Raw genomic sequence first — 57,671 nt, forward strand, 5'->3', positions numbered from 1 at the left:
AGTCCCATTGCCGTAACGCCGGTGGCCGGCAAAACAGATTGTTCAGGACCGACTAGCTAACGTTGCGGCCCGATCCCGCTTAACCGCGCAGATCGCGCAACGGGTGTTCGTTTGCCGGCCACGGGCTTTCGAACATCTTCGCCACGTCGGCGGCGCTCACGTCTTCGATACGCGCAAAACGCCAGCGTGGCGCGTTGTCCTTATCGATGATGCGCGCGCGAATCCCTTCGATTGTGTCGCCTTGCGCGAAGCACGTGCGCGTCAGATCGAGATCGCCGCGCAGCACGTCCGCCATCGAACCCTCCGCGCGCGTCACCACTTCCAGCGACACGGCCATCGACAACGGCGAACGTTCGCGCAACACGGCAATCGTCTGCTCAGCCCAATCGGCCGAATCGCCGCCGTGCTCCCGTTCCTGCTCCAGCGACGCGAGAATCTGCGTCATGTCAGGCAACGCGAAATGCCGGTCGATCAACGCTCGCGTGCTCGCTAGCGGTGAAGCGTCGGGTTCTGGTACGACCTGATGCTTAGCGGCCTCACGCTCGATGCTCGCCACCACGTCTGCACCACGTTCGAACGGCTCGCTGCGCAGCGTATCGACTAGCGCGGGCAATGCCGCGTCGTCGATATAGGCGTCGGCGAGACCTGCGTAGAGTGCGTCTGCTGCGCCGATCGTCTCGCCCGTGACCGCCAGATAGCGGCCGAGCGCGCCCGGCGTGCGCGCCAGAAACCAGCTCGCGCCGACATCGGGAAAGAGGCCAATGCGGGTCTCGGGCATCGCCATCTTCGTGGAGTTCGTCACCACCCGCAGGCCGCCGGTACGATGCGCGCCCTGCGAAATCCCCATGCCGCCGCCCATCACGACGCCATTCGTCAAGGCGATATACGGCTTCGGGTAAGTGAAAATCGCGTGATTGAGCCGGTATTCTTCAGTGAAAAACGTATCGCGCGCATCATGCTCGCCGCGCTGCGCCGACTCGTACAGAAAGCGGACATCGCCGCCCGCGCAGAACGCGCGCGGATGCTGGCTGCGCACCACCACGGCAAGCACGTCGGGATTTTCGCGCCACTGATCGAGCGCCGCGTGCATCGCGCGAATCATGCCGGTCGACAGCGCGTTGAGCGCCTTCGGCCTCTCCAGTTCGATGAAACCGATGCGGTTGGCTACGTAAGTCGCGACTTCGTCGCTGACGGCGGGCGAGGCGGAAATGGACATGGAGAGCGAAGCGCGATGGCGCGAAATGAATCGGAACTGAACGTTATCACGCACTCGCGGCTTTAGGCTTGGTGGCGGGTTTGACGCCCGTCTCAGCGGGCGATTCTGCGTGCGCTTTTGAGTGCGCTTCTGCGTGCAATTCCGCCGGCGCTTCAGCAGACTTTTTCTTGCCGGCACGCGTGGATTTTGCGGCGCCTTGCGGCTGCCCGGCGGGTTGCATACCCAGCCAGGTATCGAGCGCGACGCCCACCACCGTATCCAGCGGCGCGCTCGGAAACACGGGGCATGTGAGGTTGAGCGCGACGATGCCGTGCAGGGTCGCCCAGAACGCCTCCGCCCACACGGCCACGTCCATCGATGCGGACAAGCGTCCTGCTGCTTTCAACTCTTCGAGCGCCCGGAGCATGATGTGTAACGCGGCGTCGCCGGGGTCGTCGTCCGCTTTCGCAGGCGCGAGGTCGGCTTTTCCGGAGACGGTGGGAGCCGCTGCAGTTGTTCCTGTTGCGGATACTCCTGCTGCCGCGGTTTCCGCCGTTTCGTTCGCGGCATCAGCGCTTGCATCCGCGACCACAGCCACCGCCCCACCCGCACCCTTACCAGCCGCGGCAGCCGCGCCGCCCAGCGCCGCGCCTGTGTAGCTCGGGTCTTCCATGAAGATCAGCCGATAGGTTTCCGGATGCGCAACACCGAATGCCACATAAGCACGCCCGAGCGCCTTCAAGCGCTCAGCCGGATCGGCGATCTGCGCGAGCGGCACGAATGTGGCCAGCAATTGCGCATAACCTTCCGCACACAAGGCCTGTGCAATTTCATCGCGGCTCGCGAAGTGAAGGTACAACGTGGCGGGTGAATACTCGATGGCGTCGGCAATCTTGCGCATCGACAGCGCAGCAAAGCCTTCGCGCATCACGATGCGCCGCGCTGCATCGAGGATGCGCTCGCGCAGCGCCTGTTTCTGGCGGCTTTTTCGTTCGACGATTCCCATGCCGGGCATTTTCGGCTTGACAAACTGAAAAGTCAAATTAAACTGAACACTGTTTACTGAACGGTGTTCACTAAATTCTCATCGATCAGACAAGCTCACCCAGGCGCGATACGGCGCCGTCTTCAGGAGTCGTTCATGCAAGCTACAGGGAAAGTAGGTTTATTCGGCGCCGCGGGCGCCGCCGGTCAAATCATTGGGGCGGCGCTGAGCGCGGCGGGCCGGGATTACCGGGTAGTTGGCCGCTCGCGCGCGCCGCTCGAAGCGGCCTTCGGCCACGACCCGCATGCGGAAATCGTCACGTGGAATCCGGACGACCCGGCTTCGATCAGCGCCGCGGCGGCCGGTTTGCAGACGGTGATCTATCTGGTGGGCGTGCCCTACGATCAGTTCGCCTCGCATCCGCCACTCATGCAAAAAACCCTCGACGGCGTGACGGCGGCAGGCGTCGAACGTTTCATTCTGATCGGCACCGTGTATCCGTACGGCCGCGCGTGCGGCAATCCGATTAGCGAAAATCATCCGCGTGAGCCCCATACGTTCAAAGGCAAGATGCGGCTCGAGCAGGAAAAACTGGTGCTGGCGGCACACGGGCGCGCGAGCGGGTCTACCAGTTTGTCGACGCTGGTGCTGCGCCTGCCGGATTTCTACGGTCACTGCATCGAACGCAGTCTGATCAACGGCATATTCGAGGGCGCGGCGCACGGCAAGCGCGCGCAGGTGATCGGGCCGGTGGATGTGCAGCACGAATTCATCTACCTGCCGGATATCGGACCAGTGGTCGAGAAACTCACACGTACGCCCGAAGCGTACGGCCGCTGGTGGCATCTGGCCGGCACGGGCACGATCACGCAGGGCGAAGTGGCGAGACAGGCTTATGCACTAGCGGGCCGCGAGCCGAAGCTGATGGTGGCCGGCAAGACCATGCTGCGCGTGCTCGGCCTCTTCAATCCGCTGATGCGGGAACTGGTGGAGATGAACTACCTGATGACCGAGCCGGTTGTGCTTGACGACTCGGCACTGACACAACTGCTCGGTCCGATCGCCAAAACCTCGTACAAAGACGGTATCCGGCATGCGTTCGACGCCGCGCGCGCAGCGGCATCGGCGAATACGGACACGCAACGGGACGCCGCGAAAACGGCCTGATTGTCGACGGCTTTCGCAAGCGAGCGGCTTTAAAGCGCGTTTTTTGTGCGTGTGCGAATGAACCGGATCAGCCCGCCATGTTGCCGGGCGGAAAGTGGCCGCTCTTGAGCAACACAGGCGTGCCATTGCTGATCTGCAAATGTTCGCGCGCAACCGCCTCGATGTGTGGACGTCCGGCGTCGAACGCGCGCATCCAGCCTTCGAGATCCTCGGTGTACGCGCCGAAGTGATCCTCGAGCGCCTCGACCGAGATCGCGCACGGCACCGGTTCGCCGTCCACGAGCGCGCGAAAGACCACCGTCAGATTGGAGTCGCGGTAAGCGGGCGCGTCCGCGGGAAACCGAATTTCCATGGTCGCCTCATCAGAAGGATCCGGCAGGAAACGGACACCGGGGAGTACCGGCCGCCCCCGGATATGCCCGCTATGGTACTCGCGCGACTGGACCGCGGTCCAGCCTCCAGCGCCCGCCTGATCAACGTCGTACGCCCCATGCCGATAAGCTTCGCAGGCAAATCGACACGCCGGATTGCACTTGTGCCGACTGCTTCGGTCGAACCGGTTCATCGGCACGATCCGTGCTGACGCAGTGACGCCTTTTCGAGGTCAGCGAACACAGTATGGGAAAATATTTCCTGCAGAACCACGAGCTGCCTGAACCGGATGCGGCAAACACCTGGTTTGCTTACGCAGAAAGCCATGGCATCGACATTCCGAAAGCCATCAGCATCTGGGAAGACGCAGCGACCGAAAGCGGCTCGGAAAGCCGCCAGTTGGTCCGCGCGGCAGGCATCACGATCGAAACGCCTTAGCCTTGTGGGCACACGCCCCGTGTGTGTGGCGAGTCTCGATATCTATTTGAAAGGAAACATCACGATGCATTTCATGACGCAACTGCGCCGCTCCGGCCGCTTCCTACCCAGCAGCGCCGCGCTTGCTCTCGTCCGCAGGGCGTCCCTGTCTGCCGCGCTGCCCGCCGCCGTGCTGCTCGGCGCGGGTCTCGCGGGCTGCGCATCGTCGAACACCACCTCGCTGATCAATCTGCCGAACGGCCAGACGGGTTTTGCGGTGAACTGCAGCGGCGCCGACGCCGCGTCCAGTTGGGCCTCCTGCTACGTGCAGGCCGGCAAGGCGTGTGGCGCAACCGGCTACGATATCGTGTCGAAAGACAACGACGAAGGCGGCGCCGCGGGCGGCAGCGTCACGAACGTCGTCTCGGCCAACGTGAAGAACCGTTCGATGATCGTGCGCTGCAAGTGACGCTCAGTGGACGCTCAATGAGCGCTCAGTGCGCCTGCATCTTCGAGAACATGTTCAGCACGGCGACCCCGGCAATGATCAGCCCGAGCCCGATGATGGCCGGCACGTCCGGCACTTGCCGGTACATCACGACCGCGACCAGCGTAATCAGCACGATGCCGGCGCCTGACCACACTGCGTAGACGATGCCCACCGGAATAGTCTTCAGCGTGAGCGACAGGCAATAGAACGCGATGCCGTAGCCGATCACCACGACCGCTGCGGGCAGCAGCCGCGAAAAACCTTCCGAGGCCCGCATGGCGGAGGTCGCGATGACTTCGGCAACGATCGCAATGGCGAGCAACGCATAAGGCGGCATCCGCATCGCCTCAGGCCTTTGCAAGCGCGAGCTTGCTGTAGTCGTGGCCGAGGTGCGCGCACAGCGCTTCCACCACCAACTCATGATCGGCGCGTTGCGGCAAACCGGACACCGTGATCGAGCCGATCACACCGGCGCCCGCCACCGTCAGTGGAAACGCGCCGCCATGGGACGCATATTCCGTGACCGGCAAGCCGTGCTTGTCGGCGAGCGTGCTGCCTGCCTGTTGCATCTTCAAACCGATCGCATACGAACTGCGCCGGAAATGCGCGACCGTGTTGCCCTTGCGACGCGCCCAGTCGACGTTGTCCGGCGTCGCGCCCTCGAGCAAGCTGAAGAACAGCGGCTGACCGAATGTGCGCACGTCGATGGCCGCGGCAATGCCGCGTGCTTTCGCGACTTCGTGCAGATAGGCGCCGATCTGCCATGCGCGGTCGGCATCGAATTGCGGGAACACCAGCGCTTGTTCCTGAGCGGCAATCACCTGTAGATCGTGAGCGATATCCATGGAGTTCTGAACAAGGTAAGAAGTGAAGCGCAGGCCGTTGTGCATACATCCCGGCGCGCGAAGAGAACCTGGATTCTAGCGCAGCGTGCAACGCGGGCCTTCCGGCATACGACGCCGGCAATGCACGCCGCGACTTTGGAGGTCGCTGCGCTTTGGCGTTCCGCTTTGAAGTTCGCCCGCAGCGGCGCGTATTGAAGCCGGTTCTTAACAAGCTATTGCGCTGGTCGCCGCTTTGTTCTATAATCTTTTCTTCGACGGACGCGGGGTGGAGCAGTCTGGCAGCTCGTCGGGCTCATAACCCGAAGGTCGTAGGTTCAAATCCTACCCCCGCAACCAAGTAGCGCTTAAGTAGCTAAATCGGTTCGAAGACGTCGAAAAAACTTCAAAGGCTTGCCCAACCGGCAGGCCTTTTTTGTTTTCTGTCTCCCGTTTTCCGCCTCGCGGCTGCGTGCGCTGACGCCCGCTCGTGCCCGTTGATCCGGACTCCAAACATATCTGCATTTTTCCTCCACAGTATTCGTAATGCCGTCGCATCGACGGGCGCCTGATCAGCGAAATTCCCCACCCCGCACCGACTGGCCCACACCGCCATGGCCCGCTCCCGACAAAGCTCGCCCCAGTGATAAACTCCCATCACCCTTTCTCGTCCCCTTCCTATGAAATTCTGTTCTGTCTGCGGCCACGGCGTCAGCCTGAGCATTCCGCCGGGTGACAACCGCGAGCGCTTCGTGTGTGGAAGTTGCGGCACGGTGCATTATCAGAATCCGCGCAACGTGGTCGGCACCGTCCCGGTCTGGGACGACAAAGTGCTGCTGTGCCGTCGCGCGATCGAACCGCGCTACGGCTACTGGACGCTGCCGGCAGGCTTCATGGAAATGGGTGAAACCACCGCCGAAGCGGCTTCGCGCGAAACGCTGGAAGAAGCCGGCGCGCGCGTCGAGGTGCAGAGCCTGTTCTCGCTGTTGAACGTGCCGCACGTGCATCAGGTGCATCTGTTCTATATGGCGCGCCTGCTCGATCTCGACATCGCCGCCGGCGAGGAAAGTCTCGAAGTGAAACTCTTCGAGGAACACGACATTCCGTGGGACGAGATCGCCTTCCCCACCGTCGGCCAGACTTTGCGTTTCTTTTTCGCCGACCGTGCCGCCGGCAGCTTCGGGCTGCATACGGGCGACATCTTCCGCTCGCTGCGCGAAGGTTGAGCGGCGCGCATGGTTCCCTGGCTCGGACCTGACGATCCGTTTCCCTCCGTCGAGCGCGCGCTCGGCGCGGCAAGCGGCGCACCCGGCCTGCTCGCCGCCAGCGGCGACCTGCTGCCGTCGCGGCTGATCGACGCCTATCGGCGCGGCATCTTCCCCTGGTATTCGGACGGCCAGCCGGTACTGTGGTGGAGTCCTGATCCGCGCATGATCCTACGCCCCGCCGAATTCAAAGTGTCGCCGTCACTGCGTAAAACGCTCAAGCGCGTGCTGCGCGAGGACGCGTGGGAAATCCGTGTCGACCATGATTTTGCAGCTGTGATGCGCGCCTGTGCGCAGGCGCCGCGGCGCGGCCAGCGCGGCACGTGGATCACCGCGGATGTCGTCGAAGCGTATTCGTCGCTGCACCGGGTCGGCGATGCACACAGCATCGAAACCTGGTTCGAAGGCAAACGCGTAGGCGGTTTGTACGGGGTGTCGTTCGGCCGGATGTTCTTCGGCGAATCGATGTTCGCGGAGGTCACCGATGCGTCGAAAATGGCGCTGGCCGCGCTTGTCGGACACTTGCGCTGTCACGAAATAGAAATGATAGACTGCCAGCAGAACACGTCGCATCTGGCGTCGCTGGGCGGTCGCGAGATAGCACGCAAAGCGTTCATCGCGCATGTTCGCGCGTCTGTCGATGCACCGCCGATTCCCTGGCGTTTCGACAAGACCGTCTTGCACGATGTCGTAGCGCCGGCGGCGTAGGAAAAATCAGGCCGAATCCGGATCCGTCGCCAACCGAGCCGCGGGTCACGAGCCGCGGGTTTCAAACCGCAAGGCGCCGGGTTTGCAATACCAGAGACGCTTCGAGAGCTGCCAACGTGACTCATCCCAACGAGCTGCCTCTTTCTCCGCTTTCGGCGCTGCAATTTTATGCAACGGCGCCCTATCCCTGCAGTTATCTGGATGGACGCATCGCGCGTTCGCAAGTCGCCACGCCCAGTCACCTGATCAACTCCGACGTCTATACCGACCTCGTCAAAGCCGGCTTCCGGCGCTCGGGCGTGTTCACCTACCGCCCGTATTGCGATGGCTGCCGCGCCTGCGTGCCGGTGCGCGTGCCGGTCGATCATTTCGAGGCGAACCGCACGCAACGCCGGGTGTGGAAGAAGCACGGCGAGCTGATCGCAACGGTTGCCCCGCTGCATTACGACGAAGAACACTACGCGCTCTATATGCGCTATCAGTCGGCGCGGCATGCCGGCGGCGGCATGGACCGCGACAGCCGCGACCAGTACGAACAGTTCCTGCTGCAGAGCCGGATCAACTCGCGGCTGGTCGAATTCCGCGAGCCGCTGCCGGACCATCCGTCAGCACCGGGCATTCTGCGCATGATCAGCATGATCGACATCCTCGGCGACGGGCTCTCGTCGGTGTACACGTTCTTCGAACCGGGACTGCCGCACACCAGCTTCGGCACCTACAACATCTATTGGCAGATCGAGCAGGCGAAAAGCCTCAAGCTGCCCTACGTGTACCTCGGCTACTGGATTCGCGAGAGCCCGAAGATGGCGTACAAGGCGAATTTCCGGCCGCTCGAAGGTTTGATCGACGGTGTCTGGAAGGTGCTCGATCCAACCAGCATCGATCTGCCGCCGGTCGATCTGGCGATTCAGGGTCGGCGCGGGCCGCTGCGGCCTTAACCCCGGCCATAAGGTAACCCGAAGGTGGCCACAACGTGGCCATAACGGTCCCTACCAGTTAGTCTCATTAATACCCCAAAGCCGGTAAAATGGCGGGTTCCCATTTTCCGGCCGCCCGGCTTCGTCCCGTGTTCAGTTCCCTCTACCCGCTCGTACGCGCCCAACTCTTTCGCATGGACGCGGAAGACGCTCACCACCTGACTTTGCGCATGCTCGGCGCCGCGGGCCGCACCGGCCTTGCCGGCGCGCTCGCGCCACGTGTGCCGGATTCGCCACGCACCGTGATGGGGCTGACGTTCCGTAACCCGGTCGGGCTGGCCGCGGGCCTCGACAAGGACGGCGCGTGCATCGACGGTCTGGCGGCGCTCGGCTTCGGCTTCATTGAAGTGGGCACGGTCACGCCGCGCGCGCAGCCGGGCAACCCGCGTCCGCGCATGTTCCGCCTGCCCGAGGCGAATGCCGTGATCAACCGGATGGGCTTCAACAATGCGGGCGTCGACCAGTTCGTCCAGAACGTGCAGGCCGCGCGCTATCGCGGCATTCTCGGGCTGAACATCGGCAAGAACGCCGACACGCCGATCGAGCGCGCCGCCGAAGACTATCTGTACTGCCTCGAACGCGTGTACCCGTTCGCGAGCTACGTGACGGTCAACATCTCGTCGCCGAATACGAAGAACCTGCGCCAGTTGCAAGGCGCGGGCGAACTCGACGCGCTGCTCGCGGCGCTTAAGGACAAGCAGCAGCGTCTGGCCGACATGCACGGCAAGCTGGTGCCGCTCGCCCTGAAGATCGCGCCGGATCTCGACGACGAGCAGATCAAATCGATCGCCGATACGCTGTTGCGCCACAAGTTCGAAGGCGTGATCGCCACCAACACCACGCTGTCGCGCACCGCCGTCACCGGTATGCAATACGGCGATGAAGCCGGCGGCCTGTCGGGCAAGCCGGTGTTCGACGCGTCGAACGAAGTGATCCGCAAGCTGCGCGCCGAAGTCGGCGAGACGGTGCCGATCATTGGCGTGGGCGGGATTTTCTCGGGCGAGGATGCGCGCGCCAAGCTCGCGGCGGGCGCTTCGCTCGTGCAGCTCTATACCGGCTTCATCTACCGCGGACCCGCGCTGGTGGCCGAGTGCGCGCAGGCGCTGCGCTAAGCCGCCCCCGACCCGCCTCCGTAATATAGACATAAACAAACGATATTTAGGTTTCGATAGTCTGCTTTGTTATGCTTTCGTCTGTTAAAACGCCAGACGAACAAAAAGGAACTCGATGAAATTTGGCTTGTTGAAAAAGATGCTCGTCGCCGGCCTGATCGGCGCGTCGTTCACTGCGGTCACCGCCCACGCGGACGACCTGCTCGACCAGGTCAAACAACGCGGCACGCTGCGCATCGGCCTGGAAGGCACCTTCCCCCCGTTCAATTCGAAAGCGCCGTCGGGCGAACTGGTCGGCTATGACGTCGACATCGCCAAGGCCGTTGCGGCCAAGCTCGGCGTGAAGCCGGAATTCGTCACGACCGAGTGGAGCGGCATCATCGCCGGTCTGCAGGCGAACAAGTTTGACGTGATCGTCAACCAGGTCGGCATTACGGACGCCCGCAAGCAGGCACTCGACTTCTCGCCGGCGTACACGTACTCGGCCGCGCAACTGATCCAGCGCAAGGACGACACGCGCCAGTTCAAATCGCTCGACGAACTGAAGGGCAAGAAGCTCGGCGTCGGTCTGGGCACGAACTACATGGACATGGCGAAGTCGGTGCCGGGCATCGACGTGAAGACGTATCCGGGCGCGCCGGAATACCTGCGCGATCTGGCCTCCGGCCGTCTGGATGCGGCGCTGAACGACCGCCTGATGCTCGCGTATCTGATGAAGAACTCGCAACTGCCGCTGCGCACGGGCGCGACGGTCGGCGCGGGCAACCCGTCTGGCATTCCGTTCAGGAAGGGCAACCCGAAGTTCGCCAAGGCGATCGACGACGCGATGACCCAGCTCGAAGCGGACGGCACGTTCTCGAAGATTTCGGACAAGTGGTTCGGCATCGACGTCAGCAAGCCGATCAAGTAACGCACGCTGGATGAAACGGAGGGCGGCATCGTCGGCGATGCCGCCCTTCGCTTTTGTCCATGATGTGCCCCCATGTGCACTTTGCGCGTCAACCTTACCCACCGCTCATGTCCACCACTTCCCTGCTCGTCCAATCGCTTCCTGTGCTCGCACAGGGCGCCGTCCTGACGGTCAAGTTCGCGGTTCTGTCGATGATCTTCGGCCTGATTGCCGGCGCCGTGCTCGCGGTGATGGGCGTCAGCCACAACCGCGCATTGAACTGGATCGCACGCGTTTATGTGAGCGTGTTCCGCGGCACACCGCTGCTGGTGCAGATCTTCGTGATCTATTACGGCTTGCCGAGTCTCGGTATTTCGCTCGACCCCACGCCTGCGGGCGTGATCGCGTTGTCGGCGAACGTGGCGGCGTATCTGTCGGAGAGCATGCGCGGCGCGATTCTCGGCATTCCCAACGGCCAGTGGCTGGCCGCTTATAGCCTCGGGCTCTCGCGGCGTCAGACATTACGCTACGTGATCGCGCCGCAGGCCTTGCGCATCGCCGTGCCGAGTCTGTCGAACAGTTTGATCAGCCTGATCAAGGATACGTCGCTGGTGTCGGTGATTACCGTGACCGAGTTGCTGCGCAGCGCGCAGGAGATCATCGCGTCGACCTATCAGCCGCTGCCGCTGTACCTCGCGGCAGCCGCGGTCTACTGGGTGCTGTGCCAGGTGCTCGAGTGGGTGCAGCACTGGTGCGAAAAGCGCCTGGCGCTGCCGTCGCGCCACTGAGGAGCTCCACACCTCCCCGCCAACCTACCGGCTGGCAGCCAGCGCCGCTGCATCCAGCGGCGCGCCGAAGCGCTCGAAGCGCGGTTTGTAGAAGTGATCCGGGTCGAGCGAAAACGCGACGTGACGCGTGCGGCCCATCAGTTCCTTGCGCGGAAAGAAACCGAAGTAACGCGAGTCGGCGCTGTTGTCGCGATTGTCGCCGAGCATCAGATACTCGCCTTGCGGCACGAGCACCGGACCGAACGAATTGCGCGGACTCGGCGCCTCAGGTGCAAGCCGCACCGTGTGCGTAACGCCGTCGAAGCGTTCGGTCAGATAGTCGCCGGGGGATGTCGCATCGCCCGGCAACGGCTTGAGTTTCAGCGGCTGATAACGTGCGCGCACGCCGTTCACATACAGCACGTTGTCGCGCATCGCGACGCTGTCGCCGGGCAAGCCGATCAGACGCTTGACGATCAATTCATGCGCGGCCGAAGAATCGATCGTGACGATGTCGCCGCGCTGCGGATCGTGCAGATGCGCGATCGTGATATGGGTGAGCGGCACGCGCAGATCGTAGGCCATCTTGTCGACGAAAATCCGGTCGCCTTCGCGAATCGTCGGCAACATCGAGCCGCTCGGCACGACGTTCCAGTCGGCCACGGCGCTGCGAAACAGCACCATCAGGAACAGAAAGGCGACGAGGCTCTTGTTGTCGCGCCACAGTTTTCCAAGCATGCGCATCGCAGGCGGCTCCAGTGGAAGGTGATCGAAAGCTGTGGGTACGCGGCCCTTTTTGTTCGAGTCCGCGCGCCCGCGCAAATCGTACCACCGCCGCGGGAAGCAACGCGGCGACGGACTCTCACTCCCCCGCGAACTTGAGCCCCAACGCAGCACGCGCCGCATCGGCCATCTCGATCATCTGCAACGACTTACTGTGCGGCATCAGCGGGCTCTCAATCTGCCCCGCTCGAATCAGCTCACAGAAATGCGCGGTCTCGTAGTTCAGACCGCCGCCTTCGAACGGCTCGTCGAGCTCGACCACACGACCGTCGGCGTACCGGATCGTCGCGCGCGCCGGATTCCACCATGGTTCATGAATCGTGACATGGCCGCTCGTGGCCATCAGCAACGCGTCGCCCTTGCCGTGCAGGTCGAGTCCGCAGAACAACTGAGCGATGCCGCGCTCATGCTGGCTGTTCAGGCTCGCGAACGTATCGACGCCGGTCGAGCCGAGCCGTCCGAGCGTCTGTACCTCACGCGGCGCACCGAGCCAGTCGACCGCGAGAAACATCTCGTAGACGCCGATATCGAGCAGCGCGCCGCCCGCGTGTTCGAACGACAGCGACGGATGATCGTCCGGCACGCCCGGCACCGAGCAGCCGGCGCGCACGAGACCTACCTCGCCGATCGGCTCGGCATCCAGATGCGCGCGCAACTTTCTGTACAGCGGATAGAACGGCGGCTTCATGGCTTCCATGAAAAGCCGTTGCTCGGCGCGCGCGACCTCGAGTACACGCTCGAGTTGCGGCTTGTTGATGGTGGCGGGTTTTTCGCACAGCACGTGCAGACCGGCTTTAAGCGCGGCGATCGCGTAATCGGCGTGGCTGTCCTGGACGGTGGCGATATAAAGCGCGTCGATACCGCTCGCGAGCAGCGCGTCGAAACTCGCGCACACCTCGCCACCGAATTCCGCGGCGAAGGCTATGGCCGGTTCGGCGCGGCGTGACCACAGCGCGCTCAGCGACGCCTGCGGCACATGAGTGAGTCCAAGAGCGAAGCGACGGGCAATGCGGCCCGTCCCGACGATCCCCCAGCGAATCATGCCGCCCGCGGGGGCTTCCTGCGTTGCAATTGTCATCGTTCCTTCGAGTCCGTGCAGTTCAGAACAGGCGCTATTGTGACGCAAGCCACGCGCGCATGCGCAGGCATGCTGTCGCGCCGTTCGTTATGCAAGGTCCCTTGCAGGAAGGCACCCCCAGTTGCTACTGGTAGCGGCCGCGCTCAGCGCACCGGGGGCTCCGGCGTAAAGTTGCTGCCGAGCTCTTCCGTGGTGTAGTCGATCATCGCCAGCGAGGCGAGTTCCGCTTCCTTCGGATCGCGCCGTTCGATCGCTTCGACCACGCGCTGATGCGTGCTCACCGCCTTCTCCCACATCCCGTCCTTCTGATTGACGATCGGGTTGACGGTCGACAGCGCGCCGCGAATGATGGCCGCCATCTGCTTGAAGAACTGATTGCCGCTCGCCACCACGATGCGGGCATGGAACAGTTCGTCGGCGGCCTGATAGCCGGCCTCGCCCGGCCGGATCACGCGGAACGCGTCGAAGGCCTCGCGAATCGCCGCGATGTCGGCCGCACTGCCCCGTGCGGCCGCCTGCGCCGAGGCGCGCGGTTCGATCAGGATGCGAAACTCGATCACGTCGCGCAGAAACAGCGGATCGGGTTTCGCGCGAAAGCGCCAGTTCACGACGTCCTCGTCGATCATGCGCCAATCGCTCATCGGCCGGATGCGCGTGCCGATCTTGGGCCGCACGTCCAGCATGTCGCGCGCGAGCAGCATCGACAGCGCCTCGCGCATGACGGTGCGGCTGACGTCGAATTCCTTCGACAGCACGTCCTGCGGTGGCAGGATGGCGCCGTACTTCTCTTCGACAATGCCGGTCACGAGTCCATCCATGACTTTGCTGACCAGCGATCGATCCTTGTTTGCCTGTTCCATTTTGACACTCTCCCCGAAGCGGTGTTTGCCCCCGCGTAGCCTGTTGATCAAGCAGCCCTCATGTGTCGTTTTATCCAGGTGTCGTTGTTCTTTTACGATACGTTGCTAGCTTCGAAACGGTTGCGCCAGTTGGGAAACGTCCTGAGAGGGTTATCCCTCTGAAGAATTGTTTCGTTCATGTAACGCCGCATGTTTTGACGGGCCATAAGCTTGCGTCTCAAGCGTGCCTGCGTTGCGAAATTTGCATAGTGCGAAGACGCACGTAGCGAATCGATTTGTCTGATCCACACGCCCTGGGCGGTTCCAGACAGGTGCGAAAGCACTGCGCAACGATGCGGCGCTTCAGGTGCCGGGCATCGTCGGCAATGGAATACGAAAAAATCGCGGGCAAATTGAAAGGAAAACCGGCGTGCTCACCGCTTCAGCAGCGGGCTGATCGTGACCGGCGTTCCGACCGGCATGGTTACCGGCGCCTCGAACGGCTTGGCCACCGACCCATAGCGCCCGCCAAAAAAGATCAGCGGCGCGTGTTCGTCGAGCGAGAACACCAGCACTTCACCGACAAAAAGCGTGTGGTCGCCGCACGGATGCCGGTCCACCATGCGCGCCGCGAAACGGGCGGCGGCGTGTTCGAGCAGCACCACGTCCGGCAAGCCGTCTACCGGCGCGAAGCGCGGCGCAAGCCGGCCCTGCGGCTCACCGGCGAAGTGGCGGCTATGGGGTTCCTGGGCGTCGGACAACACGCTCACACCAAACCTCGCACTGTTCATCAGACGCTCGTGCATGCGCGCGCGGTGCCCGACCGACACGACGATCAGCGGCGGTTTGAGCGAACCCGACATGAAGGCATTGGCGGTCATCGCATGCATCCCGTCGCCGCTGCCGGTCGAAATCACCACGACGCCAGTGGCGAAACGCCCCAGCGCATGGCGGAAACGGCGCTCGTCGAAGCTCGCCACGTTCAGGTCTGCTGCGTTTGAGGCCGCCGCACTCACAGCGGCCGTGCCCGGGCAGGCCGTACCTGAACCGGCCGCGCCGCCTGCGCTGCAGGCCACAGGGTCCTGCAACGTCGCGGCACGCACCGCCTGCTGTGCGTCAGCGTGAAGTACCCGCGCCTGCATGGCCGCTCTCCTGATCGCGGCCGTATTGATCGTCGAAGCGCACGATGTCGTCTTCGCCGAGATAGCCGCCTGATTGCACCTCGATCATTTCAAGCGACGTCTTGCCCGGATTTTCGAGCCGGTGCGTGACGCCGAGCGGAATATACGTCGACTGATTCTCCGAGAGCAGGAAACACTCCTCGCCGCGCGTGACGCGCGCGGTGCCGCGCACCACGATCCAATGTTCCGCGCGATGGTGATGCATCTGCAACGACAGACGCCCGCCCGGCTTGACGACGATGCGCTTCACCTGGAAGCGCTCCCCGCGCTCGAGCGAGTCGTAAAAGCCCCACGGCCGGCCGACCTTGCGATGCTCCTGCGCCTCCGCGCCCTGCTCCGCCTTCAGGCGGCTGACGATCGCCTTGACGTCCTGTACGCGATCTTTCGCGGCGACCAGCACCGCGTCGGCGGTCTCGACCACCACCACGCCGCTCACGCCGACACACGCGACGAGGCGCCCCTCGGAATGCGCGAAGCTGTCGGTCGAGTCCTCGAACATCACGCGGCCACGCGCGACGTTGCCGCTCGCGTCCTTATCGGACGCTTCCCATACCGAATCCCAGGCACCCACGTCCGACCAACCCGCGACCAGTGGCACCGCGACGCCGGCGAGGCGAGCGTCGATGGCGACGCGCTCCATCACCGCGTAGTCGATCGAGTCGGAAGGACACGCAGCGAACGCTTCACGCGCCAGATGCAGCGTGCCGTCGCCATCCACGGCGGCATGCTCGAAAGCCGCCGCGCAAGCCGCCGCGATCGCGGGCCGGCACAACTCGATGGCCGCGAGCCACACCGACGCGCGCACCACGAACATGCCGCTGTTCCACCAGTACTCGCCGGAGGCGACATAGCGTCCGGCGAGTTCCGCATCGGGCTTCTCGACGAAGCGTTCGATCGCACGCGCCCCGCGCGCGCCGAGCGCCATACCTGTGCGGATATAGCCGTAACCGGTTTCCGCGCGCTGCGGCGGCACGCCGAGCGTCACGATCGCCCCGCGCGCGGCGTGAGAGAGCGCTTCTGCAAGCGCGGCGCCGAAAGCCGCATGATCGGCAATCAGATGGTCCGCCGGCAACGCGACGAGGATCGGATCGTCGCCGGGCGCGGCTGCCGCGCGCGCGGCCAACGCCGCAACGGTCAGCGCCGGCGCGGTATTGCGCGGCACCGGTTCGAGCACCATCCGCACCGGCCGGGCGCACTGCTCGAGCCGTTCGAGCGTTTGCAGGCGCAGGTCCTCGCAGCACACCACGAGCGGCGTGCCCATGCTCAGCGTGGCCGCTGTTGGCCTCTCAGTCGGCCTCTCAGCCGCCGTCGCGCTGTGCCCCGCAGTGGCGAACGCAAGGTCGATCCGGCGCAAGGTTGCTTCGAGCAGCGATTCACCGCCCATCAGGCCGATCAGTTGTTTCGGATTGCGTTCGCGCGACAACGGCCATAGCCGCGTGCCGGATCCACCCGCGAGAATCACCGGCTGGACGCACAAACGCGTGGCCTTTCCGGTGACACCCGCAGCCGACACGATCGGATTGCCTGGTTCAACGATGCGATTCATGTGCGATTCCCGTTATGTTCAATCTGGTCTGTTAGTGCTTTTATTGTGTGCAATGCGCGTGGCGCACCGCCTTCGCCCGATCAACGGCGGTCAATCGAAACAGCGCGCGGCAAGCGGTTTGCGCGCAATGAAGTGAAACCACCACGTGTCGCTGATTTCCACGTCGTCAGCAATACGGTTGCCTTCGCAACTGCCGAATACCGCGCTGCTCTCAAAGCCGATCTGCGCGAGTTGCCGGCGCTGCTCACGCAGCGTCGTATAGACGATCACAATACCGAAGTTGTGCGCCGCCGCCGTCTTCACTGCGTAGTCGCCGTAGTCGTGATTCAGCTTTACGTTGCGCATATAGTTCAGCGTGCCGAGCTGAAAGTGCCGCATCGAACGCAGCGTGCGCCAGCCGAGCTTGAGCGGATTAAAGGTGAAGTGCGGCAGCAATTGCCAGATGTTCTCGTGGTAACCCGGGCCGCCGCGGTTGTGCGAAGAAAACAGCACATAACCGCCGGGCCGCACCACGCGGTACATCTCTTCGAGAATCGTCACGCGATCGTCGTAGTCCACACAGTCGATGCCGTTCCAACTGAACTCCGCGAGCCCGTAATGCCCGGACGGCAGCGCCGACATATCGCGCGCGTCCATATGCCGCAAGTCGAGCCCGGGATAGCGCGATTGCGCGATCTCCAGCAGCTTCAGCGTGTAGTCGACGCCGATGTAATCGTTCGAGATCGATGTCATCAGCGGAATCGTGCGGCCCGTGCCGATGCCGATATCGAGCAAGGGCTCGCCGACGCAGCGCGGCGCGAGCCACTCGAACGCGGCCTGTTCGCCAGGGTCCGAGAAGGTCTTCTCGATCGTGAATACGCGAGTGGCGTCCGGCGAATTCCATGCGACACGGTTGATGCGGTCCAGCTCGGATTGGCTGCTCATGGCTTACTCCATCTCAGTGGGGGTGCGTCGGATCGACAACCAGCGTGCTTGCGCACTGGTGCGCAAGCGGTTCGCTGCGTCGACATGACGTCGCGTGTTCATTGCGCTTCCCCTGATAGACGAAGCGCACGCGCACGTTTTAGAAGCCACTGTGTGGCGCGCGCATGCCGCCAGCCAAGCCGCGCGTGGAGCGGTTCGACTGCAATGGATGGTTCGGGCTGATGGCCCTCGCCAAAGGTGTGTGCAAAGAAATTCTCGAAGTACGACATCACGTTTTCCTGCGCACGGGCCGAGAGAATCGCGTGGTCGGTGCGCTCGCAAAACGTCACCCCAATCCGGCCGAAGCGCCGCAGCCGTGCGCCGCGCGCACCGAAGTAACGTTCAAGCTCCTCGACGCCCTCGTCCAGCACACCGTAGAAAAGACGCGTATGGACGCCTCGCGCGTGCAACGCAGTGAAGAGGCGTTGCTCGTCCTTCGATCCCAGCTGCATTGCGCAGATGCGTTCGATCCGGTCGGCGAGCGTCGCGCCAAACCTGGCCGCGAAGCGCGCCGCCAACTCGCGCGCGACCGGCAGGCCGCCCGTCTGCCCGCGCACGACGCGAAGCCATTTGCGCGGCTGGCACATCGAGCGCAAGTAGTTGCGCGTCGAGCCGAAAGCGGCGACGGGAACGGTCGGCTTGCCGTGTTCATCGCAGATGTTCTGCCAAGTGAACTTCTGCAAATTGACCAGCACGGCGCCGATCACCGCCGGTTCACGCGATGCGGCATGCAGACCGACGAAGGCGCCCGCGCAGATGCCGAGCAGCACTGCGCCGCGATGTCCCTGCGCCGTCAGCCAGCGCGCCGCGCACGCGGCATCGTCGGCACCCGTTTGCGCATACAGCGCATCGAGACTTACCGCGTCGAGCGATGGCTGGCTGTCGCCCAGACCGCCGAGGTCGACACGCAGCGATGCGATACCCTGGCGCGCGAGGCGTCGGGCACAGCGCACGCTGAGTCGCGCATTGCCGATACGCGACACGGCACCGGTATTCACCATCAGCACTGCGGGTGCTTCAGCGTCAGAACGCGATACAGGTACGCAATAGATGCCGGACATCCTGCCGCCCTCGAGCCACACCGGCGTTTCGACGACGCCCGGTTCGACTATGTGTCCTGTGGTGTGGTCATCGAGGCGCTCCGCCATATGGCCCGACACCTGGCCAGCAAGGCAATCCGCCATACCGTCCGCGCCGCTCCCGGCAGTCAGGCGCTCACGCGCAACCGGGTCACCGGCAGCGCCAGCCAGCCAGTCTTCGATCGATTGAAACGCCGCCTGCGGAATCTCGCTATCGAGCGACTCCATCATGAACTTGCCGTATTCGTCGAACGTCTGCCGCTCTACCTGCATGCCCTGTTCACGATAATGCGCAACCAGCGCGTCGACCCGCGCGGGGTCCAGCGAATCGAGCACCAGCACACGCTCGGCGGGCCGCACGGCATCGCGCCGCAAATCGACTGCGCGCAAGCTCTCCAGGGTGTCGCTATAGAGACGAAAACCGTATGCTTCGACGAATGCGTCGGTATCGGGCTCGGCTTCGCAATCCATCGCGGCCGGCATCAACAGCCACTTGCGGTAGTGCGCCCGCAACTCGCGCTGATAATTCTTGCCCGACAACACCGGCGCCAGCATCACCAGCCCATCCACGCCGCCGAGTTCCTGAGCGGCGAGCGCCGCGAGCGTGCCGCCAAGCCGCAGCCCGCACAGGGTCACGCGCTCGACACCGGTGGTCTCACGCAGCAGCGCCACCGCTTGCTTGATGCTGTCGATCCACGCGCGCCAGCGGCCGGGCTCGCTCGCCTCGCCCGCCGCATCGCCCGTGCCTGGATAGTCGAAGCGCAGCACCGGCATGCCGTGCGCGGCAAGCCGCTCGGCCAGCCGCCGCATGCCGCGATAGGTGCACAGTGCGTCGTACCCGAACGGGGAACACAGCACCACGCCACCTGGCCCCTCCGCCGGATGCAACCATCCGAACCGGCCATCGAACAATACTGGCCTCACGCTAGGCTCCTCACCGCATATCTCCGCTTTCGATCACTACAACAAACGCCGTCTGGTTCATCTGTACCTCCTCCCACATTAGGTCGGACACCGATGCTTATGCGGCTTGCTGATTGACACGCCGAGATGGCCGACTCGCTTCAACTTGACGATCCCTTCAGTTGCCGTGCGGCGCTCGCAAGGCAAAGGTCGAGCGGGTGGCAAGCAGCACGTGATAGAAAAACCGCGCGCGCAGCCGGTCGCGCATCGGGTAATGCCGCGACAGCAGCACACGCCATGCGGCGGCTGATTCGCCGGCGCGCGCATAGGCGGATGCGGCGCGCGGCGCCACGCGCCGCAGCGCGTCCTCGCGCGCGGCCTGCGCGGCGGCGGGCACGCTGCTCGCGCGCAATTGCGCGAACGCGTGCATCGCCGGCAACGCGTGAGTCGATATCGATAGCGCCGTTTCGCGCGACACCGACACGAACTCATTCACGAAACAGATCGCGACCGCATCGACGCTGAGCCGCAAGCCAAAATCGAAGTCACACGCTTCGCCGACCTCGGCCGCCGCGCGGTACGCGATCCGGCGCGCGGCCAGCGTATCCACCAGATAGCCGTTATTCGGAAACATCTGGTCGATCCCTGCCAGTGCCGGCACCGGCAGGCGGCCGGCGCGTTCAGGCACACGCAGATAATCGCGGTTCAGACGTTCAGTGGCTTGCGGCCGCGGCGTGCCGTCGTCGGCGATAACGTGCTGTTTGCCGAACGCCGCGGTCAACTCGGGATACGCGTGCCAGCACGCGTCGAGACAGGTCAGTGCGTCCGGCTCAAGCAGATCGTCGTCGTGCAGCAGCACGAGCCGCGCGCCTTGCGCGCGCGCGAACAGCCGGTTCACATTGGCCGCCTGTCCGAGGCGGGGCACATTGCGTTCATAACGAATCGGGATCGGCCGCGTGCTGCGCAAGCGGCACCGCTCCACCACCTGCTGCGCGCGGTCGTCGTTCGAGTCGTCACCGATGACGATTTCAAACTCGCCATACGTCTGCGCGTGGCAGCTCTCGATGGCCTGTTCGAGCAAGGCGGGCCGATTGCAGCTCGGAATGCAGATGGAGATCAGACGCACGGTCAATTCGCTGCCGCTACCCTGCCCGGCCTCGTTCGTGGTCTCAATCATGGGGGCTCCGAAAATCGTAACGGATTTCATTTAACCCTGCCGGACCCCAATTATCTGTACGGCCACCCACACATCCGCAAAGGGCGAAGGTGCACTATCGAGTGCATACGACAGGCCGGCGCCCTCGTTTCAAGCGCGCTGCTGGGTGCGGCTGCGCACCGACAGCATCGACGATCGACCACACCATCCAATGACTTCACCCGCCGGAAAAGCGCACCATGGAAAGAAGTATCGTCAAGAACATCTTCATCAATTTTGCAGGCGCGATCGCGCCGACCTTCGTCTCGCTCGTCACCGTGCCCGCCTATATCCACCTGATGGGTGTCGAGCGCTATGGGGTCATCAATCTGGTGTGGACGCTCATCGGCTACTTCAGCGTGCTCGATCTCGGCACGAGTCTCGCCACTGAAAATCAGATCTCCAAGGCACGCGCCGCCGAAGACGATTCGATCGAGTGCATCTTCTGGAGCGCGTGGTTCATGAATCTCGGGACCGGCATCGTGGGCGGCCTGCTGGTGTATCTCGGCGCGTTTCTCTACATCACGCACGGCGTGAAGATCGAACCCGTTTTTCAGCGCGAAGTGATGGCGAGCCTGCCGTGGATCGCGGTGGCCGTGCCGATCGCGAACGTCTCGTGGGTCTTTGCCGGGGCCATTAACGGGGTGGAACGCTTCACCAGCTTCAACATCAACCAGACCCTGGGCACGGCGCTGTTCCAGTTGCTGCCGCTCGCGGCGATCTTCTGCTTCTCGCCCTCGCTCGCGGTGGTGATTCCGGCCGCGGTAGTGGCCCGCCTGATAGCCGGCGTGCTGCTTGGCGCAGCCGCGTTCCGCGCGATAGGCATTCGCCGCGTGCGGATGCCGCAATGGCGCGTGATGGCCGAACTCTTTCGCTATGGCCGCTGGATGCTGATGTTCTCGGGCGCCAGCATGATCGCGTCGACACTGGACCGGGTGCTGGTCGGCGCGCTGCTGGGCGCGCGCTTCGTCACCTACTACGCGACCCCGCAGAACCTCATCACGCGCCTTAACCTGCTGCCGATTGCGATGGTGCGCACGCTCTTCCCGCGCCTGTCAGCCGTCTCGCGCGCCGACGCCGACGCCCTTGCGCATAGCGCCCTCGCCTTTCTGAACGGCGCCTTCACGCCGTGCGTGATCGTCGCGCTGTTCGCGCTCAAGCCTTTTCTGACGCTATGGCTGGGGCCGGCGGTCGCGGCCGCAGCGCCGGTTGCCAGCGTGCTCGTGCTGGGCGTGTGGCTGGGTGGCCAGTCGGGCATTCTGGGCATTCTAATTCAGGCGCAGACCAATCCGGCCTATATCGCGAGCGTGAACTGGCTCGAACTGCCGGTGTTCGCCGGCGCGCTGTGGTGCGGGATTCACTGGTTCGGGATCATGGGCGCGGGCGTCGTCGTCGTGACGAAGTCGCTGTTCGACTATGCCGTGCTGCTATGGTTTGCGCGACTGCATGTCTGGTCCATCGTGCGCAATATGGTGGTCCATCTCGCGTTCCTGGTCGTCGCGCTGGTGCTCTCCGAATCGATCACCGCGTTGCCGACGCTCATCGCTGCGGCACTTGTCATGGCGGCGGCGAATCTGGGCATGTCGCTGCATGGGTCCAGCGAACTCAGGAGTGTCGTCTACAAACTCTGGACGCGCGTGACGCTGTCGGCGAGTTAGTCGAGCGGTTGCAGCGGGAGGTGAAACAGGGAGTTGAAGCGGGCCACGAATTGAACTGCACGCCAAAGGTTGAATCGGTGTCCAACTTTTGGGGTGCATTTCAAATGGCGATCCGCTTTTTCAAGGCTTGTGTAAGGCATCCGGCACCGCGAGCGTGGCCGTGGCGATACCAGGCACACTGCCGCTGCGCGTCGCAATGGTCGCAAAGCGGCGCGGCTGGCAACGTGCCAACGTACGTTCGTAAATCGACAGATAGCCGTTACTCACCCGCTGCACGCTGAACGTGTCGAGGTTTTGCGCCGCCCGCGCAGCCAGCGCCGCATGCGCAACGCGATCGGTCAGGAGTAGCCCGAGCGTCTCTGACAGCGTGACCGGGTCGTGAGCCGGCACCAGCAGACCGGCCTCGCCGTCATCCAGCATTTCGGGAATGCCGCCCACCCGGGTCGCCACGATCACGCGTCCCGTCTCGCGCGCCTCGCACAGCACCAGCCCGGCCGCTTCGTAGTGCGATGCCAGCGCAAACACGTCGGCCTGCGCGAGGTAAGCACGCGGGTCGGCAACAAAGCCTTCGAAGTGCGTCTGCCCGGCAATCCCGAGTTGCCCGGCGAGTGCTTCCATCGCGGCGCGGTCGGGACCATCGCCAACGAGATACAGCACCGCGTCCGGCACGCGCTTGCTCAGCAACGCGAAGGCGTGCAGCAAATCGCCGATGCCCTTGCGTTCATACATGCCCGACACCGTGACGACGCACGGATGCGCCAATTGCGGCGCCGCGGGAACCGGCATGCCGGCGAGGCGCGGCGTGCCGATCGTGCCGTTGCGCACCACGCTCAGGCGCGTCCTGGGTATACCTCGCCGCACCATCTCCACCCCTACGGCGTCGCTGACCGCCACCACGTGATCGCCGACGCGCATCAGCGTGGCGCTCCGCTGGAACGCGTTGTGCACTGTCGTGACGAGCACGAAACGCCGCCGCAGCGCGCTCAGGCGTGCAATCAGCGCGCCCGTCATCATGTGCGCGTGCACCACGTCGGGATCGACCTGCGCGACAAGGCGTCTGAAGCCCGCCACCATGCCCGGCACACGCGACGGCCTGGGCGACTGGGGAAGCAGCACGTGACGCACGCCGTGCCGCGCCAGCAGGTTTTCGAAGCCGCCGCCCGCCGACGCCACCGTGACGTCGTGGCCGGCGCGCGCCTGCAGGCAGGCAAGGTCGATCATCACGTTGACGATACCGTTGCCGACGCTTTGCGCGTGATTGGCGAGATGGATGATTTTCATGGAGTCTGCGCAACATCCGTTGAGTGAGGGGGCGCCGCGGCGAGCGGCGCCGTCTGTGGCGTGAAGCGATACATCAGCGCTTTGCCGTGTGCGTCTTCCTCGACCAGCACGAGGTACTCGCCCGACGCGAGACGATGAGCGGTCAGCGGCATCGGCACATCGATCCAGCCGCTCGTCGAACCGACTTCCTTGCCCGGTTCGAGCCGGCCGACATCGCGTCCGGTATCCCGGTCGTAGACGCGCACGATCGCGGTGCGGGTTTCGATGGCGAAAACGTAGTCGCCCGCCACCGCGAAGCCGCTGATCGACGACCAGTCGGGCGCGCCACGGTCGGGCAAGCCGATGATGTAGCGCAGCACCGGCTTGCCGCTCTTCCAGTGGTCATAACGCGCCAGTTGCGAGCCCGCGCTATTCCAGTTGTCCTGAACAAATGGATGCGCCGGTGTCGACCCGGAGATGAACATCGTGTCGTCAGCGGGGAAATAATTCAGGCGCGCGATGCGGTAGAACGGCGCGGGCGGCGGATACTGCCGCATCGCGGCGTAGCGGTAGATCGGATTGCCGACCCGGTCGAAACCCTCTAAAGGAAACAGGCGGATGCCCTGCGACTCCGTGCCCTGCCAGATATCGCCATGGCTATCGACCCACCACGCGCGCATCTGCGGCGCATCGGTGCTGCCGGCGTTCTGGTCGAACGCGCCGGCGGAGAAATCGCCCTTGCCGGTCGCGTCGCGCCAGATCCATTCGCCTTGAGCCGGCTGGTTGGGCGGCCACGCGCCGTCGATGTGCGACTGCGCGAACAGACCCGAAGGAATCGCCGTCTCTCGATCGGCTGTAAAGCGATAGATGCGCAGATACGACGAATACATGTCCGTCGTATAGAGCAGCCGATGTCCGTGGACATCGCGCACGAGCGGCATGCCGCGCTGGCCGCCGAGGTAGAGATGGAAATACGGATCATAGGGATAGCGGAAACGGTCGGCGGTGTAGCCGGCGTACGACCACTCCTCGCCGACCGGGCGTGTCAGGTCGAGTGTGAAGCGCTTGCTGCCGCTATAGACCGAGGGCGGCTCGCCATCGACGAACTGCGCCCCATCGACGAACAGCAGCCCTTGCAGACTGAAGCGCGGCGTACCGTCGGGCGCATAGCTCTCGATCAGCGCACCGTCGTAGGTACTCGGCCCCGTGCCGATGGGACGCCGTCCCGCACCGTTCATCGACACGTAGAGGTTGCCGGCCCGGTCCACGCCGACGCCGGTTAATCCATTGAAACGCCGCGGCCCCGGCGCACCGGCGCGGCCGGCATAAATGCCGCCCTCTTCCCCAAAACTCGCCGACAGGTGCATGCCCGCGCCCGGCTGCGCGGCGGTGGATGCCGCTGTGTCAGGACTCGCCGTGAAAACCAGGATCTGCTGGCGCACGCCGTTGTCGGCGATCAGCAGCCGTCCGCGGGTGTCGACCGTCAGATCCGCTGGCACCACGCCTGGCGGCAAGGCGAGCTCGCCCAGGCGCGCGCCATTGCGCGCACGATGGACCACGCGCTCGGCGCCTGCGGTGCGGCTGTTCTCGACGATCCACAGCGAACCGTCGGGCGCGAGCGCGAGACGGCCTGGTTCGTGCACCGGAAAACTGCCGACCGCCTGCATGGTTTGGGCGTCGAAGATCTGAACGCGGTTGTCACGCTGATTCGACACGAAGAGCCGCGCCTCGTCCGCGGCAAGCCCACGGATCGCGTAATCCTCTTTACTCGAGAAAGTCGAGACCAGCAGAAACGCCAGACGGTTGCCGCCCGGCCAACTCACCTGCCCGGCAAACGGCACGCCATCGCGGATATCGGCGCGGCTGCGGCGCGCCACGCCGGTCCACACTTCACCCTCGTGCGGCATGCGCCGGTGTTGCGCCATCTCGTTGCCAAGACTGACGACGGTTTGCGCGACGAACACGTACTCGTCGTTCACGGCGATCGCGTCGCCGCCCATCATGCCCCAGCCGTGCGACTCGCCGCCGTAGCGAACCAGTTGACCGTTACGGTACTGGCCGATCTCACCGCCGCCTTCGTCCCACGGTGCGTTCGTGAAGACTTCGCCATCAGGCGTGACAGCAAGCGCCTGCACGTCGATCTGCACCCAGCGATGATCCGCGTAGCCCCAGGTATTGCCGATCCACGAAGTGCGGTACGACAGCGACGGATGCGCGGCGGCGGCGCGTACTTCGTCGGCGGGCTTGCTAGCGGAAGCCACGAAGTTTGCACCCGGCGCGGCCCCGGTTGTCTGCGCCGGCCCCAGTGTCGTGCCGCCCCCCGGGCCACTTGCCGCGATCAGCACGAGCACCGGCAACGCCAGCGCGGCGGCGCATACGAGCCGTTCGAAAGTTTTGCGTGTGATGCGTCGCATGATCTTTTACGCGTCAGAACGCGTCGATCGCTTCGCGGTAAATCCGCGCGACCTGCGCGGCGACCACCGGCCGGTCGAAATGGCGGCGGGCATAGGTGCGGCATGCCTGCGAGTCCGGCATCACGCGCCGGCCAAGCAGAACATCGGCAATACCTTCGCCGATCGCCTTGAATCCGCCCGAGGACAGCACCAGCTCAGCCGATAACGGCGCGACCGCTTCCGGCAGACCGCCCACCGGCGTCACCAGAACCGGCGTGCCGGCGGCGAGCGATTCGATTGTTGTGAGCCCGAAGCCCTCGAGCGACACGGTCGGCACTACCGTCAAATCCGCGGCGCGATACCAGAGCGGCACCTTGTCGTCGGGCACGTAGCCGGCGAGCCGCACGTGACGCTCGAGCCCGCGCGCGGCGATGCGCGCCTGCAACTCCGCCTCCAGCGGCCCTTTGCCGGCGATCGTCAGGAGTACGTCGGGAAGCATCGGCTTGACGATGGCCATCGCATCGATCAGGTCCTCGAGTCCCATGCGCGAGACGAGGCGCCGCATGCAGAACAGCAGCGGCCGGTCCATCGGCAAACCGAGACGCTCACGCGCCTGCCGCTGCGTCACGCGGGTATCGAATTGCCCGACGTCGACGCAACCGGGCACGATCCGGATGCGCGCTTCATCCACGCCGTAGGTCTCGCGCAGAATCTTCCCGAACGCCTGCGACAGCACGATGTGACGCGTGCCGCCCTGGTACACGAAGCGCTCGAGCGCAACCCGCATCGCACGCGACCAGCCGCCACCGCCGCCCGGGTACGACTCGGCCGCCCAGGGTCCATGAAAATGCACGACCTTCGGCACGTGTCTGAACAGGCCCGCGGTCGGCGCCGCGTAGAGCGCGAAATGCGTGGCGACGACGTCGGGCATCTTCGCCGCCCGCAGCGCGCGCGACTGCCTGCGCGAGCCCCACAGGCGCGTGCCGAGCGGCGCCTCTACGCCGGCGAAGGCCAGCACACTGCCACCCGACGCATTGAACACCCCGGGGCTGCCCGCCACCAGCCCACGGACATTGACGCCCTGCTCCGGCAACGTATCGATCAGCGCCTTGAACATGCGATCGAGGCCACCCGGCCGCTCGTTGAACCAGTGCATGCCGATCTGCAGCGAATCGATTGGCGCGCTCATAGGTCCACCGATGCAGTCGCACAGCCGGCCGGCAACGATTGCGCAGCGCGCCGCGCATGCACCTGCTCATAGAGCGACAAATAGCGCTCCGCCATGGCCTGCCAACTCAAGGTTCTGGCGACTTCACGCGCCGCCTGCCCCAACCGGTGGGCGTATTCGCGATCGCTCGCGAGGTGTTCGATCGCTGCGGCAAGCGCGGTCGCATCGTTGGGATCGTCGAGCACGATGCCGCTTCTGGCCGTAATCACTTCGGCGCCGCCCGCGGTCCGCACGGTAATGACCGGCAATCCCGCGGCCAGCGCTTCGAGCAGCACCAGTCCCATCGGTTCATAACGCGAGGGGAACACGAACGCATCGACCGAACGCATCAACGCGGGCATGTCCATCACCATGTCCGTGAAGTGGACCCGTTCCGTCAACCCGAGCGACGCCACCAGCGCCGGATACGGACTATTGTGCAGAATCCCCGCGACTGCCAGATGCACGTCGGCCGAGGTGTGCACGAGTGCGTGCAGCACCGTGTCGAGATTCTTGCGCGACATGCGCAGGTCGCCTGCGAACAGCAGCATGAACGGTGCCGTCGGCAAACCGAAGCGGGCCCGCTCAGACGGACCCGGTGCGAATTCGTCGACGTCGACGCCGTTATAAATCACTTGCAGGCGCGCCCGGCCGATGCCCAGCGCGCGGACCTCGGCGGCGACCGCATGCGACACCGGCACGACGACCTCCGCATGCCGGAAAGCCCATGTTTCGCAGCCGATATTCAGTAACGTGTAGATCACCTGATACGCATCGTAGAAGCTTCGCCACAGGCGGAACGGGTAAAAACCACAGCGATACCAGCCGTCATGAACGAAATGCGCCGCATTGACATCGGCGCGCGCCCACGCGATAAAGCCGTTCACGTGAATCACATCGAAGTCCTGACGATGTGCGCGGATCCACGCGCCGCAACGCCACGCGAACATCTGGTACTGAGCCAGTTTGGTCGGCAGCCGGCTTTCTGCGATCTGCACGAAACGCACGCGCGGGTGCTGCACCAGCTCAGGCGCCGCCCCGGTGGCGAGCAGCGTCACCGAATGACCGGCCGCGAGCGCGGCCAGCACGATCTCGTAGTTGACGCGTCCCTGCCCATCGTTTTTGCGCACGACATGGGTGACAATCAAAATCCGCATCCTGTTGTCCTTCATCTGCCTGTCTTTTTTTTAGAATCGCGCCGGAGCCGCAGCGACCGCACCGTGGCGTTCACGTGCATAGCGCAGCGAAATCACCGGCAGGGTCACGCCGAGAAAGAAAAACATCCCCGACACCGCGGTCAGCGTGTTGATGAACACCATCATCGAGAAAATCGCCACCGCTACGCCGACGCCCGAGACCGCCAGCAGGTCGGTCGGATGCTGGCGGCTCGCGCGATACGCGCGCCACAGCAGCATGACGATGCCGGTGGTGTAAAGCAGCGTGCCCGGCCACCCCATCACGAAGGGCACCTCCATCAGACCGCTGTCGAAATTGAGCCTCGCCTGCGACGCCGTGTCGTCGGACAGCTTGCTGCCGAGGCCGGTCGTACCGAGCCCCTGGCCGGCGATATCGGTGAGCGCCGACGACATGAATGACTTGTAGAACTCCGCGCGCGCCTGGTAGCTGTCGTCCTTGCCGAGGTCCTGAATCGTGCTCAAGCGCTGCAGCACCGGCTCCGCGACCTGATCGATCATCATCAGCGGCGCAGCCACCACGGCCAGTCCGAGCACGCCGGCCATCAGCCGCCTACGGCTCTTGCCGTCGAGCATGACGAACGAGTACACCAGCGCGATCGCAAAGCCGCCCCATGTGCTGCGCGCACTGGTAAGCAGCAACACGGGAACCCCGACGCAGCCGAGCACGATGCGCGCTTTACCCCGCGCGGCCAGCGACATCAGCAGGATCGTCATGAGCGTCACCGCGAAGGGGCCGCATGAATTCATCGTGCTGCTCACGCGCATGCCGAACGGCACCGGCTGCCCCTCGGACAGCATCTTCGAGGAGATCAGCCAGAACGCATCCCACGGCATCGGCGAAACGAACTCGAGCAGGCCGTACAGGCTCATCAGGAGTCCGCCATAAATGAAGGTCTTCAGCAGAACCCGGTGATAGTCCGGGTAGTGGCGCCACGTCACGGTGAGGTAAAACGCCACCATCACGGGATACAGCCAGTTGATCAGCGTAAAGGTCGCCGCCGCCGGACCGACCTGCGCCATGCCGACGACAAAGGCATAGAGCAACGCGATCACGATCAGCACCAGCGGCGCCGCGCGGCGTTGCCCAAGCAACGAAACATGCTTGAGCAAGGTCAGGCCGGTGAGTGAGACAGCGAGCAACGTCGCCACCATGATCGGGCTTTGCTGATTGAACGAACCGTTGACGAAGTCCGCGAGGCGCCGCACTTCGGGCGTCAGAAAGAACAGCCAGCAGACGAAGCCGATGTAATGCGCGGGCGAACGCCAATACAACACCAACGCCACGCCGAACGCGCCGAGCGGAAAGAAATATTCGACCAGCCTGCCCTGATGCAGGAGGATCAGGCCCAAGGTCATGGCAAACAGGAGTACCGGCAAGCTCAGCGGATGACGCAAGCCTTTGCGTCGCGGGCGCGCTGCCGGCGCGCGAGGCGTGGCCCGCTCAGGCACAAACGCCTCACCAGGCAGCGCACGCGGTTTACCCGGCGATGTCGATAGTCCAACCTGGGTGGAAGGCGTGATCAGTGTTCGCACCATTACAGGAGCTCAAACGTATTGACGAGCGCCACGCCGTCACGCTCGCGGCGGCGCGTCCCGAAGAGCGGCTGGCTGCCGCGCACCTGGCGCGTCAAGCCGATGAACGCCACGCCATGTTCGAGGTACGGCCCTTCTGTCTTGCGAAAGCCGAATTGCTCGTAGAAGTCGCGCAAACCGAGCGGCGCGCTCACCCGCGCGGCGTGTCCCGGCCAACGCTCGGCGATCGCCTGCAATACCCGTTCGAGCAACACTTCGGCGGTGCCGTCGCCGCGCCGCAGCGGGCTCGTCAGCACCTTGTCGATGGTGATTTCCGGATCTTCGGCGTCGCCGGGTTGCAGGCGTGCGTAGGCCAGGATCGGCATCGGCCGCGCCATATCCTCAACCGCGAAGACATGGAGCGCGTTCTCGTCGCGACCGTCGGCGTCAAGAAAGACGTGCGATTGCTCGACCACGAAGACCGCGCTGCGCGCCCGCAAGATCAGATACAGCTCGCGTGCCGAAAGCTGCTCGAATTCCAGCGTTTTCCAGTTCATCACGTTCCCCAGCGGTAAATAAGTTCAGCGAGCACGGCATCGCACGCCGCCTCCGACGGCCTGGCTCGATACGCCGACCTGTTGTCATGGCTACAAGGTACGTCCCCGAAACGCGTGTTTCCGTGCGGCATCGCACCGACGCAGGCCTTTGACAATTCTTAAATACGAGGCGTTAGAACATGGTGTAGCTGGAAGCCGCCAAAGCGGCCCTCAGGGCACCGTGCAAGCGCGGCGAAGACGCGCGCCTGCGCCACGCGCTGCAATAAACACCAAAAGCGAAGAAGTCTGTTCGTTTTACGTCAGCAACATTCGAGAGACCGTTGACCAACAAGGGGGCACCTCAACATGAAAACCGCACTGCGACGCATCCTTTCCGAATCGGCCCGTCTCGACGTCGCGCCGGACACCCTGGCCGACGACGCCGATCTGTACGCCGCCGGCCTGTCCTCGCTCGCCACCGTGCATCTGATGCTGGCTATCGAAGATGAATTCGGCATCGAGATTCCGGATCGCATGCTGACGCGCCGGCTGTTCTCCAGCATCGATTCGATGGCCGCCGCGGTCACCGAGCTCCAACAGGCGAAGGCGGCGGCATGAACGCCCCGCTGCTGGACACGGCAGCGGTACCGGCGCCGCTCGCCGACTCCGCTGCGGCACAGCCCGCCGGCGCCAGCGTCGTGCTGAGCGCGGTGGAAACCGAACCGGGCTGGCGCGCCGCGGCGCAGCGCTGCGCCGCCGTGGCTGCGCAGTTCGCCGATCCGGTAGACCGCGAAGCGCGCTTTCCCCACGAAGCATTCGAGGCGCTCAAGCGCGAACGCTTGTTGTCGGCGATGGTGCCGGCCGCGTGCGGCGGCGCCGGGCTCTCGCTCGCGGATGTCGCTGCGATCTGCGAAACGCTTGCGCAAGGCTGCGCTTCCACTGCGATGGTGTATGCAATGCATCAGATCCAGGTGGCCTGCATCGAGGCGTATGGCAGCGAGTCGGCATGGCACCGGCAGTTGCTCGCACAACTGGTTGAACATCAATGGCTGCTGGCTTCGGCGACCTCCGAAGAAACCATCGGCGGCAACATGCGCACCAGTGCCTGCTCGGTCGAACTCGACGGCGAGCCCGGCCAGCAGCGCTTTCGCATCGAAAAACTCGCGCCGACGATCTCGTACGGCGCGCACGCCGACGGCATCCTGGTCACCGCGCGCCGCACCGCCGAGTCGGCCGCGGCCGACCAGGTGCTGATCGTGGCGTTACGTGAAGAAACGCTGTTGGAAAAACGCGGCGGCTGGGATTCGATGGGCATGCGCGGCACCTGCAGCGAGGGCTTCCGGCTCGTCGCCACGGGTCTCGCCGAGCAGATCCTGCCGACACCGTTCGCCGATATCGCGGATCAGACCATGCTGCCGGTGTCGCACACGCTGTGGGCTTCGGTATGGACGGGCGTCGCCAGCGACGCGGTGAATCGCGCGAAAGCCTTCTTTCGCGCGCAGGCCCGCTCGAAACCCGGCTCGATTCCGCCGGCCGGCCTGCGCCTCGCCGAAGCGGTCGGCCTGCTGCAGATGATGCAGGCGCGCCTGTCGGTCGCGCTCGAAGCCGCGCGCACCGCCCACCACGCGAAACACGGCGGCTGCCAGGCCGACGCGCCGCTCTCGGCGATGCTCGGCTTTGCTTCCGACATGAACACGCTGAAGACCAGCATCTCGACCACCGCACTGCAAGTCGTGCAGGAAGTGCTGATGATCTGCGGCATGGCGGGCTACAAGAACGGCACCGAATACAGCGTCGGGCGGCATCTGCGCGACCTCTACTCCGCGCCGCTGATGATCAATAACGACCGTATCGCGCAGAACACGGCGAGCCTGTTGCTCGCGCAACGCCCTGCCGCCCCGGGGAGAGCCTGACATGAACACGATGACCGATACCGCCGCGCTCGCCGCTGCCGCTCCGGAATCCACGGCGCCGACTTTCCGCGACGAGCTGCTGGCCGCGGGCCTCTTGATCGATACCGGCGAAAACGGCCTGTACGGTCGCAGCCAGGTTTTCGAAGACGTGGTGGACCGTCTGAACGTGGCGATCACGCATCTCGGCGCGGACCAGCAGCCCGAAGTGCTGCGCTTTCCGCCCGCCATGCGCCGCACCGATTTCGAAGACAGCGAATATCTGAAGAGCTTTCCGAACCTCGCCGGCACGATCCACTCGTTCTGCGGCAACGACATGGGCCACCAGCGCCTGTTGCGCGCACTCGACGACGCGATGACAGAGCGCGACGACGAACGCAGCGAAGAATGGATGGCGCAGCAAAAACCGACCCGCGTGGTACTTACGCCGGCCGCCTGCTATCCGATCTATCCGGTGATGGCGCGGCGCGGCCCGCTGCCCGCAGACGGCCGCACCATCGACGTGCTGTCGTATTGCTTCCGCCACGAACCCTCGCTCGATCCCGGCCGCATGCAGATGTTCCGGCAGCGCGAATACGTGCGCCTCGGCAACGCCGAACAGGTAATGGCATTCCGGCAGATGTGGGTCGAACGCGGCTCGCTGCTGATTACGCTGCTGCAACTGCCGGTGGAAGTGGATCTCGCAAACGATCCGTTCTTCGGCCGCGGCGGTAAGATCGTCGCCGATAGCCAGCGTGCCCAGGCGCTCAAGTTCGAGCTGCTGATTCCGGTGGCCGACCCGCGCGGCAAGACCGCGTGCCTCTCGTTCAACTATCACATGGACCACTTCGGCGCGATCTGGAAGATCGAGTGCGAAGACGGCACGGTGGCGCACACGGGTTGCGTCGGCTTCGGCATGGAACGCATCACGCTGGCGCTATTCCGTCATCATGGGCTCGACGTCAACGCGTGGCCCGACGACGTGCGCGCGCTGCTGTGGGGCGACACCGAGGCACGCGTGGCGCAGGGCATGCAGTCGGCGTCCACGGTGGCTGAACAGGGTGCCGGAGATAGCGCATGAATCCATCCCTGATCCCCGTGCCGAAGGGCATGCCGTCCGCCTTTGCGGTGCCCCGCCGGCTCGACCTGCCGGCTCAGGGCGGCGCGGCCGCGCCCGCCACGCCGCTGCGCCAGCACGCACCGCACGCGCTGCATCAAGGCGAGCGCGTCTGGCAGGAGACCAACTGCTACGTCGACCTGTGGATCGAACTGCTGCACGGCTTCGGGCTCGATCCGCGCGCGGCGTTCGGCTTTACCGTCACGCAGGACTTCGAAGGCGATCAGTTCACCTTCTTCAAATTTCCACTCGAAGACCTCGAGCGGCTGTACGGCACCCAGGTGCAGGAACTGGCGATCTACGACTCGCTCGAAGCCCGCGTGCTCGCGCAGACCTTGCGCGGCCATACCGTGCTGGTGGAAGTGGACGGCTATTACCTGCCGAATACGCGCGCCACGTCATATCGGCGCGAGCATCCGAAAACCACGGTGGGGATCGACTTTATCGATCCCCCGTCACGCCGTCTCGGCTATTTCCACAACACCGGCTATCACCTGCTCGACGGCGAAGACTACGACGGCGTGTTCCGCAAGCTGCCGCAATTCGCGCAGCAGCCCGATCTGTTGTTTCCGTATGTTGAATTCGCCAAGCAGGCGCGGCCCGCGCTGGAAGGCACCGCGCTCGCCGAAGCCTCGGCGGAATTGTTGTGCGCGCATCTGAACCGGCGGCCGCTGACCAATCCGATCTCGCAGTGGCGCGCCGCGTTTCCCGCGCATCTCGATACGCTGCTCGAACGCGGCGAGGCGTTCTTTCACCCCTACTCGTTCAACCTGATGCGGCAGCTCGGCGCGAACTTCGAATTTCTCTCGAAGTATCTGTTGTGGCTCTCCGCGCAAGGCTTCGACATGCCGGCGGCGATCCCGGAGGCGGCGCAGCGTATCGCGTCGGAGTCGATGGTGATGCAGTTCAGGCTCGTGCGAGCGATCACGCGCGGACGCCGCGATTCGTGTGAAGACTGCTTCGACGTGCTCGAAAGCGCCTATGAAAAGACGCTGCCGCCACTCGCCGCGCTTGTGCTGTAACGAGCTCGTTTCGAGCTTCAGGAAATCGCCGTGGATGTGCTGACGAATGACCGGGTACCGGATGCAGGCGGCTCGCTTCCGGTGACCTTTGCCAAGACGCCGGAGGCGGCCGAAGTTGATGACGCTGCCGGCGCTATCACGGCGGTTGCCTCACCCCATGACCTCTGGCCACAGCCACTCGACACAGGCTGGCAGTGCGTCAGCACGCCGGCCGGCGCATGTGCCTCCCCCTCCGACTTGCCCGCGCAGGGCTGGCTCGCCGCGCAAGTACCCGGTACGGTGGCAAGCGCGCGCCGTGCCGCGGGCCTGCTGGACACCGCGAATCCACCGCCGCTTGCCTTCGACGATCACTGGTACCGGCTCACGCTGACAGGCACAGGCAAACGCCGCCTGCGCCTGCACGGCCTCGCCACGCTCGCCGAAGTCTGGCTCGACGGCATCAGGCTTATCGAGTCGGATTCGATGTTCGTCGCGCACGATCTCGACATCGAACTGCACGGCAGTGCGACACTCGCGCTGTGCTTTCGCTCGCTGACCCCGGCGCTGGCGGCCAAACGCTCACGTGCCCGCTGGCGGCCACGGCTCGCCACGCCACCCACCTTGCGCAACGTGCGCACCACCCTGCTCGGTCATATGCCGGGATGGTGTCCATCGGTGCAGGCAGTTGGCCCATGGCGGCCGATTGAAATGTTGAGCGACGCGCCGCACGCATTCGACACGATTGATCTGACAAACCGCCTCGAAGACGACGACGGCGTTGTTTCGCTTACGCTACATTTCGTGCATCCGCATGACGTCGACACGTGCACCGCAACGTTAAATTGCGGCGGTTGTGTTTCGTCTTTGCAATGGAACGATGCATATACACTGACCGGAAGCGTGCGTGTGCCGCATGCCGAACGCTGGTGGCCCCACACGCACGGCGAGCCCACTCTATATCCTCTGACGTTGCAGCTTGATGACGAACACGCGATATCCCAGTCATTGGGATTCATCGGCTTTCGCAGCATCGAAGTGGATCGCGGCGCGGACGGTACGGGCTTCGCATTGCGCGTAAATGACACACCGGTGTTCTGCCGTGGCGCCTGCTGGACCAGCGCGGATCTCGTCACGTTGACCGGCACCGAGGCACAACTGCGCCACACTTTCGCGCTCGCTCGCGATGCCGGCATGAACATGCTGCGGGTAGGCGGCACGATGGTGTACGAGTCCGACGCGTTCTACGCACTGGCTGACGAATACGGCCTCCTCGTCTGGCAAGACTTCGCGCTGGCGAATTTCGACTACCCGACCGATGCCGCCTTCGGTGCTTCCATCGAGCGCGAAGCGACGCAATTTCTGACCCGCACAAGGCGCTTCGCATCGCTCGCGGTGTTGTGCGGCGGCAGTGAAGTCGACCAGCAGGCGGCCATGTTCGGCCTGCCCGCTTCAATGCGCGCGCAACCACTTTTTACCGAACAGCTACCCGCCATCGCCGCGCGCGAGCGCGCAGACGTACCGTATGTGAGCAACTCGCCCTCGGGCGGCGCGTGGCCGTTTTCGACTAACGAGGGCATCACGCATTACTACGGAGTCGGCGCCTATCAACGCCCACTCGACGACGTGCGCCGCGCGCAGGTCCGTTTCGCCGCCGAATGCCTCGCCTTCGCCAACGCGCCGGACGACGCCACCTTGCACGACGCGCTGGGCACGATTCATCTGCACGATCCGCGCTGGAAAAGAGCCGTGCCGCGCGACCCCGGCGCCGGCTGGGACTTCGACGACGTGCGCGACCACTATCTTCAGACGCTCTACGGCATCGAGCCGGCACAGTTGCGGTACGAAGACCCTGAGCGCTACCTGGATCTGTCGCGCGCGGTGGTCGCCGACCTGATGGGCGACGTATTCGCCGAATGGCGGCGCGCCGGCTCGGCGTGCGGCGGCGCGCTGGTCTGGCAGCTTCAGGATCTGCAGCCGGGCGCAGGCTGGGGCTTGATCGACGCCACAGGACGGCCTAAAAGCGCCCTGCACGGCCTCGCGCGGACGCTGCAACCCATCCAGGTGGTCATGACCGACGAAGGCCTCAACGGCCTCGATATCCATCTGCTGAACGAACGTGCCGAGCCGTTGCACGCTCAACTTGAGCTGGTCTGCCTGCGCGACGGCAGCGTCAAGGTCGCGTCGGCCAGCCGCGCGGTCGAACTGGCGCCGCACAGCGCGCAGCGTATCGGCGCGGCCGGGCACCTCGGCCAGTTCTTCGATTTCACGCACGCATACCGCTTCGGGCCGCGCGCCCACGACGTCACGATTGCAACACTGCGCGATCCGGCGAGCGGCAAGATCGTGTCAGAAGCGGTTCATCTGCCAGAGCGGCGCGCCCGCGAACGACACGACCTCGGTCTGACGGTCCGCGCCGAGCGTACCGCCGACGGCTGGCAGTTGATTATCGAAGCGAAGCGCTTTGCACGCTTCGTTCATATCATTGACACGCATTACCGCGCCGCGCACGACTGGTTCCATCTGCCGCCGAACCGCCCCTGCGCCGTACCGCTCATCCCCGTTGAGAAACTCGTTGCGCACGCATCTAACGCGGCGTTTAAAGCTGATGCAACATGCGCGGCGCCCGCCGGCGAAGTCCGCGCGATCAATGCGATATCCGCCACCATCTACGGATGAATGTCGCCCCTGAACTAGCTATCCCTTCGCAAGGCGCGTAAAACCTCGCGCTGCGCGAATCCACCTGTCTGGTCTGCGGAGTCACTGTTGGTTTTTTTGCGACTTTCCGGTCTTCAAAAAAGGCGTTGCGTACGCCACCGTACGCAATGCATGGAACACATCTGAATCAAATCCGGCACAACCCGGACGGCCCCCGATAACGCACACACAAAGGCTGGTTCATCCGTGAGACAGCCCCCGCATAGGGATGCTCATCAGCCGCTAACCCAATCCGATCAAGGGCTTGACTCGAATAAAAATACCCCTCACCGGGGGCGCGCATTAAGCAGGCGTTGTACAGAATTGAAACAAAAAGCCACTTTTGGCTTCCCGCGCTGCTCGGGCTTTGTTCGCTGCGCCGCACCAGCACTCGTTTTCCCTAGGGTTGGCACGCTCCTCGCTAAAGAAAGAGCGCAACACCGCGTCGCCGTGACGAGATCGACAAGAACGGCGGTGGCGCACCAGGCCAAAACGGGGCCGTTCCTGTTCATCCTCGCTGCTCGCCAAGCGGCACGTCGTTCATTCAAGGATGCAGGCATCGGATCAAAAACACGAGGTTGCGTTGTGCGCGGCTTCAGCGAGGACCGATCATGTTGACACTTCAATCAGACCTGCACGGCAACCATTTGCTCGGCGCATTGCCGTCCCACGAATGGCAAGCACTTGCCCCTCATCTCGAACTGGTTCATCTGCGCACCGAGCAACTGCTGTGCGACTCAGGTCAACGGATCCATCACGTCTACTTCCCGACCACCGCGATCATCTCGATGCTCTCGACGATGGAAGACGGTAGTTCGGTCGAAATCGCCGCGGTCGGCCGCGAAGGCATGACCGGCGTGCCGGTGCTCACGGGCGGCGAAACCATGCCGAACCGCGTGCAGGTGCAATGCGCCGGCTTCGCCTACCGGATGAACGCACAGGCGCTCAAGCAGCAATTCGCACGCTCCGACTTCCTGCGCCGCCTGATGCTGCTCTACATGCACGCCCTGCTCACGCAGGTCGCGCAGACCGCCGCCTGCAATCGCCACCACGCGTTGAACAAGCAACTGTGCCGCTGGCTGCTGATTGAAGTGGATCGCGTGGCGTCGAACGATCTGACGGTCACCCAGCAACTGATCGCCGACATGCTCGGCGTGCGCCGCGAAGGCATCACCGAAGCGGCCGGCAAGTTGCACGACGAAGGCCTGATTCATCACAGCCGCGGCCACATCAAGATACTCGATCGCAAGGGTCTCGAAGCGCGCGCCTGCGAATGCTACGGCCTCGTCAAGCGGGAATTCGACCGCCTGCTGCCGCGTCTTCGCCAGGCCGAGACCGTCGAATAAGCAGTCAACTCAAGGCTGCATCGTTCGATTACAGGGTAGATCATTATGTTCAGGAATACTGCGCGATGTCTCGACGCACTCTTTGTGATTGCGGGCGGGCTGCTCGCTCACGGGATGCGCTTTTCGACGCCGATTGCGTTGTCGGACACCGAGCGTCTCCTGATCGCCTTTAACTGCGTGCTCGTGCTGTTGATGTTTCCCGGTTTCGGCGTCTATGAAACGTGGCGTGGCAAGGCACTGCCCTCCATGCTGCTGAGAGTCGCCGCCGCATGGCTGGTGGTGGTCGCCACCGCCCTTGTTCTGGCGTTCACGCTGCACCGCATGGATGCGCTTTCGCGCCTGTGGTTCGGTTACTCGACGCTGATCTCCGGCGCGCTGATCATCGCCACCAAGTGCCTCGTGCATGTGGCCCTGCGCAGCGTGCGCCGGCGCGGCATGAATTTCCGCACGGTCGCGATCGTCGGTGCGCCCGGCTTCTCGCGCACCTTGCTCGCGCATCTCGACCATGCGCCGCAAGCCGGCTTCAAGCCGGTCTGCGTCTTCGACACCAGCATCGAAGCGGCCGGCACCTATGGCGCGCGGCTCAGCCGCCTGCCGGTGCTGACCGATCTGAATGCGTTCGCCGCCAAGGTGCGCGACGAACACGTGAACGAAGTGTGGCTCGCGTTGCCGCTTTCGGAAGAACATACGATCTATCGCTTCACGCGCCTCTTCAGGCATGACTTCGTGAATCTGCGCTTCATACCCGATGTGCGCAGCCTCTCGCTGTTCAACCACGCGCTGGTCGACGTCGTCGGTTTACCGACGCTCAATCTGAGCGCCACGCCCATCCCGTCGCCGCAGATGTGGCCCAAGCTGATCTTCGACCGCCTGTTCGCGGCGGCCGCGCTGCTCGCGCTCGCGCCCGTGTTCATCGCACTCGCGATCGGCATCAAGCTGAGCTCGCCCGGGCCGGTGTTCTTCCGCCAGACCCGTAAAGGCGTGGACGGCCATCCGTTCGCGATCTACAAGTTCCGTTCGATGACCGTGCACCACGAAGCCCACGGCCAGGTCACGCAGGCCGCGCGCAACGACGCGCGCATCACGAAACTCGGCGGCTTCATGCGCCGCACCAGTCTCGACGAACTGCCGCAATTCCTGAACGTGCTGCTCGGCCAGATGTCGGTGGTCGGTCCGCGTCCGCATGCGGTCGAGCACGACGATCTCTACAAGGATCAGGTGTACGGCTATATGAACCGCTACCGGATCAAGCCGGGCATCACCGGCTGGGCGCAGGTGAACGGGTATCGCGGCGCCACCACCAAGGTCGAAAAGATGGAAACGCGCGTCAAATTCGATCTCTTCTACATCCACAACTGGTCGTTCTGGTTCGACATGAAGATCGTGTTCATCACGATTTTCAAGGGGTTCGTCGGCCGCAACGCATTCTGATCATGCCACTCCGGAAACCGTCCCTGAAAGTCTCCGTGATCGTGCCGACGTACCGGCGCACCGCCGATCTCGCGCGCTGCCTCGCGGCGCTCGATGCACAGGAGCGCCGCGCCGACGAAGTGATCGTGATCGCACGCCACGACGATTACGCGACGCTCGACTGGCTGCGCACGCGCGAAGCGAACCGGCCCGACCCGCGCCGCTGGATCGTGCTGGTGCACAAGCCGGGCGTGGTCGCCGCCTACAACCTCGGCATCGACAGCGCCAGTGGCGACGTGCTTTGCTTCACCGACGACGATGCCGCGCCGCATTCCGACTGGATCACGCGGATCGTCCGCGCGTTCGAAAGCGATCCGGCACTCGGCGGCCTCGGCGGACGCGACATCGTGCATGAACGCAATGGCATTCTGCAGGGGCAGAAGCTGCGCGTGGGCATCGTGCGCTGGTATGGCCGGACCATCGGCAATCACCATATCGGCCACGGCTCGGCACGCGAAGTCCAGGTGCTCAAGGGCGTCAACATGGCGTTTCGCCGCGAGGCGATCGGCACGCTGCGCTTCGACGCCCGCTTGCGCGGCACCGGCGCGCAGGTTCACTGCGAGATGGCATTCAGTCTGGACGTAGAGCGGCGCGGCTGGACCCTGATTTACGACCCGACGCTGCTGGTGGAGCACTTCCCGGCCCAGCGCAGCGACGAAGACCAGCGCTTCACATTTAACGACGCCGCTTTCTATAACGCGTCATTCAATCTCCGACTCATCATGTGCGAATACCTGACGCCTCCCGGCCGATGGGCGTTCGTCGTTTACTCGACGCTGATCGGCGATCGCGCGGACCCGGGGTTCCTGCGCGCATTGTCGTTGGCATTCGAGCGCGGCGGCGTGGCACTCGCGCTTCGCAAATGGAGAGTTGGTTTACGCGCAATGCGCGGGGCATGGCAGGAGGCGGCGCGCTGACCGAACAGTGCGCGGCTTCACGCGAGGGACCACCAAAATGACTATCAGAACGATTGCCGCAGGGCTCGCGGCCACATCTCTATGCGCCTGTGCGCTGGCGCCAGGACCCTATCTGGACACCAACCGGCTGGAGCCGCCCGCTCCGCCGGAGCAGACCGCCGCGAAGTTTCCGGTGCACACGATCGACGTCGGCTATTTTCGCCAGCAACGCGCGGCCGCGGTACCGGCCGCCTGCCCGTTGTCGTGCCTGACGCCGCAGACGCGCGGTGCTTACGACTACCGGCTCGGCATCGGCGACCAGTTGAGCATCATCGTCTGGGATCATCCGGAACTGACCGGCGGCACACTGGGCGGCGTGCCGCCGCTGCCGGGCGTCGGCAACGGCGCAACACCAACGCCCGGACCCACGCAGACGCAAGGCGCGACACCGATCGCGCCGACGCTGACAGGCGGCGGCGAAGGCGGACTGACCGTGCGCGTCGCCAACAACGGCACGATCTTTTTCCCGCGCGTGGGCCGCGTCAAGGTGCTCGGCATGACCGCGCAGCAGGTTCAGGAATCGCTGACGAGGGGCCTCGCGAAGACGATTCGCAATCCTCAGCTCGATGTGCGCGTGTCGGGTTTCAACAGTCAGTCGGTGCAGGTGACCGGCAATCTGCGCACGCCCGCCTCCGAAGCGATCACCGATACGCCGCTGACCGTGCTCGACGCGATCAATCGCGCAGGCGGCGCATTGCCCGATGCGGATCTGCAGAACGTGGGCGTGACCCGCAGCGGCAAGCGCTATACGGTCGACGTCGCCTCGCTGCTCGAAACCGGCGATCCGCAACAGAACGTGCTGCTGAAGGACGGCGACATCATCGACGTGCCGGACCGCTCGAACAGCCGCGTCTTCGTGCTCGGCGAAGTGAACAAGCCGACCTCGCTGCCGATGAACCGCGGCCGCCTGACGCTCGCCGATGCGCTGACCGGCGCCGGCAGCCTCGACGTCAAGACCGGCGACCCGCGCTTCGTCTACGTGCTGCGCGGCGCCGACAAGACGCTCACGCCCGACGTCTATCAGCTCGACATGACCCAGGTCGACGCGTTGATGCTGATGACCAAGTTCGAACTCCAGCCGAAAGATGTGGTGTACGTGCAGGTCTCGAGCGCAGCACGCTTTAACCGCGCACTCGAACAGATCACGCCGACTCTGCAGTCCATCTTCTACACGGTGCAGTTGGGCCGGTGAACAACGCTCGCAACGGAGTATTCCTATGAGTACGTACGACATGCTGGATCACGGACCGGCGCCCAACAGCGACGAAGATGCGGTGATGCGCGACTTGCTGCGCATGATCATGGATCAGATCTGGTGGGTGCTCGCCATTGCCGGTTGCGTGATACTCGCCGCGGTGATCTATACGAAGCTCGCCACGCCGATCTACTCCGCCGACGCCCTGCTTCAGGTCGACACGCAGACCGGCAACAACGGTTCGCAGAGTCAGAACACGCCGTCACTCGTGCCTTCGGTGGCCCCGATGCGCACCGAAGCGGAAATCGAAATCATCAAGAGCCGCGCGGTGGTCGAGCCGGTGGTCGAGCAGTTCAAACTGAACTTCAGCACGGCGGCGAAGACCATGCCGGTGCTCGGCAAGATTTCGTCGTGGTTCGCGCATCCGGGCCGCCCGCTCGGCGCGGCCTTCGGAATGGACTCGTATGCGTGGGGCGGCGAGCAATTCGAAGTCGGGTCGATCACGGTGCCGAAATCGCTGGAAGGCGCGCACCTGACACTGCACGTGCTCGATTACGGCCGCTATGAGCTGACGGACTCGTTCGGGCAGCAGATCCTCACCGGGGTGGCGGGTCAGGAAGCAAGCGGCAACGACGTCACACTGTTCGTCAAGACGCTGGTGGCCCGTCCCGGCACCGAGTTCTACGTGACGCGTTTCAATCAACTGGACGCGGTCGCCGCCCTGTCGTCCGGATTGCAGGTAGCCGAAAAGGGCCGCGACACCGGTGTCGTGCAACTGTCGTACATGGGCACCGATCCGCACGCGATCACCGCGATCACCAATGCGGTGGCGGCGTCGTATCTGGCGCAACGTACAGAACGCGCGCAGGAAGAAGCGAGCCACATGCTGAGCTTCCTGAACAGTGAATTGCCGCGTCTGCGTGCCGAGGTGAAAAAGACCGAGACCGCGTTGTCGGAGTACCAGTCGAAAGCCGGATCGTTCCAGCCGACCCAGGAGGCCGGCGTCTACCTCGCCGGTGGTCTGGACTACGAAAAGCAGATTGCGACGCTGCGCATCCAGCGCGCGCAACTGCTGCAGCGCTTCACGGAAGAAAGCCCGGAGGTGCAACAGGTGGACGCGCAACTGGCGGCGATGTCGCGCGAAAAAGCCCGTTTCGAGGATCACTTCAGCACGCTGCCGAGCTCCGAACGCAACGCCCTTTCCTTGCAGCGCGATGCGAAGGTTGCCGAGGAAATTTATGTGGCGCTGCTGAATAAAACCCAGGAGCTGTCGATTTCGCGTGCCGGCACGATCGGCAACGTGCATATCATCGACGCCGCCTTGCTACCGTCCCAGCCGGTGCGGCCCAAATCGGCGCTGATCATTTCGGCGGGCACGCTGCTCGGCATCATCGGCGGGATTCTGTTCGCGTTTTGCCGGCACACGTTCTTTACCGGCGTGGCCGATCCTGAGTTCGTCGAGCGGCGCTTCCAGTTGCCGATCTTCGGCTCGATCGCCTTCAGCCCGGAACAGGCGCGCAGCGACCGGCAGTTGAGCGCCATGCGCGCCGCAGCGCTGCCCGGCCCCAGGTCGACACCGACCGAAGTGTCCGCGGGATCGTCGGGCGTCATGCGAGCGCTTCGGCCTGGTTCGGCGGCGGCCCGCCAGGGGCAGGTGCCCGTCGGTACGCAAACCGTCATTGCGTCGGGCAAAACGCCGATGCGGCCGCTGCTGGTGAAGACCCATCCGTACGACTCCACGGTGGAAGGCCTGCGTGGGCTGCGCGCCACGCTGCAATTCGGCCTGGTCGATGCGCCCAACCGCATCGTAGCGATCACGAGTCCCGCGCCTTCGGACGGCAAAAGCTTTCTGTGCGCGAACCTCGCTGCATTGATCGCGGAATCGGGCAAGCGCGTGCTGCTGATCGACGCCGATCTGCGGCGCGGCCGTCTCGCGCAGTATCTCGGCCGCTCGCCGAATGGCGGTTTGACCGAACTGCTGACGGGTCAGGTCGATCTCGAAGCCGCGGCTCGCGCCACGGGCGTGGATGGCTTGCACTTCATCGCGGCGGGCGCTTATCCACCGAATCCGTCCGAGATTCTGACGTCGTCGCGCTTCGGAGAAATCCTCGCGCGCTTCGAGCAGGAGTTCGATCTGGTGATCGTCGATACGCCACCGCTGCTGGCGGTGGCCGATGCGGCGGTGATTGCGCATATCGCGGGGTCGACGGTGCTGGTCATGCGCTCCGGCGCTCACACAGAGGGTCACGTGGCCGACGCGCTGAAGAAACTGCGGCGCGCGCGGGCCCGGGTGGTGGGAGGCGTGATGAATGCGGTGCCGCTCAAGAGCCACAACAAGAACGGCACGTACGACTATGCCTACGCATACACCTACTCCGCCGGCGATCCGCTCGATACGCACGGATCACGATAGATCGGGTTAAAAGCAGTAAAGCGAAAGGGCTGCGCCGGATCGAGGCGCAGCCCTTTTTTATTGGCGCACAACTGGCGCTGTGCGCCGCGTTCGTTTACAGAAACGCGCTGACGTCGGTATGAAAACGCGCGGCCAGTGCCTTCGCCACCTTTTTGCTGATGGCGCGCCGGCCCGCGAGAATATCGCTCACCACGGTGGGCGATGCGATACCGATCAGGTCCTTCTGCTTGAGCCCGTGCGTTTCCAGCAGATGCCGCAACACCTCACGCGGCTCCGCTTTCGGGATCGTCACGTTGTTCACTTCCCAGCTTTCGATCAGGTCGGTGACGATCGCGAACAGATCGGCCAGCGGATCCTTCTCGTTACCGTTCAGATGATCGGCGAGCGCGTTGGCGAGCCGCACCATCTTCTGATAGTCCTGCTCATTACGAATGGGTGTGATCGGCAACTGGGTTTGCAGGGCAGCCCAGGTTTGAGCGATGTCGGGAAAGGCTCCCGGAAGGCGATCGGCATTCATAAGTTTAGATTCTTCCTCGTCCAAAGGTCGTATTCCGTATGCGTCAATACGTGACGAACGAACAACGACTGCCTGTTGTAGGGAATCGCCGCGATGATCCGGAACCGGTTGCCGCCTACATCGAAAACGGTGTATTGCGGCGGTACGTAGTCCACGCCCGCGAACGTCTGCTCCAGGTCGTTATAGCCATACGCGAGGCAAGCCTGCGCCAGTGAGTACCACGTCAACAGCGCACTGCGCGCCTCCGGATGTCTCTTTATGAAGTCCAGCAACGCTTTCTTTGAAATGACCCGCATCGTATTTCCTCGCATGCACACGCGCACTGGACAAGCACGCTCTACCTGCGAGGCTAAGGGACGGGTTCGACACCGATAGTCAGCCGGGCGGCATAGGCCGAACAGCCCACTATGGCTTACTGCGGTACGACGAAGTCATTTTATTCGCATATGGCGAAGTTCGCAATATGCGAATAAAGAGATAATCTGTCGCGCTTCATGGTCTGCACGCGAGCGCGTCAACGTCCCCAACTGCCTCCTTGCGCGCGTTCGCCGGGCCACCCGAGATCCCCGGTGGCCAGATCGGGTTCGACGCGCTCTGCTGCCGCGACCCGCAGACGCCAGCCCGATGCCGCGATCGTGCGCGTCACCTCAGCCATGAAGGCGCGCCGGAAAACCGCCGCGGAAAAACGTTCCGCATTCGCGCGGCATGCCGCCGGTGTGATCTGTTCACTCTGCCGTTCGAAGCGGTCGATCGCGTCGAGCATCGACACGACCGTTTGGCGCGCGAAATACACGCCGGTAGGACGTGCCTCGCCGATCGGCACCACTGTTTCGAGCGCCCCGCCCTTGCCGAACGCAATGACCGGTGTGCCGCACGCCTGTGCTTCGAGCGCGACGATGCCGAAGTCTTCCTCGGCGGCGAACACGAAGGCGCGCGCGCGTTGCAGATGATCCTTGAGAACCTTGAACGGCTGATAGCCGAGGATCGTCACATTCGGACCGGCCTTGGCGCGAATCGCCGCCATCTCCGGTCCGTCGCCGATCACGATCAGCTTGCGGTGCGGCGTCGCGTTGAAGGTTTCGACGATCAGTTCAATGCGCTTGTAAGGCACCATCCGCGAGGCGGTCAGATAGAAGTCTTCCTTGTGCGTGCACAGTTCGAACTTGTGCACGTCGACGGGCGGCGGAATCACTGCGGCATCGCGCCGGTAAGTTTTCATCACGCGCCGCGCGACGAATTGCGAATTCGCGATCAGACGATCGACGCTGTTCGCCGAGTGCGAATCCCAGCCGCGCAGATAATGAAGCAACGCACGCACGAGCCATGACTTCGGCCCGCGCGTCAAATTAGCTTCGCGCAAATACTGGTGCTGCAGATCCCACGCGTAGCGCATCGGCGAATGCACATAGCTCACGTGCGTCTGATCCGGGCCGACCAGCACACCCTTGGCGACCGCATAGGAACTCGTGATGATTAGGTCGTAACCCGAGAGATCGAACTGCTCGATCGCGAGCGGCATCAACGGCAGATACGCGCGATAGTGGCGCCGCGCAAACGGCAGCCCCTGGATGAACGACGTGGTGACGGGTTTGCCGCCTACCGGCCTGCGGTCTTCGAGGAAATCGACGAGGCTGAAGAGATCGGCATCGGGAAAGCACTCGATGATCTGTTCGAGCACTTTCTCGGCGCCGCCAGGTGCGACGAGCCAGTCGTGCACGATCGCCACTTTCATGATCTCCCCGCCTATTGATTAACGACCCATGGCCATAGCAACGAGTGTAAGTGCCGCATCATTTGCCGTGCGTGCGTATGCCCACATTCGACGCGCGACAGTCCGCGAATAATGAAGACTCGCTATTCGCTTCTTGCGAATGGCGAGTCCAATCACTTCGCCCGACTTTGCACTTTATGCGCCCGACGATCGACGCTACGCCCCTCGCTCATTCCTTGCCGCTGGTTCAGCCGGCCCTGATCGATCCATCTGCCGCGCCCGCATCATCGGCATCGGCGGCAAGCTCGGCAACGCTCTCACCGACCATGCCGAGCGTGCTATTCGTCGACCAGAGCGGCCAACTCGGCGGCGCCGAATTCGCGCTCCTGCAACTGGCCGGCAGTTGCATTGCGCGCAGCGAAGTCGTGCTGCTCTCCGACGGTCCATTTCGCGCGCGACTCGAAACACTCGGCGCACGCGTGCAAGTGTTAAATGACGCGCGCGTGTCGGGCATCGTTCGGCAAGCGTCCGGCTTGAACTGCCTGCGCGTTGTGCCCGGCATCCTGCGCCAGGTCCGCGCAATCGCGGCGCGCGCGCGAAAATTCGACGTGCTGTTTCTCAACACACAAAAGGCACTCGTGCTCGGCGCGCTCGGCAAACCGCTGCATCGCAAACCAGTGATCTGGTATCAGCACGACATCCTCACGCGCGAGCATTTCGGACGCGTGCAGTTAAGCATCATCAAGTGGCTGGTGCGCCTCGCGGTTGACCACGTGGTTGCGAATTCGCAGGCATCGAAGCGCTCGCTGATCGCGCTGACGGGCATCGCGGCCGACTCGGTGCCGGTCATCTATAACGGGGTCGACGCCGACGCGTTCAAACGCATCGACGACAGCGACATAGCCACACTGCGCCGGCGACTGGGTCTGCCCGAGCATGCGTGGCTTGCTGGTTTGTTCGGCCGTCTCGCGCCGTGGAAAGGTCAGCACATTGCGCTCGAAGCAATGGCGCGACTGCCCGGCGTGCACCTGGTGCTGGTCGGTGCACCGCTCTTCGGCGAGGACGCGTACGCGCAACGACTGCATGAGCAGGCCGAGGCATTGGGCGTCGCGGATCGCGTGCATTTCGCGGGCTTTCAGGACGACGTGCCCGTGTGGATGAAAGCGATGGATGTGATCTTGCACACCTCGACCGAGCCGGAGCCGTTCGGGCGGGTGATCGTCGAAGGCATGGCGGCTGCGCGCCCGGTGATCGCAGCGGCCGCGGGCGGCGTGACCGAGATCGTGCGGCATCGGCGCAATGGCTGGCTCGTGAAACCGGGGGATGTGGCCGCGCTGGCCGATGCGATCGGCACATTGCGCGATGATCCGGTCATGGCGCAGCGCCTCGCGGATCAGGCGCTCGCCGATGCGCAAACCGAGTTCTCAGTGGATCAGTATTTGCAGCGAATGATGCAGGCGATTGGGCGCGCCGCGCGCTGATGCTGGTCGGAGCCTCGCCAATGCAGCAGAGCGAGCCCGCTAAAGCAGGCTCGCGCAGGAGTGCTTTAGGACGTCGATCAGCTCTTGCTGTATTCGATCGTCTCGACGCCCGTATCCGTGCCGAGCATGCACAGATTCGCGCCGCGGCCCGCGAACAGGCCTACCGTGACCACGCCCGGCCATGCATTGATATGCATTTCCAGCGCGCGCGGGTCGCTGATGCGCAGACCCTTGACGTCGATGATCTCGTTGCCGTTATCGGTAATGAACGGCACACCTTCCATGGTCACGCGCACCACCGGCACGCCGCCGAGCGCTGTCACGCGGCGGCCGATCGCGGTACGCGCCATCGGCACGACTTCGATCGGCAGCGGGAAGTTGCCGAGCGTGTCGACCAGCTTGCTCGCATCGGCGATGCAGACGAATACGTCCGACACCGACGCGACGATTTTCTCGCGCGTCAGCGCGCCGCCGCCGCCCTTGATCATCGCACCGCTGTGGTCGATCTCGTCGGCGCCGTCCACATACACCGGCAGCGAATCGATTTCGTTCAGGTCGAGCACCTTGAAGCCGTGCGATTGCAGACGCGCGGTGGTGGCGAGCGAGCTCGACACCGCGCCGCGATAACGGGTCTTGCTGGCGGCTAGCGCGTCGATGAAACAGTTCGCGGTGGAGCCGGTGCCGACGCCGATCACGGAGCCTTCCGGCACGTTGGCGTTCACATAGTCGGCGGCGGCCTGGCCGACCAGTTGCTTGAGTTCGTCTTGGGTCATGGGGAATGCAGGCGAGCAGTAAAAACGATGAGTTTACCGGAGTTTACTTCTTCACCGACCGCTGGCGCACGGCTTCAAACAGACACACGCCACTCGCCACGGACACATTCAGGCTTTCGACCGTACCCGCCATCGGAATCTGCATGACCACGTCGCAGGTATCGCGCGTGAGGCGGCGCATGCCCTCGCCTTCGGCACCCATCACCAGTGCGACCGGACCGTCGAGTTCGGTCTCGTAGAGGCTCTTGGTGGCCTCGCCGGCGGTACCGACTACCCACACGCCCGCGTCCTTCAACTCACGCAGCGCACGCGCCAGATTCGTGACGGTGATGTACGGCACGGTGTCGGCCGCGCCGCTCGCCACCTTCGCTGCCGTCGCGTTCAACCCCACCGCGCGGTCACGCGGTGCGATCACCGCGTGCGCGCCGGCCGCATCGGCCACGCGCAGGCAAGCACCGAGGTTGTGCGGATCGGTCACGCCGTCCAGCACGAGAATCAACGGCGAACCGTTGATGCCGTCGAGCAGTTCGGCCAGATTCTGCGCGAGCGGCATATCGCCCGCACGCGCCACCACGCCCTGGTGCCGTTCGGTATGCGAGAGGCCCCACAGACGCGTTTCGTCGGCGGCGATCAGACGCACGCCGGCTTCTTTCGCCGCGTGCAGGAACTCGGTCATGCGACGGTCTTTGCGCGTGGCGTCGTAGTAAACCTCTTCGACCGTCGACGCATCGTGCCGCATACGTGCGGTCACTGCGTGGAAACCGTATAGAACCTTGAGACGTGACATGACTGACAAACCTTTGATTGAGCGCGCTTTGAAAGCGCGCTGCTGTGATGAATGCGAACCTGCTTGCTGTGTTGCTTGAGTCGCTGCTTCGGTAACTGACTTCATTGCGATGAAACGAAGACCGCGCGCAACCGGTACGTTTCAACGTACCCGATGCGCGCGGTTCAAGCCTTCATACGACTTCAGCGCTTCTTGCGGGCCTGCGGTTTCGAGGCCGACTTGGCCGGCGCGCCGCCGTGTTTCTTCGCCGCGCCGCGTGCCGCGCGCGCTTCCTTGACGGCCGCGGTTTGCGCCGGCGCGGCCTTCTTGCGCCGGCCGCCCGGCGCTGCCGCGCCACCCGCACCGCCATCCACCGGCGGCAACGACCGCACGCGTGCGCCGCCGCTTTCGCCGGATGCCTTGTCGGCGAGAGCCGGACGACTCGCCGGCGGCTTGATCGGCGTATCGCGCACGAGGCGGAAGTCGATCTTGCGCGCATCGAGATCGACGCGGCTCACCTGCACCCGCACCCGATCCGACAGGCGATAACGAATACCGGTACGCTCGCCGCGCAACTCGTTCTTGATCTCGTCGTACTGGAAGTAGTCCGAGCCCAGTTCGGTGACGTGCACGAGGCCTTCGATAAAGAGCGAGTCGAGTTGCACGAAAATGCCGAACGACGTCACGCCGTTCACCATGCCGCCGTACTCTTCGCCGAGCTTGTCACGCATGAAGTAGCACTTGAGCCAGGCTTCCACGTCGCGCGATGCTTCATCTGCGCGGCGTTCGTTCGCCGAGCAATGCAGACCGAGTTCTTCCCAGATCGCCACGTCTTTCGACTTGTTGCGAGCGCCGTGTTTTTCCTCGTCGGCCTGCTGCATCGCGCGGGCGCGCGGCGACAGCGCCGTGTTCAACTCGACGCCTTGCGGCGGTTCCGGCTGATACTTGCGGCCTTGCAAAATCGCGTAGATCGCGCGGTGCGTGAGCAGGTCGGGATAGCGGCGAATCGGGCTCGTGAAGTGCGCATACGCCTCGTACGCGAGACCGAAGTGGCCGATGTTGTCGGGACTGTAGACAGCCTGTTGCATCGAGCGCAGCAGCATGGTCTGCAACATCTGCGCGTCCGGCCGCTCGCGGATCTGCGCCATCAGCGCGGCGTAATCACTGGCGTGCGGCTTGTCGCCGCCGGCGAGCGAAAGGCCCATGCCGCGCAGGAAGGTGCGCAGATTCTCGAGCTTCTCGGCGGTCGGCCCGGCGTGCACGCGGAACAGACCCGGGTGCTTGTTGCGCTTGAGGAAGTCGGCCGCGCAGACGTTCGCGGCCAGCATGCATTCCTCGATCAGCTTGTGTGCGTCGTTGCGGGTGCGCGGAATGATCTGTTCGATCTTGCCCTGCGCGTTGCAAACGATGTACGTCTCGGTCGTATCGAAGTCGATCGCGCCGCGCTTCTGGCGTGCGGCGAACAGCGACTTGTAGACGCCATACAGATTCTGCAGTTGCGGCAGCAAGGCGGCGCGGCGCGCGGCCTCCGGACCCTTGGTGTTTTTCAGCACCGCGGCCACTTCCGTATAGGTCAGCCGTGCCGCCGAGTGCATCACGCCCGGATAGAACTGATACGCCTTCACTTCGCCGCGCGCGGTGACGATCATGTCGCACACCAGCACGCAACGGTCGACGTTCGGGTTCAGCGAGCACAAACCGTTCGACAGCTTCTCCGGCAGCATCGGAATCACGCGGCGCGGGAAGTACACCGAGGTGCTGCGTTCGAGCGCATCCGCGTCGAGCCCGCTCTTCGGATGCACATAGTGCGAGACGTCCGCGATCGCGACGATCAGGCGGAAGCCTTCGCCACGGCCGACCTGAACCGGCTCGCAATAGACTGCGTCGTCGAAGTCGCGGGCATCTTCGCCGTCGATCGTGACGAGCGGCACGTCGCGCAGATCGATGCGATGACGCGCGTCAACCGGTCGGACTTCGTCGGGGAGTCTCGCGGCTTCGTCGAGCGCGGACTGGCTGAATTCGTGCGGCACGCCGTACTTGCGCACCGCGATTTCGATTTCCATGCCCGGGTCGTCGATATCGCCGAGCACTTCCACCACGCGGCCGAGCGGCTGCGAGTGACGGCTCGGGAAATCGGTGAGCTCGACCACCACCACCTGGCCGACCTTGGCCTTCTTGGTGTTCTGCGCGATCAGGATGTCATGACCGATGCGCTTGTCTTCAGGCGCGACGATCAGCGCGCCGTTCTCGTTGAGCAGACGACCGATCACGCGTTTGTTGGCGCGGTCCGTGACTTCGACGATATGCCCTTCCGGCCTGCCACGACGGTCATAGCCGACAATGCGCGCGAGGACGCGATCGTTGTGCATGACCTTCTGCATTTCGCCGGTGGGCAGGAACAGATCGTCCTGGCCGTCGTCGCGAATGAGAAAACCGTAGCCGTCGCGATGGCCCTGCACGCGGCCCGCGACAAAGTTCGACGGATGGGTGAGCTGATAGAGATTGCGCTGATCGAGCCGGATCTGGCCGTCGCGCTCCATGGCGCCTAGACGCTTGAAAAATCCTTCGCGCTCCTGGCGCTTGATCGACAGGGCTTCGGCGATGTCGTTCGCGGCAAGCGGCGCTTCACTCGTGCGCAGGACGCCCAGGATTTCTTCGCGGCTCGGGATCGGATACGGGAATTTGCTCAAGGGCTTGTCGATGATTTTTTCTCGTTGCATGGACGTCGGTCGGCGATGTGGCTGGGCTTAAGAGGCGCTTGGGTTGCGCTTAAGTTGCACTTGCGATTGCACTGGAATGACTGCTCGGGTCCGGCTCGTTCAAGTCTGAGTCCGACGGGCGTGTGCACCGTGCCAACGAACTACTGCGAGGCATTCTAACACCCGTCTTGTGCGCCAAGCGGCCCGTCAATAGTCGCTGTGAGGCGCATGCAGGCTCGCTGCGGCGATGTTTAAGCGACTTTTGAGAAACGCTTGACAGCCCTGAATCTGTCGCTATAATGGCGTTCTTTGCTGTTCATCACCTGCCCAGGTGGCGAAATTGGTAGACGCACTAGGTTCAGGTCCTAGCGGTGGCAACACTGTGGAGGTTCGAGTCCTCTCTTGGGCACCAGATTCAAAAGTAAAGCCGCCTGATGTTTCACATCGGCGGCTTTACTTTTTGTGTGAGGCTATGTGGTCCGATGCTGGTTTTTCGATCGGATCGTGTGGTTAGCAGGACGGTTACGCCGACGCGAGTTGGCAGTGATTGGGCAGTGAAGTTTTGCTTCGCTGCACGGCACAACCGGGCGGTTGATGAAGCGATGGCCAGTTTGTATGTAGGGATTGACACGCTGCATCATCGCGCTAAAATAGCGGTCTAGCTTGAAGACGTGCCCAGGTGGCGGAATTGGTAGACGCACTAGGTTCAGGTCCTAGCGGTGGCAACACCGTGGAGGTTCGAGTCCTCTCCTGGGCACCAACAGTTGTTCCGGCTTAGTTGCAACTCAAGCCGAAGAAGTTCGAGAAACCCCGTAAGATCAAAGTCTTACGGGGTTTTTTGTTGTCTGCAGATCCCTTGCGTTCCACTGACATCGACGATTTTTGCGTATACATTTGCGTATACACGGAGTCGAGATGTTAGGCCATGCCCAAACGCGTCGAACCGAACTCCGAAGTGGTATTTCGTTCGCCAAACCGCGCGAGCACCCCTATTTGCTCGCGGATGGGAATCGCTTGGCCTTGCACATCTGGCCGGACGGGAGCAAAACCTGACTGCTCCGCTATCGACGGCCGAGTACGGGCAAGGAGAACTTCCTCAGCCTCGGCCCCTACCCCGATATCACACTCGCCGATGCGCGACGGTCGGCCACTGCCGCACGCAGTCTTGTACGTGAAGGTATCGATCCAGCCGAGCATCGCCGGGCCGAAGCCACCGCCCGCAAACGCGCGGCCGAAGGCGCCTTCCATCTCGTAGCTCAAAGCTGGCTCGACTTCAAACGTAAGGAATGGGCCGACGAAACCTACCGCAAGGCGGAGTTTGTCGTTCGCGAATACCTGACTCCCGCGCTCCGCAACAAGCCCATCTCCACGCTTGCCACGCCAGAGGTCAAGCCCGTACTCGAAGCGATCGCCTCCCACGCACCTAACCTCGCGACCAAAGCACGGCAGTATGTCGGTGGCATCGTGACGTACGCCATCCAGAACGGACTGCGCGAAGATGGCGCCGCGTTGACACTCCGCGGCGTTGTGCCACGCCACAAGAAAGGCCATATACCAGCGATCACCAAGCCGGCGGACATAGGCCCACTCGCTCTGGCTATCGATGCCTACAGGTCGCCCATTATCCGCGCCGCCCTCAAGCTCACCATGCTGACTGGCCTTCGCCCCGATGTGGTTGCGGCCGTGCCGTGGGACGAGATGAACCTCAAGACAGCCGAATGGCATGTCGCAGCCGAGCGGATGAAAATGCGGCACGATCACATCGTGCCATTGCCAAAGCAGGCGATCGCCGTCAGTAAAGAGTTGCGCGCGGTGATGTCTAACAGCGAGCTGTTTCAGACGCCGGGTTTTGAGGTCATCAGGGACGTCGCGGTGCGACGCATCCGTGCGGGTATCAATCTGCGCGTGATCCGCTCGGGCCCCGGCAATACGCGCGATCTGTGGCGATCGTCGAAGCGCGATCTCCGTGAACTCCGTTTCTCGCCCGCCGATTTCGAAGCGGGTATCACGACCTATCTCTACGACGACACCGTGGCCTTCATTTCATCGCGGGCCGAGCACTACGCGCTGTCCATTCAAAGCGCGGAGTTCTTTGCGTTCGAGTGCATTCTGTTCGAAGTGCTATGGAACACGAGCACGCCCGATCGGTCCGACAAACCCGCGTGAACCGCTTTCATTCGCTCGTCCAACCTGGCCTTGGCCAACACCGCAGCGGCTTCATCGAACGTTTACTACCCCGGCTACGTGACTGGAGCGGCGACAGCCGCCCCTGCGCCCGCCCACATCAGTACGGCGTTTGCGACGGGCGCGGTTTACGCTGCACTCCCGGCTGGCTGTATATCGCCCAGCGTTCGGGGCGGCACATACTACCTGTACGGCAGTACGTGGTTTCAACCCGCCTACGGCGCGAATGGCGTTTACTATCGCGTGGTGCAAGTGCCTTACGGAACGCCCAGAGTTGACTTGCTGCGCTCGCGTGGCGCAACCTTCGGAGTCAAATTGACGGCCGACTGGCGACGCTGCGCTTCGCACGGTATGGTGGGCGTTGCGGCCGGTAGCCTGTCCGCGTCGGGTCCAAGGTTCGCCTTCCAACACAACCGGAAAGAGTTAGGTTTGCTCGACCACCGCTGCCCTGCGTCCGTTTTGGATAACCATTGGCGCAGGGCTTACGACCAGAGACGGAGGATTGAACTGTGAGCGACTTCGTTATCGCGTTGATCGTGTTTGTATGTGTATTCGGCAGCGCGCTGCTTGGCTTGTACCTGCGTACCATGCTGCCGCAGCATCACCTTGGTGACGATTCAGTCGGTGTCGTAAAGCTGGCGACCGGCCTGATCGCGACGATGGCCGCGTTGGTGCTTGGCCTGCTGATCTCGTCGGCGAAAAGCTCATTCGATACAGTGAACAGTGAACTTGTGCACAATGCCGCCGGCGTCGTTCGCCTCGATCGCGTGCTGGCCCAATATGGACCTGAAACGCAGGAGGTCCGTGGCCTGATTAAGCAGAGCTACGGCACGTGGATCCAGACACTCGTTTCCCGCGACCCTGCGGAGGTGGCAGCGCTTGGCAGCGTCCAGGCGCTAAGAGGAATGGAAAGCCTTCAGCACAAGCTGAAAGAACTCTCGCCACGTAACGCAGAGCAGCGTGAGCTGCAGACGAACGCCATCCAGATTGCCGATGAAGTGCTGGCTGTGCGCGGACTGGCACTGCTGCAAGCGGTGGGCTCACTCCCCATACCGCTGCTGGTAGCCCTGGTGTTGTGGCTATCCATCATTTTCGGCGCGTTTGGCATGCTCACCCCCGCCAACGCTACGGTCATTGCAGCATTGTTTATGAGCGCGTTATCCACTTCGGTGGCAATTTTCCTGATACTGGAAATGACCAAGCCGCTCGATGGACTGTTTACAGTCTCATTTGCCCCTCTGCGCGCCGCGCTCGCCATACTTGCTCAGTAGCGCTGATCGCCGGGCAGTGGTCGCTGTCGCGCGCAAACTTGTCGTCATTCTGCACAGGATGTGGATCGGCGGTTCCGACTTACACGCCCACGTTGTTGAGCCGGCTGCCAGATTGCACATATACTGAAGTGACGCGCGGCCATGCGAATATTGGTTGCGCAGTTCTAGTGCCAGCGGGCCAGAGCGCGAGCATCGCGGCCGCTACTCTTATTGGAGTATGGTCCAATACCGCAGGTGGCAGTTGCGCCAACTGTCAGCGTCGCGTGAGCCTTGAGGTACCGTACCATGGAGGCAGAGATGCAGAGCGAACAGGTGTACTGGGTTTTCACCGTTACCGTCGATCAGATGGACAAGTTCAAGCCGCTAATACCAAAGCTTGTGGCCGCGACAGAGAAGGAGCCGGGCGCGCTGCAGTTTGAGCTCAACATCGCAGACGACCAGAAGACGGTTGACATCTTCGAACGCTACTCGGATTCGAAGGCGGCGCGGTTCCACCAAACGGAAGGCTTCGCCCCATTGTCGACGGAGTTCTTCGCTGTGGCCAAGCTCACTCGCTGGGTGATCTATGGCACGCCCTCGGACGAGTTCAAGAAGGCGAACGCCGACTTTCACCCGATTTATATGACGCGATCCGATGGTTTTGTCAGGTGACGGGATCGGCTCCTGAGCTTAAGGTCGCGAGTTTGGTAGTGGACATCAAACTGGCCCGAGTTACGTTCGGCGCGCAGCGGTAGCAATATCTCTTTTCGGTCCCGGCCGTGCATACTTGCAACGGCCGACGGCTGTTTTGGCCAAGAACGTGCCGGCCGGCATGACTGCACCAATGTCCGTTTCACTTCGGAAAAACACGGAAAAAAACATCATCGGGTTCCCAGAATACTGTACAGCAGATCGGGCTCGTCAACGGTCAGCTGCGGACTAGCCAGCTCACCCATTAAAATTGGGTGACCTACCACCCGTACTTGAGCTCGATGCCGGCGTAGTCAGCATTGCGCCCACCCGCCTGACGGATCGAGTTCCCCACCTGGAAGTGCACGGCTTCGATCGAACCAATGAGGTTCGCCGCAATCGTCCAGTCCGCGCGCAACTGCACATACATCCCCGTCCACAGGCTGCCTCTGCCCGCCGTGCCCGGTACAGCCTGATTCGCCTGCTGATACACGGCGTCGCCGGTCGTCTCGCGCCACTGGAAGCCCAGCGCGCCGAGCAGCGCCAGATTGGTCGTCGGCTTGAGCGTTATGGATGGTTTGATATGAATGAGGTTCGAGTAGCCCGTATAGCCCGCGAGCGTGAAGTAGTAGCCGTTCGGAAACAGCGTATTGAAGGTCTCGATTCTGCCGTCGTGCGGGTGCCGGTCGCCTGAAGCCGCGTCGACCTGCACAGCAACTTGCGGCGACCAGGGCATGTCGAGCTTGTAGGCCGCGATCGAGCCCATCGCCCACGCGAATATCGTGCTGTTACCGACCGTTCCCGTCTGCAGCATCCCTTCGACATCCCAATTGAAACGACCACGTGTGCCGGAGTAGCGCAAATCCCAGACATCGCGGCGCTCGACGCCGCTTGCATCCAGGTACCGCGCGTTGCTGCGGTTATAGCGCGACCAGTAGCCGGACAGATCGCCCGGCCCTACCGACTGGCGCTCGAAACGCACGCCGCTGAACGTGAGGTCGCGATTCGATACGTCGTCGAACGCG

General features: G+C 63.6%; 49 protein-coding genes, 3 tRNA genes and 2 pseudogenes (1 of these 54 running past the window's edge). 28 read left to right on the forward strand and 26 right to left on the reverse strand.

Annotation, left to right across the window (positions count from 1 at the left end):
- Positions 1–79: 79 nt before the first annotated feature.
- On the reverse strand, positions 80–1,216 hold the full coding sequence (locus tag M0D64_RS13010; protein WP_266257985.1) for an enoyl-CoA hydratase/isomerase family protein: 1,137 nt from the start codon (positions 1,214–1,216) through the stop codon (positions 80–82).
- 46 nt (positions 1,217–1,262) lie between these two features.
- Positions 1,263–2,201: a TetR/AcrR family transcriptional regulator gene (locus M0D64_RS13015; protein ID WP_266257986.1), complete on the reverse strand. Its 939-nt coding sequence runs from the start codon at positions 2,199–2,201 to the stop codon at positions 1,263–1,265.
- Positions 2,202–2,336: 135 nt separating this feature from the next.
- Between M0D64_RS13015 and M0D64_RS13020 the strand changes: the two genes are divergently transcribed.
- Positions 2,337–3,347 (forward strand): NAD-dependent epimerase/dehydratase family protein, encoded by a 1,011-nt coding sequence (locus M0D64_RS13020; RefSeq protein WP_266257987.1) that lies wholly within the window; start codon positions 2,337–2,339, stop codon positions 3,345–3,347.
- Positions 3,348–3,414: 67 nt separating this feature from the next.
- Here the strand turns inward: M0D64_RS13020 and M0D64_RS13025 are convergent, their stop codons facing one another.
- Positions 3,415–3,699 (reverse strand): DUF1488 domain-containing protein, encoded by a 285-nt coding sequence (locus M0D64_RS13025; RefSeq protein WP_154561337.1) that lies wholly within the window; start codon positions 3,697–3,699, stop codon positions 3,415–3,417.
- 266 nt (positions 3,700–3,965) lie between these two features.
- Between M0D64_RS13025 and M0D64_RS13030 the strand changes: the two genes are divergently transcribed.
- The gene (locus tag M0D64_RS13030; protein ID WP_154561339.1) at positions 3,966–4,157 is read left to right on the forward strand and encodes a hypothetical protein; all 192 of its coding nucleotides are present in this window, start codon (positions 3,966–3,968) and stop codon (positions 4,155–4,157) included.
- 64 nt (positions 4,158–4,221) lie between these two features.
- A complete protein-coding gene (locus M0D64_RS13035; RefSeq protein ID WP_154561456.1) occupies positions 4,222–4,605 on the forward strand; it encodes a hypothetical protein in 384 nt (127 codons plus the stop codon).
- 25 nt (positions 4,606–4,630) lie between these two features.
- Here M0D64_RS13035 and M0D64_RS13040 read toward each other — a convergent pair whose 3' ends face one another.
- Both M0D64_RS13040 and M0D64_RS13045 read right to left on the reverse strand, forming a co-directional pair.
- Complete coding sequence (locus M0D64_RS13040; protein ID WP_154561341.1) at positions 4,631–4,969, reverse strand: multidrug efflux SMR transporter; 339 nt, start codon at positions 4,967–4,969, stop codon at positions 4,631–4,633.
- Between the two features lie 4 nt (positions 4,970–4,973).
- Positions 4,974–5,471 carry a heme-degrading domain-containing protein gene (locus M0D64_RS13045; protein ID WP_154561343.1) on the reverse strand — a complete coding sequence of 166 codons (498 nt, stop codon included), beginning with the start codon at positions 5,469–5,471 and terminating at the stop codon, positions 4,974–4,976.
- Positions 5,472–5,730: 259 nt separating this feature from the next.
- On the opposite strand from M0D64_RS13045, the gene M0D64_RS13050 reads away from it, so the two are divergent.
- From M0D64_RS13050 to M0D64_RS13080, 7 genes are all read left to right on the forward strand, one after another.
- A tRNA-Met gene (locus M0D64_RS13050) sits at positions 5,731–5,807 on the forward strand.
- Positions 5,808–6,127: 320 nt separating this feature from the next.
- Positions 6,128–6,673, forward strand: a complete 546-nt coding sequence (locus tag M0D64_RS13055; protein ID WP_097392281.1) for an NUDIX hydrolase — start codon at positions 6,128–6,130, stop codon at positions 6,671–6,673.
- Between the two features lie 9 nt (positions 6,674–6,682).
- Entirely contained in the window at positions 6,683–7,420 is a 738-nt protein-coding gene (aat, locus tag M0D64_RS13060; RefSeq protein ID WP_266257988.1) for a leucyl/phenylalanyl-tRNA--protein transferase, read from the forward strand.
- A 116-nt stretch (positions 7,421–7,536) separates the two neighbouring features.
- Positions 7,537–8,358 carry an arginyltransferase gene (locus tag M0D64_RS13065; protein ID WP_168435741.1) on the forward strand — a complete coding sequence of 274 codons (822 nt, stop codon included), beginning with the start codon at positions 7,537–7,539 and terminating at the stop codon, positions 8,356–8,358.
- 89 nt (positions 8,359–8,447) lie between these two features.
- The gene (locus M0D64_RS13070; protein ID WP_154561347.1) at positions 8,448–9,509 is read left to right on the forward strand and encodes a quinone-dependent dihydroorotate dehydrogenase; all 1,062 of its coding nucleotides are present in this window, start codon (positions 8,448–8,450) and stop codon (positions 9,507–9,509) included.
- A 115-nt stretch (positions 9,510–9,624) separates the two neighbouring features.
- Positions 9,625–10,419, forward strand: a complete 795-nt coding sequence (locus M0D64_RS13075; protein ID WP_266257989.1) for a cystine ABC transporter substrate-binding protein — start codon at positions 9,625–9,627, stop codon at positions 10,417–10,419.
- Between the two features lie 107 nt (positions 10,420–10,526).
- Complete coding sequence (locus tag M0D64_RS13080; protein WP_266257990.1) at positions 10,527–11,186, forward strand: amino acid ABC transporter permease; 660 nt, start codon at positions 10,527–10,529, stop codon at positions 11,184–11,186.
- Between the two features lie 24 nt (positions 11,187–11,210).
- On the opposite strand, the gene lepB is transcribed toward M0D64_RS13080, so the two are convergent.
- The 8 genes and pseudogenes from lepB to M0D64_RS13120 all read right to left on the reverse strand — a co-directional run bounded on the left by lepB (position 11,211) and on the right by M0D64_RS13120 (position 20,714).
- Complete coding sequence (gene lepB / locus M0D64_RS13085) at positions 11,211–11,909, reverse strand: signal peptidase I (RefSeq protein WP_154561351.1); 699 nt, start codon at positions 11,907–11,909, stop codon at positions 11,211–11,213.
- A gap of 118 nt (positions 11,910–12,027) precedes the next feature.
- Positions 12,028–13,026, reverse strand: coding sequence for a Gfo/Idh/MocA family protein (locus M0D64_RS13090; protein WP_266257992.1), 999 nt, complete (start codon positions 13,024–13,026; stop codon positions 12,028–12,030).
- 143 nt (positions 13,027–13,169) lie between these two features.
- Positions 13,170–13,886 (reverse strand): FadR/GntR family transcriptional regulator, encoded by a 717-nt coding sequence (locus tag M0D64_RS13095; RefSeq protein ID WP_154561355.1) that lies wholly within the window; start codon positions 13,884–13,886, stop codon positions 13,170–13,172.
- 416 nt (positions 13,887–14,302) lie between these two features.
- A pseudogene (locus M0D64_RS13100) lies at positions 14,303–14,785 on the reverse strand (flavin reductase family protein); the annotation flags it as partial.
- 196 nt (positions 14,786–14,981) lie between these two features.
- Entirely contained in the window at positions 14,982–16,592 is a 1,611-nt protein-coding gene (locus tag M0D64_RS13105; RefSeq protein WP_266257993.1) for a mannose-1-phosphate guanylyltransferase/mannose-6-phosphate isomerase, read from the reverse strand.
- Positions 16,593–16,682: 90 nt separating this feature from the next.
- Positions 16,683–17,516 (reverse strand): class I SAM-dependent methyltransferase, encoded by an 834-nt coding sequence (locus M0D64_RS13110; protein WP_154561359.1) that lies wholly within the window; start codon positions 17,514–17,516, stop codon positions 16,683–16,685.
- A 98-nt stretch (positions 17,517–17,614) separates the two neighbouring features.
- A complete protein-coding gene (locus M0D64_RS13115; RefSeq protein ID WP_266257994.1) occupies positions 17,615–19,558 on the reverse strand; it encodes an alpha/beta fold hydrolase in 1,944 nt (647 codons plus the stop codon).
- Positions 19,559–19,715: 157 nt separating this feature from the next.
- Positions 19,716–20,714, reverse strand: coding sequence for a glycosyltransferase family 2 protein (locus M0D64_RS13120; RefSeq protein WP_154561361.1), 999 nt, complete (start codon positions 20,712–20,714; stop codon positions 19,716–19,718).
- Between the two features lie 218 nt (positions 20,715–20,932).
- On the opposite strand from M0D64_RS13120, the gene M0D64_RS13125 reads away from it, so the two are divergent.
- Complete coding sequence (locus M0D64_RS13125) at positions 20,933–22,390, forward strand: oligosaccharide flippase family protein (protein WP_266257995.1); 1,458 nt, start codon at positions 20,933–20,935, stop codon at positions 22,388–22,390.
- 120 nt (positions 22,391–22,510) lie between these two features.
- Here M0D64_RS13125 and M0D64_RS13130 read toward each other — a convergent pair whose 3' ends face one another.
- From M0D64_RS13130 to M0D64_RS13155, 6 genes are read right to left on the reverse strand one after another with little or no spacing between them, the layout of a single operon-like run.
- Positions 22,511–23,671, reverse strand: coding sequence for a glycosyltransferase (locus M0D64_RS13130; protein ID WP_154561363.1), 1,161 nt, complete (start codon positions 23,669–23,671; stop codon positions 22,511–22,513).
- Entirely contained in the window at positions 23,668–26,064 is a 2,397-nt protein-coding gene (locus M0D64_RS13135) for a hypothetical protein (RefSeq protein WP_266257996.1), read from the reverse strand. Before M0D64_RS13135 ends, M0D64_RS13130 begins: the two co-directional genes overlap by 4 nt.
- Before the next feature lie 13 nt (positions 26,065–26,077).
- Positions 26,078–27,232, reverse strand: coding sequence for a glycosyltransferase family 4 protein (locus tag M0D64_RS13140; RefSeq protein WP_154561367.1), 1,155 nt, complete (start codon positions 27,230–27,232; stop codon positions 26,078–26,080).
- Entirely contained in the window at positions 27,229–28,407 is a 1,179-nt protein-coding gene (locus M0D64_RS13145) for a glycosyltransferase family 4 protein (RefSeq protein ID WP_266257997.1), read from the reverse strand. The genes M0D64_RS13140 and M0D64_RS13145 overlap by 4 nt, the downstream gene beginning before the upstream one ends.
- A gap of 30 nt (positions 28,408–28,437) precedes the next feature.
- Positions 28,438–29,982: an O-antigen ligase gene (locus M0D64_RS13150; RefSeq protein WP_266257998.1), complete on the reverse strand. Its 1,545-nt coding sequence runs from the start codon at positions 29,980–29,982 to the stop codon at positions 28,438–28,440.
- Positions 29,982–30,515 carry a GNAT family N-acetyltransferase gene (locus M0D64_RS13155; protein ID WP_266257999.1) on the reverse strand — a complete coding sequence of 178 codons (534 nt, stop codon included), beginning with the start codon at positions 30,513–30,515 and terminating at the stop codon, positions 29,982–29,984. The genes M0D64_RS13150 and M0D64_RS13155 overlap by 1 nt, the downstream gene beginning before the upstream one ends.
- 345 nt (positions 30,516–30,860) lie before the next feature.
- Here M0D64_RS13155 and M0D64_RS13160 point away from each other — a divergent pair, with 345 nt between their 5' ends.
- From M0D64_RS13160 to M0D64_RS13205, 10 genes are all read left to right on the forward strand, one after another.
- Entirely contained in the window at positions 30,861–31,112 is a 252-nt protein-coding gene (locus M0D64_RS13160; RefSeq protein ID WP_266258000.1) for an acyl carrier protein, read from the forward strand.
- Complete coding sequence (locus M0D64_RS13165) at positions 31,109–32,407, forward strand: acyl-CoA dehydrogenase family protein (protein WP_266258001.1); 1,299 nt, start codon at positions 31,109–31,111, stop codon at positions 32,405–32,407. The genes M0D64_RS13160 and M0D64_RS13165 overlap by 4 nt, the downstream gene beginning before the upstream one ends.
- A gap of 1 nt (position 32,408) precedes the next feature.
- Positions 32,409–33,464 (forward strand): amino acid--[acyl-carrier-protein] ligase, encoded by a 1,056-nt coding sequence (locus M0D64_RS13170; protein WP_266258002.1) that lies wholly within the window; start codon positions 32,409–32,411, stop codon positions 33,462–33,464.
- On the forward strand, positions 33,461–34,522 hold the full coding sequence (locus tag M0D64_RS13175) for a DUF1839 family protein (protein WP_266258003.1): 1,062 nt from the start codon (positions 33,461–33,463) through the stop codon (positions 34,520–34,522). The genes M0D64_RS13170 and M0D64_RS13175 overlap by 4 nt, the downstream gene beginning before the upstream one ends.
- Before the next feature lie 135 nt (positions 34,523–34,657).
- The gene (locus tag M0D64_RS13180; protein ID WP_266258149.1) at positions 34,658–37,177 is read left to right on the forward strand and encodes a glycoside hydrolase family 2 protein; all 2,520 of its coding nucleotides are present in this window, start codon (positions 34,658–34,660) and stop codon (positions 37,175–37,177) included.
- Positions 37,178–37,806: 629 nt separating this feature from the next.
- Positions 37,807–38,541: a Crp/Fnr family transcriptional regulator gene (locus M0D64_RS13185; protein WP_154561383.1), complete on the forward strand. Its 735-nt coding sequence runs from the start codon at positions 37,807–37,809 to the stop codon at positions 38,539–38,541.
- 45 nt (positions 38,542–38,586) lie between these two features.
- On the forward strand, positions 38,587–39,972 hold the full coding sequence (locus M0D64_RS13190; protein WP_266258004.1) for an undecaprenyl-phosphate glucose phosphotransferase: 1,386 nt from the start codon (positions 38,587–38,589) through the stop codon (positions 39,970–39,972).
- A 2-nt stretch (positions 39,973–39,974) separates the two neighbouring features.
- Positions 39,975–40,928 (forward strand): glycosyltransferase family 2 protein, encoded by a 954-nt coding sequence (locus M0D64_RS13195; protein WP_266258005.1) that lies wholly within the window; start codon positions 39,975–39,977, stop codon positions 40,926–40,928.
- Between the two features lie 37 nt (positions 40,929–40,965).
- Positions 40,966–42,159, forward strand: coding sequence for a polysaccharide biosynthesis/export family protein (locus M0D64_RS13200; RefSeq protein WP_266258006.1), 1,194 nt, complete (start codon positions 40,966–40,968; stop codon positions 42,157–42,159).
- A 25-nt stretch (positions 42,160–42,184) separates the two neighbouring features.
- Positions 42,185–44,575 carry a polysaccharide biosynthesis tyrosine autokinase gene (locus tag M0D64_RS13205; RefSeq protein ID WP_266258007.1) on the forward strand — a complete coding sequence of 797 codons (2,391 nt, stop codon included), beginning with the start codon at positions 42,185–42,187 and terminating at the stop codon, positions 44,573–44,575.
- Between the two features lie 94 nt (positions 44,576–44,669).
- Here the strand turns inward: M0D64_RS13205 and M0D64_RS13210 are convergent, their stop codons facing one another.
- The 3 genes from M0D64_RS13210 to M0D64_RS13220 form a co-directional block, all read right to left on the reverse strand.
- Entirely contained in the window at positions 44,670–45,092 is a 423-nt protein-coding gene (locus tag M0D64_RS13210; protein WP_154561393.1) for a type II toxin-antitoxin system HigA family antitoxin, read from the reverse strand.
- Positions 45,089–45,388 carry a type II toxin-antitoxin system HigB family toxin gene (locus M0D64_RS13215; RefSeq protein WP_154561395.1) on the reverse strand — a complete coding sequence of 100 codons (300 nt, stop codon included), beginning with the start codon at positions 45,386–45,388 and terminating at the stop codon, positions 45,089–45,091. The genes M0D64_RS13210 and M0D64_RS13215 overlap by 4 nt, the downstream gene beginning before the upstream one ends.
- A 218-nt stretch (positions 45,389–45,606) precedes the next feature.
- Positions 45,607–46,824: a glycosyltransferase family 4 protein gene (locus M0D64_RS13220; RefSeq protein WP_154561397.1), complete on the reverse strand. Its 1,218-nt coding sequence runs from the start codon at positions 46,822–46,824 to the stop codon at positions 45,607–45,609.
- A gap of 176 nt (positions 46,825–47,000) precedes the next feature.
- Between M0D64_RS13220 and M0D64_RS13225 the strand changes: the two genes are divergently transcribed.
- Positions 47,001–48,284 carry a glycosyltransferase family 4 protein gene (locus M0D64_RS13225; RefSeq protein ID WP_266258008.1) on the forward strand — a complete coding sequence of 428 codons (1,284 nt, stop codon included), beginning with the start codon at positions 47,001–47,003 and terminating at the stop codon, positions 48,282–48,284.
- 77 nt (positions 48,285–48,361) lie between these two features.
- Here M0D64_RS13225 and rpiA read toward each other — a convergent pair whose 3' ends face one another.
- From rpiA to rnr, 3 genes are all read right to left on the reverse strand, one after another.
- A complete protein-coding gene (gene rpiA / locus M0D64_RS13230; protein WP_266258009.1) occupies positions 48,362–49,057 on the reverse strand; it encodes a ribose-5-phosphate isomerase RpiA in 696 nt (231 codons plus the stop codon).
- Positions 49,058–49,100: 43 nt separating this feature from the next.
- Positions 49,101–49,844: a 23S rRNA (guanosine(2251)-2'-O)-methyltransferase RlmB gene (gene rlmB / locus M0D64_RS13235; RefSeq protein WP_063496380.1), complete on the reverse strand. Its 744-nt coding sequence runs from the start codon at positions 49,842–49,844 to the stop codon at positions 49,101–49,103.
- 182 nt (positions 49,845–50,026) lie between these two features.
- On the reverse strand, positions 50,027–52,543 hold the full coding sequence (gene rnr, locus M0D64_RS13240) for a ribonuclease R (protein WP_266258010.1): 2,517 nt from the start codon (positions 52,541–52,543) through the stop codon (positions 50,027–50,029).
- Between the two features lie 304 nt (positions 52,544–52,847).
- Here rnr and M0D64_RS13245 point away from each other — a divergent pair.
- From M0D64_RS13245 to M0D64_RS13270, 6 genes and pseudogenes are all read left to right on the forward strand, one after another.
- Positions 52,848–52,934 (forward strand) — tRNA-Leu (locus M0D64_RS13245).
- Positions 52,935–53,195: 261 nt separating this feature from the next.
- Positions 53,196–53,282, forward strand: a tRNA-Leu gene (locus M0D64_RS13250).
- 293 nt (positions 53,283–53,575) lie between these two features.
- Positions 53,576–53,671 (forward strand): annotated as a pseudogene (locus M0D64_RS13255) (integrase arm-type DNA-binding domain-containing protein); the annotation flags it as partial.
- Positions 53,672–53,986: 315 nt separating this feature from the next.
- Entirely contained in the window at positions 53,987–54,688 is a 702-nt protein-coding gene (locus M0D64_RS13260) for a tyrosine-type recombinase/integrase (RefSeq protein WP_266258011.1), read from the forward strand.
- A 527-nt stretch (positions 54,689–55,215) separates the two neighbouring features.
- Positions 55,216–55,977: a DUF4239 domain-containing protein gene (locus tag M0D64_RS13265; RefSeq protein WP_266258012.1), complete on the forward strand. Its 762-nt coding sequence runs from the start codon at positions 55,216–55,218 to the stop codon at positions 55,975–55,977.
- A 297-nt stretch (positions 55,978–56,274) separates the two neighbouring features.
- Positions 56,275–56,628 carry a putative quinol monooxygenase gene (locus M0D64_RS13270; RefSeq protein WP_266258013.1) on the forward strand — a complete coding sequence of 118 codons (354 nt, stop codon included), beginning with the start codon at positions 56,275–56,277 and terminating at the stop codon, positions 56,626–56,628.
- 298 nt (positions 56,629–56,926) lie between these two features.
- Here M0D64_RS13270 and M0D64_RS13275 read toward each other — a convergent pair whose 3' ends face one another.
- A protein-coding gene (locus M0D64_RS13275) for an alginate export family protein (RefSeq protein ID WP_266258014.1) crosses the window boundary here: on the reverse strand, positions 56,927–57,671 show its 3' portion. It continues 761 nt past the right edge of the window; the window shows 745 of its 1,506 coding nt (coding positions 762–1,506); its start codon lies off the right edge, out of view; the stop codon is at positions 56,927–56,929.

The sequence above is a fragment of the Paraburkholderia sp. WS6 genome (assembly GCF_030464835.1).
Taxonomy (GTDB): Bacteria; Pseudomonadota; Gammaproteobacteria; order Burkholderiales; family Burkholderiaceae; genus Paraburkholderia; species Paraburkholderia madseniana.

Bases quoted from the DNA above. Each gene is read 5' to 3' on its own strand.
- M0D64_RS13010 (WP_266257985.1), bottom strand. From the start codon at position 1,216: ATGTCCATTTCCGCCTCGCCCGCCGTCAGCGACGAAGTCGCGACTTAC.
- M0D64_RS13015 (WP_266257986.1), bottom strand. From the start codon at position 2,201: ATGGGAATCGTCGAACGAAAAAGCCGCCAGAAACAGGCGCTGCGCGAG.
- M0D64_RS13020 (WP_266257987.1), top strand. From the start codon at position 2,337: ATGCAAGCTACAGGGAAAGTAGGTTTATTCGGCGCCGCGGGCGCCGCC.
- M0D64_RS13025 (WP_154561337.1), bottom strand. From the start codon at position 3,699: ATGGAAATTCGGTTTCCCGCGGACGCGCCCGCTTACCGCGACTCCAAT.
- M0D64_RS13030 (WP_154561339.1), top strand. From the start codon at position 3,966: ATGGGAAAATATTTCCTGCAGAACCACGAGCTGCCTGAACCGGATGCG.
- M0D64_RS13035 (WP_154561456.1), top strand. From the start codon at position 4,222: ATGCATTTCATGACGCAACTGCGCCGCTCCGGCCGCTTCCTACCCAGC.
- M0D64_RS13040 (WP_154561341.1), bottom strand. From the start codon at position 4,969: ATGCGGATGCCGCCTTATGCGTTGCTCGCCATTGCGATCGTTGCCGAA.
- M0D64_RS13045 (WP_154561343.1), bottom strand. From the start codon at position 5,471: ATGGATATCGCTCACGATCTACAGGTGATTGCCGCTCAGGAACAAGCG.
- M0D64_RS13055 (WP_097392281.1), top strand. From the start codon at position 6,128: ATGAAATTCTGTTCTGTCTGCGGCCACGGCGTCAGCCTGAGCATTCCG.
- aat (WP_266257988.1), top strand. From the start codon at position 6,683: ATGGTTCCCTGGCTCGGACCTGACGATCCGTTTCCCTCCGTCGAGCGC.
- M0D64_RS13070 (WP_154561347.1), top strand. From the start codon at position 8,448: ATGGCGGGTTCCCATTTTCCGGCCGCCCGGCTTCGTCCCGTGTTCAGT.
- M0D64_RS13075 (WP_266257989.1), top strand. From the start codon at position 9,625: ATGAAATTTGGCTTGTTGAAAAAGATGCTCGTCGCCGGCCTGATCGGC.
- M0D64_RS13080 (WP_266257990.1), top strand. From the start codon at position 10,527: ATGTCCACCACTTCCCTGCTCGTCCAATCGCTTCCTGTGCTCGCACAG.
- lepB (WP_154561351.1), bottom strand. From the start codon at position 11,909: ATGCGCATGCTTGGAAAACTGTGGCGCGACAACAAGAGCCTCGTCGCC.
- M0D64_RS13090 (WP_266257992.1), bottom strand. From the start codon at position 13,026: ATGACAATTGCAACGCAGGAAGCCCCCGCGGGCGGCATGATTCGCTGG.
- M0D64_RS13095 (WP_154561355.1), bottom strand. From the start codon at position 13,886: ATGGAACAGGCAAACAAGGATCGATCGCTGGTCAGCAAAGTCATGGAT.
- M0D64_RS13105 (WP_266257993.1), bottom strand. From the start codon at position 16,592: ATGAATCGCATCGTTGAACCAGGCAATCCGATCGTGTCGGCTGCGGGT.
- M0D64_RS13110 (WP_154561359.1), bottom strand. From the start codon at position 17,516: ATGAGCAGCCAATCCGAGCTGGACCGCATCAACCGTGTCGCATGGAAT.
- M0D64_RS13120 (WP_154561361.1), bottom strand. From the start codon at position 20,714: ATGATTGAGACCACGAACGAGGCCGGGCAGGGTAGCGGCAGCGAATTG.
- M0D64_RS13125 (WP_266257995.1), top strand. From the start codon at position 20,933: ATGGAAAGAAGTATCGTCAAGAACATCTTCATCAATTTTGCAGGCGCG.
- M0D64_RS13130 (WP_154561363.1), bottom strand. From the start codon at position 23,671: ATGAAAATCATCCATCTCGCCAATCACGCGCAAAGCGTCGGCAACGGT.
- M0D64_RS13135 (WP_266257996.1), bottom strand. From the start codon at position 26,064: ATGCGACGCATCACACGCAAAACTTTCGAACGGCTCGTATGCGCCGCC.
- M0D64_RS13140 (WP_154561367.1), bottom strand. From the start codon at position 27,232: ATGAGCGCGCCAATCGATTCGCTGCAGATCGGCATGCACTGGTTCAAC.
- M0D64_RS13145 (WP_266257997.1), bottom strand. From the start codon at position 28,407: ATGCGGATTTTGATTGTCACCCATGTCGTGCGCAAAAACGATGGGCAG.
- M0D64_RS13150 (WP_266257998.1), bottom strand. From the start codon at position 29,982: ATGGTGCGAACACTGATCACGCCTTCCACCCAGGTTGGACTATCGACA.
- M0D64_RS13155 (WP_266257999.1), bottom strand. From the start codon at position 30,515: ATGAACTGGAAAACGCTGGAATTCGAGCAGCTTTCGGCACGCGAGCTG.
- M0D64_RS13160 (WP_266258000.1), top strand. From the start codon at position 30,861: ATGAAAACCGCACTGCGACGCATCCTTTCCGAATCGGCCCGTCTCGAC.
- M0D64_RS13165 (WP_266258001.1), top strand. From the start codon at position 31,109: ATGAACGCCCCGCTGCTGGACACGGCAGCGGTACCGGCGCCGCTCGCC.
- M0D64_RS13170 (WP_266258002.1), top strand. From the start codon at position 32,409: ATGAACACGATGACCGATACCGCCGCGCTCGCCGCTGCCGCTCCGGAA.
- M0D64_RS13175 (WP_266258003.1), top strand. From the start codon at position 33,461: ATGAATCCATCCCTGATCCCCGTGCCGAAGGGCATGCCGTCCGCCTTT.
- M0D64_RS13185 (WP_154561383.1), top strand. From the start codon at position 37,807: ATGTTGACACTTCAATCAGACCTGCACGGCAACCATTTGCTCGGCGCA.
- M0D64_RS13190 (WP_266258004.1), top strand. From the start codon at position 38,587: ATGTTCAGGAATACTGCGCGATGTCTCGACGCACTCTTTGTGATTGCG.
- M0D64_RS13195 (WP_266258005.1), top strand. From the start codon at position 39,975: ATGCCACTCCGGAAACCGTCCCTGAAAGTCTCCGTGATCGTGCCGACG.
- M0D64_RS13200 (WP_266258006.1), top strand. From the start codon at position 40,966: ATGACTATCAGAACGATTGCCGCAGGGCTCGCGGCCACATCTCTATGC.
- M0D64_RS13205 (WP_266258007.1), top strand. From the start codon at position 42,185: ATGAGTACGTACGACATGCTGGATCACGGACCGGCGCCCAACAGCGAC.
- M0D64_RS13210 (WP_154561393.1), bottom strand. From the start codon at position 45,092: ATGAATGCCGATCGCCTTCCGGGAGCCTTTCCCGACATCGCTCAAACC.
- M0D64_RS13215 (WP_154561395.1), bottom strand. From the start codon at position 45,388: ATGCGGGTCATTTCAAAGAAAGCGTTGCTGGACTTCATAAAGAGACAT.
- M0D64_RS13220 (WP_154561397.1), bottom strand. From the start codon at position 46,824: ATGAAAGTGGCGATCGTGCACGACTGGCTCGTCGCACCTGGCGGCGCC.
- M0D64_RS13225 (WP_266258008.1), top strand. From the start codon at position 47,001: ATGCGCCCGACGATCGACGCTACGCCCCTCGCTCATTCCTTGCCGCTG.
- rpiA (WP_266258009.1), bottom strand. From the start codon at position 49,057: ATGACCCAAGACGAACTCAAGCAACTGGTCGGCCAGGCCGCCGCCGAC.
- rlmB (WP_063496380.1), bottom strand. From the start codon at position 49,844: ATGTCACGTCTCAAGGTTCTATACGGTTTCCACGCAGTGACCGCACGT.
- rnr (WP_266258010.1), bottom strand. From the start codon at position 52,543: ATGCAACGAGAAAAAATCATCGACAAGCCCTTGAGCAAATTCCCGTAT.
- M0D64_RS13270 (WP_266258013.1), top strand. From the start codon at position 56,275: ATGCAGAGCGAACAGGTGTACTGGGTTTTCACCGTTACCGTCGATCAG.